The following is a 57,671-nucleotide window of genomic DNA, read 5'->3' as shown; positions in this document are numbered from 1 at the left end:
CGAGCTGGCCGCGTACGCGGCGTTGCCGGCGCTGGCCAGGGAGCGCGAGCTCTACCAGACCGCCAACGTGCAGCTGGAGCGCTACTTCGGCGCCAACAAGGCGATGCGCGAAGCCGTAGCTGCAGGTGACGGCGCACTCGCGCAGCAGATCTCCGACGAACAGTCGCGCCCGGCGCGCCGTGAACTGTTCGCGGCGATGAAGGCGCTCGGCACCCACATCGCCGGCCTGATGGACGCCAAGATCGCTGCCGCCAACGCCACCCACCGCACCAGCATGATCGCCATCATCGGCTGCATCGTGCTGCTGTCGCTGGTCGCGGCCGCGCTGGCCACGGTGATCTCGCGCGCCGTCACCGGCCCGCTCGGCAAGGCCGTGCACGCGATCCAGGCCGTCGCCCGCGGCGACCTCAGCGTCAGCACCCAGGCCACCAGCAAGGATGAGGCCGGCAAGATGCTGGCCGCCACCGCCGAGATGACCGCCATGCTGCGCCGCTTCAGCGAGCAGACCCAGCTGATGGCGCAGATGCATGCCGGCCCGGACATCAGCCACCGCATCCCGGAAGACTTCCCGGGTGTCTACGGCCAGCTGGCCGGCGGCATCAACACGGTGATCTTCGAACACCTGGACGCGATCCGCGATGCCATCGACGTACTCAACCAGTACGCCATCGGCAATCTGGCCCCGGATGCGCGCCGCCTGCCCGGCAGCCGCGCGATCCTGCACGAATCGATGGACGCGGCCAAGGCGAGCCTGCTGGCGATCAACACGCAGATCCAGCAGCTGGCCGAGGCCGCCGCCGCCGGTGACTTCAGCCAGCGCGGCGACGCCCAGCGTTTCCAGCACGACTTCAAGCTGATGATCGAGCACCTGAACACCATGATGCAGGTGGCCGACGGCAACCTCGGCCAGCTGTCGCAGCTGCTGCAGTCGATCGCCGCCGGCGACCTGACCGCACGCATGGACGGCCAGTTCAACGGCGTGTTCGCCCGCATGCGCGACGACGCCAACACCACCGTCGCCCAGCTGACCCAGATCGTCGGCCAGATCCAGGCCAGCGCCTCCAGCATCACCCTGGCCGCCGGTGAGATCGCCTCGGGCAACAGTGACCTGTCGCGCCGCACCGAACAGCAGGCCGCCAACCTGGAAGAAACCGCCGCCTCGATGGAGGAGCTGACCTCCACCGTGCGCCAGAACGCCGAACATGCCCGCCAGGCCAACCAGCTCGCCATCGGCGCACATGGCGTCGCCTCGCAGGGTGGCGAAGTGGTCGGCCAGGTCGTCACTACCATGTCCGCCATTGAAGCCTCGTCGAAGAAAATCGCCGAGATCATCAGCGTCATCGACGGCATCGCGTTCCAGACCAACATCCTGGCGCTGAACGCCGCGGTGGAAGCGGCCCGTGCCGGTGAACAGGGCCGTGGCTTCGCCGTGGTCGCCAGCGAAGTGCGTACCCTCGCCCAGCGCTCGGCCGCTGCCGCCAAGGAAATCAAGGGCCTGATCGACGACTCGGTCGGCAAGGTTGCCGAAGGCTCCAGCCTGGTGCACCAGGCCGGCAGCACCATGGGCGAGATCGTCGCCTCGGTGCAGCGCGTGACCGACATCATGGCCGAGATCTCGGCCGCTTCGCAGGAGCAGTCGGCCGGCATCGAGCAGGTCAACCAGACCGTGGTGCAGATGGACGAGACCACCCAGCAGAACGCCGCGCTGGTGGAAGAAGCCACCGCCGCCGCCCGCGCGATGGAAGACCAAGCCGTGCAGCTGGGGGAAGCCGTGGCCCGCTTCCGGCTGGCATCGCAGGCGACCCCGGGCACCGCGCCGCGCCTGGCCACCGCACCGCTGCCGCGCCAGGTAGCGGCCGCCGCTCCCGCCCACAGGCCGACACCCGCACGTGCGCTGCGCGGCTCGAGCGCCCAGCCGGCACTGGCCGCCGACGGCGACTGGCAGGAGTTCTGACCCCACGCGGAAAGCATCCACGCATGGCGTGGATCTACCTGCGTGGCACATTGGGGTCAGGTTCCTTTCCTCCGGGAAAGGGATCTGACCCCTCACGCATGGAAAGTGATGTAATTCTCACTTCATAATCCGATGCAGAGGCCGATATCCCCATCGAGCCTCGCGCCAACGCGTGCTGGCGCCCGCCCCTGACCGTAGATTCCATGTCCGACGGCAACGACACTGCAGTGCATGATGTCCACGCGGCCGATGCCGCCGACGAACGTTTCCTGGTCCGCAACCCGCGCCAGCTGCGCCAGTTGCTGCGCTCGCTGATCGACCAGCGATCACTGATCAATGCGCATATCGACGGCCGAGACCGCTCGTTCCCGACGGCGCTGCTTGATCTTGATGAGGACGAAGACTACCTGCTGCTCGATGGCAGCCCGCAGGAAGCGTCCAACCGCGCCGCCGAGCAGGCCGACCACCTGCTGTGCTTCGCCCAGCTTGAACGGGTGCTGGTGCGGTTCCGTCTGCATGAACTGCAGCGCGTGGACAACGAAGGCCACGTTGCGTTCCGTGCGCCCTTGCCCGACGAGCTGGTGCACCTGCAGCGACGCGAGCTGTACCGGCTGGAGACGCCGGTTACCGACTCGCCGCAGCTGCTGCTGCCGCCCGGCGAAGCCCGCGCCGAAGCGTTGTCGATGCGGGTGGTGGACATCAGCGGCGGCGGCCTGGCCGTGGTCGTGCCCAACGACTGCGCGGTGTTCGGCCTGCAGAAGCGCTATCCGGCGCAGCTGTCACTGCCTGATGGCCCGGACCTGGATATCGAACTGGTGGTCTGCAACCTGCTGCCGCAGCGCCAGCCCAACGGCATCGAGGTCAAGCGCGTGGGCATGCGCTTCGACACCCTGCCGCGCGGGGCCGACAGCGCCATCCAGCGCTACATCTTCCGTATCGACCGCCAGCGCAAGGCCCGCCGCAACGGCGAGATGTAGTCACGTGGTAGTGCCGGCCGCTGGCCGGCAACCTCGCGACAATGCGGGTACGGCCATTGCCGGCCAGCGGCCGGCACTACCGCTCCCCGGTAGATCCACGCCATGCGTGGATGCCCAGGGCGCCACAGCTAAAGTCCCCCACGGCGGGGCCGATATCGAGCCTGACACCGGGACTTCCGGCAGAACCAGGACCCCTCGATGAACGACAAGACCAGCTCCGCCGCCAGCGCCGGTGGCGAATTCCTCAGCTTCACCCTCGGTGCCGAGCACTACGGCGTGGACATCCTCAAGGTGCAGGAAATCCGCGGCTATGACGCGGTCACCCGCGTGCCGGATGCGCCGGACTACATCAAGGGCGTGATCAACCTGCGCGGCACCATCGTCCCGGTCATCGACCTGCGCCTGAAGCTGCGCCTGGACAACGCCCGCTACGACGCCTTCACGGTGATGATCGTGCTGAACGTGGAAGACCGCGTGGTCGGCATCGTGGTGGACAGCGTCTCGGACGTGATCCCGCTGTCGGCCGAGCAGATCCGCCCGACCCCGGAGTTCGGCGCCGCCGTCGATACCCGCTTCATCTCCGGCATCGGCACCCACGATGACCGCATGCTGATCCTGCTGGACATCGAGACCCTGCTCGACAGCGCCGACATGGGCCAGGCCGCCGTTGCCGAAGACGCCGCCGCCTGATCCAGCGGACCTGCTTCACGTTCTGGTCACACAACCCTTCAGTTCCCCCTGGCGGTGCCGATAGGGGGACAGAAGCCGGTCGCGCAGGAGCGCGCAGAACCGGAACGACCATCACCATCCCCGGAGATACACCTCGATGAAGTCCCTGCTTGCGTTCGTCTCGGCCGCTGTCCTGGCCACCACCGCCTCCTCCGCGTTCGCCCAGTCGGCCGACATGATCCCGCCGGAACTGGCACCGCGTTCGGTCGGCAAGGACGGCATGGTCTGTGGCAAGGTCGAAAAGGCCCGCTACGCAGAAGGTTCCGAAGGCCAGCCGACCTTCCTGTACATGGGCGGCGCCTTCCCGCGCCACACCTTCTCGGCCCGCATCGCCGGCGAGAACCGCGGCAAGTTCTCCTTCCCGCTGGAAACCCTGGAAGGCAAGACCGTGTGCGTGATCGGCAAGATCCAGCGCGACGCCTCGCGTGCGGAAATCGAAGTCAGCTCGCCGGCTGGCCTGAAGCTGGCCAACATCAAGTAATCCGCTGTCCGTCGAACCACGCCGGAGCTCGTGCCGGCGTGGTTTCTGCTGCAACCGGGCCCGATGCCCGGGCGCGTCTGCCTTAGGAGCTCGCAACGCCCATGCCGTGGATCAACAACCTGAAACTGATGCCGAAGCTGCTGCTGACCTTCGGCGTCCTCCTGCTGGTGATGCTGCTGCAGGGCATCGTCGCCTATCGCGGCCTGCATTCGCTGAACAACGTCACCACCGAGTTGGCCGGTTCGCGCATGGAAAGCATCCGCATGGCCGGCGAGATGCGCGGCATGCTGGGCGAGTACCGCAACGCCGCCTACCAGCAGCTGATCCGCGCCAGCGATGACGTCAAGTCCGACGCGCGCAAGCAGGCCGTCGAGCTGCGCGGGAACATGGACAAGTCGATCAAGGGCTACCCGGCGCTGGTCGACAATGCGCAGCAGAAGAAGCTGTTCGACACCTTCGCCAAGGAATGGAAGGACGCCCTGGCCTCCTATGACAGCGTCACCGAGATGCTGGAACTGGACCTGCCGGACGACGCCATCGATACCTTCGTCGGCGAGACCCGCACCAAGCACCGCAAGGCCGCTTCGGCGCTGGAAGCACTGATCGCCGAAGACAACCGCCTCGCCCGCGCCTCGCGCGAAGAGGCCGAATCCACCTACGCCGCCTCGTCCGTGCTGACCGTGATCGCCCTGCTGGGCGGCGCCGCACTCGGCCTGGTGCTGGTCTGGCTGTTCGCCCGCGCCCTGGTCGGCAGCGTGCGTGGCGCCGTCTCGGTGGCCAACGACGTGGCCGGCGGCAAGCTCGATGGCCACATCGATGTCAGCCGCCAGGACGAAGTGGGCGAACTGATGCAGGCCATGCAGCGCATGCAGCGGGACCTGCGTGAGCGCATCGAAACCGACCAGGCCGTCGCACGCGAGAACCTGCGCATCCGCACCGCGCTGGACTACAGCTCGACCGGCGTGTACCTGACCGACACCAGCAACACCATCGTCTACAGCAACCGCGCGCTGCAGCAGACCCTGAGCCAGTACCAGGATGAAGTGCGCCGCGACCTGCCGGACTTCGACGCCCAGGCCTCGCTGATCGGCAAGCCGGTTACCGTGCTGGAACACCGTGGCGAGATGGACCAGACCCTGCTCGGCAACCTGAAGGCGCACGGCGTCGCCCGTCGCCCGATGCAGTACGGCGATGCCCAGTTTGCGCAGGTGGTCTCGACCATCCGCAATGAAGGCGGCGACACCGTCGGCTACGTGGTGGAATGGCGTGACCGCACCCAGGAAGCGCTGGTCGAGGCCGAAGTGGCCCGCGTGATCGCCCAGGCCGCCGCCGGCGACCTGTCCGGCCGCATCGACGCCAGCGACAAGGAAGGCTTCTTCCTGCAGCTGGCCCAGCAGATCAACGGCCTGCTTGACGCCAACGCCGGCAGCATCGAACAGATCTCCGGCCTGCTCGCCGCGCTGTCGCAGGGTGACCTGACGGTGCGCATGCACGGCGACTACCAGGGCGTGTTCGCCCGCATGCGCGACGATGCCAACGCAACCGCCGCACAGCTGAGCGAAATCGTCACCCGCATCAAGCAGTCCAGCCGCGCGATCAATTCGGCCGCCGGCGAAATCGCCTCGGGCAACAGCGACCTGTCGCGCCGTACCGAACAGCAGGCCGCCAACCTGGAAGAAACCGCCGCCTCGATGGAGGAACTGACCTCCACCGTGCGCCAGAACGCCGAACATGCCCGCCAGGCCAACCAGCTCGCCATCGGCGCGCATGGCGTCGCCTCGCAGGGTGGCGAAGTGGTCGGCCAAGTGGTCACCACCATGTCCGCCATCCAGGCCTCGTCGAAGAAGATCGCCGAGATCATCAGCGTCATCGACGGCATCGCCTTCCAGACCAACATCCTGGCGCTGAACGCCGCGGTGGAAGCGGCCCGTGCCGGTGAGCAGGGCCGTGGCTTCGCCGTGGTCGCCAGCGAAGTGCGTACCCTTGCCCAGCGCTCGGCCGCTGCCGCCAAGGAAATCAAGGGTCTGATCGATGATTCAGTCGGCAAGGTCAACGACGGCTCGGCGCTGGTGCACAAGGCCGGCGCCACCATGGGCGAGATCGTCGCCTCGGTGCAGCGCGTGACCGACATCATGGCCGAGATCTCCGCCGCCTCGCAGGAACAGTCGGCCGGCATCGAGCAGGTCAACCAGACCGTGGTGCAGATGGACGAAACCACCCAGCAGAACGCCGCGCTGGTGGAAGAAGCCACCGCCGCCGCCCGCGCCATGGAAGAACAGGCCGGCCACCTCAGCGAAGCCGTGTCGATCTTCGTGGTCGACGAAGCCGAGGCAGTGACCGCCCCGCGCGTCGCCACCCCGGCACCGCGCGCCGCCGCCCCGGCAGCTCCGGCTGCGGTGGCACCGCCGGCCCGCCGCACGGCGGGAGGTCGCCCGATGGCCACCGAACTGGCCGACGGAGACTGGCAGGAGTTCTGATGCCACGCCTGGAGGGCCGGTCGCAACACCGGCCCTCCTTTCCGACGCAGCCGTCACTGCGGCTGACGGAGCCTGTAACTCTTGTGCAGCAGGCCATCAGGGCTGCCCGCATTGACGATGGCGGCGCGCACCCACACCAGCTTTTCCTTCAATCGCCGGATGTGACCCCGACGCACGTGGGTGCGCGGCCCCGCCGCACCCCCGCCCGGCCCCGTGCCGTCTGACGCGGCCGTGGCGCCATCCACCTCGAACACCCGGTAGCTGAAGAACGGCTGCTTGCCTCTGCGCATCCGCCGCTTATTCAGCGCCACCGAGGCCGGCCGCTCCACCGACGCGACATTGGCGCAGTTGAGCACGCAGCAGGTCTGCAACAGCATGGCGACCTCGTCGCGACAGTCCTGCACGATCTGCGCCTTCACCGCCGCACTGCCCTGCTGCTCCACCGCCCAGGCGTGCCATTCCGGCAGCAGCGCGAACGGCGCAACCCGGAACTGCTGCAAGGGTTTTCCGGACGCCATCGCTTCCACCGGGGCATTGACCAGGCGCGTGGGCAGGCTGGCCTCCTCTGGCCGGTACAGGCTCAACGGATTCTGGTGCGGCAGGAACACGCCTCCCAGCGGCACTTTCCACGCGGCCGCATCGGCCTGCCAGTAGATCGGGATCACCACCACGCCACCGGCCGGTTCATCCAGGAAGCACTCCGTGGCCGGAAAGGCCGCGGCGACTTCGCGGTTCATGTTCAGGCACAGCGCGATGCGCCGAGGCGCCGCATGGCCCGCCCCTTTGTGTCCCGGCAACCCGTCAGGCAGGATCCACGCCGCTTCCAGCGCCATCACCTCGAACGGCGGGCGCGCCATGTCCACGTGCACCTGGCGCAGCTCACGCAGATCGATCATCTCCGCGCAATTGGGCAGCAGGAACTTCACGCTGCGGTGCAGGTAGCTGGCGATGGCTTCATGGGCCTGGCGGATGCCCGGCATGCTGCCCTTGATCCGGGGAATCAGCACGTTCATTTCTTCCAGTGCATGCGCTGCATAGTTCAATAATTCGTTGTGACCTTCCATCGCCGTACAGATGTGCTCCATTCCTTTCCGCCCGTCCGGCGGTGCGATCGAAGTCTAGGAATGGCATCAGTACAATCAACAAATTGTCCTAGATACACTCGGCGCACGGATGGCACGCTCACGGTTCAAGCAGGTAGTCGATGGCCTCGTATCGGACATCCAGAGCGGGAACCTGCGCCCTGGAACCCGCCTGCCCACCCACCGCGAGCTCGCCCGCCGCCATGATCTGGCGCTTGCCACCGCCAGCCGCGTCTATGCCGAGCTGGCCCGGATGGGCCTGGTCATCGGTGAGATCGGTCGCGGCACCTATGTGCGCGAGGCGTTCGGCGCACAGGGCATGGCCTGCGACATGCTGGCCGGTCTCGGCAGCGGCATCGATCTCAACGCCAACATGCCCACCGCGTTCGGCCAGGACACGCAGCTTCGCCGGGCCCTGCGCCACCTCTCGCAGCAGGGCGACCTGGAAGCACTGCTTCTGTACCAGCCGCCCCTGGGTCGGCCCCAGGAGCGCCAGCTCGTGGCCGACTACCTGGTGCAGCGCGGGGTACCTACCGATGCCGGACGCGTGGCCCTGGTCCAGGGCGCCCAGCACGGATTGACCGTCGCCCTGCTGGGCGCACTGTGCCCGGGCGATGCCATCGCCGTGGACGCCTTGACCTACCCTGGATTCAGGCAGATCGCGGCGATGCTGCGGATGGAGATGATCCCGGTGCCGGTCGGCCGGGAAGGCACCGACCTGCAGGCACTGCGTACGCTGTGCAGCCAGCGCCGGGTCAAGGCCGTGTACTGCATGCCGACCATGCACAACCCGCTGGGCTTCGTCCTGACGCTGCAACAGCGCCAGGAGCTGGCCGCGATCGCCCGCCAGCATGGGCTGCTGGTGCTTGAAGACGCAGCCTATGCCTATCTGGCCGCGCCCGCCGTGGTACCCGTGGCGGCGCTGGCACCGGAACGCACCGTGTACATCGGCGGCCTGTCCAAGAACCTCGCCACCGGCCTGCGTTTCGGCTACATCAGTGCGCCGCCGGCGATGATGGGTGCGATCGAGCGCGCCATCCGCGCCACCACGGTCAACTCGCCGGCACTGGTGACGGCGCTGGTGCGCCGCTGGCTGATGGATGGAACCGTCGACCGCATGGAACGCCACCGCCGCGCCGACGCCCGGCACCGGCAGGCACTGGCAAGGCGCCTGCTGGAAGGTGTGGCGCTGGTCGGCCACCCCGGTTCCTACCTGCTGTGGCTGCCACTGGAAGGGCGCGACCGCGCCGAGGCGATCTGCCAGGACCTGCATGAGCAGGGCATCGTGCTTTCGACCGCCGCGCCGTTCGCGGTCGGAACCCACGTTCCCAACGCGCTGCGCATCGCGCTGGGAACGGTCGATCCGTCCACCCTGGAACGCGCCCTGGCGCAGGTACGCTTGCGCCTGGACCAGCTGGCTGGCTGAACGGCCGCGGCCCATCTTCCGCGCGCGGCTCAACCCTGGGCCCGCGCGGCCGATAACGGGGTTGTCACCGCATGTCCCGCCGTGACCGGCTCGGCGCCGCCCGCCCGTTTCGACCTGGTCCTGCTCGATGAATCTCCTGCATCGCTGGCAACACTACTTCAGCAACCTCTCCGTCCGGCGCAAGCTCAATCTGCTGACGCTGCTCATCGCGCTCGGCGTGATCGCGCTCTCGGTGATCGCTGCCCGCATGCAGTACCTGGACCTCACCGAGACCCGCAAGACCGCGCTGAAGACCCAGGTCGAACTGAGCTACGGCATCCTCCAGCACTACCACCGCCTGGCCGGTACCGGCGAGCTCAGCGAAGAGGCCGCCAAGGGCGCCGCGCTGCAGGCGCTGGAATCGATGCGCGCCGAGAACGATACGTACTACTTCAACATCTACGACACCGGCTACCGCCTGCTGATGCACCCGTTCCGCAAGGACCTGGTCGGCAAGGACATGAAGGACTTCCGCACCGACGATGGTGTACGCATCTACTACGACCAGGTCGAAGCGGCCAAGGCCGGTGGCGGCTTCGTCAACTACCGCTGGGCCAAGCCCGGCAGCAAGGGCGACGTCGGGAAGGTGGCCTACGCCGGCCTGTTCGCGCCCTGGAACTGGGTGGTCAGCAGCGGCGTCTACATGGACGACGTGCAGAAGCAGGCACTGGTGTTCACCGCCATCATAGCAGTCTCCGGCGGCGTGCTGGTGCTGATCGTGCTGGCCCTGAGCTGGGTCATCGGCAACCGCATCGCGCGTCCGCTGAAGCAGGCCACCGCCGTCGCCGAAGGCATTGCCAGCGGCAAGCTGGACAGCCACATCGGCCCGCAGCCGCACGACGAACCCGGCCGCCTGCTGCACGCCATGTCGGGCATGCAGCAGCAGCTGCACGCGGTGATCGGCGGCCAGCGCGAAATGGCGCGGCGCCACGATGCCGGCGAGCTGAGCTACCGCATCGACGCCAGCGCCTTCCCCGGCGAGTACGGGCTGATGGTGCAGGAGACCAACGCCCTGGTCGGCGGCCATGTGCAGACCCTGCACGACGTGCTTGACGTGGTCCAGCAGTATGCGATCGGCGACCTCAGCCGCGACATCGCGCGCTATCCGGGCGAGAAGGCCACCATGACCGCCACCGTCGATACGGTGAAAACCAATCTCGGCCGCATCAATGCCGAGATCAAGCAGCTGGCCAGCGCCGCCGCCGCAGGCGATTTCAGCCGCCGTGGCGACGCACAGCGCTTCGATCACGATTTCCGCCTGATGCTGGAAAACCTCAATGCGATGATGGCGGTCAGCGATGACAACCTCGGCAAGCTGTCGCAGCTGCTGTCGGCCATCGCCGAGGGCGACCTGACCGCACGCATGCACGGCGACTACCAGGGCGTGTTCGCGCGCATGCGCGACGACGCCAACACCACCGTCGCGCAGCTGACCCAGATCGTCGGCCAGATCCAGGCCAGCGCCTCCAGCATCACCCTCGCCGCCGGCGAGATCGCTTCGGGCAACGGCGACCTGTCGCGCCGTACCGAGCAGCAGGCCGCCAACCTGGAAGAGACCGCCGCCTCGATGGAGGAACTCACCTCCACCGTGCGCCAGAACGCCGAACATGCCCGCCAGGCCAACCAGCTGGCCATCGGCGCGCAGGGCGTCGCCTCGCAGGGTGGCGAGGTGGTCGGCCAGGTGGTCACCACCATGTCGGCCATCGAAGCCTCATCGAAGAAGATCGCCGAGATCATCAGCGTCATCGACGGCATCGCGTTCCAGACCAACATCCTGGCGCTGAACGCCGCGGTGGAAGCGGCGCGTGCCGGTGAACAGGGCCGTGGCTTCGCCGTGGTCGCCAGTGAAGTGCGTACCCTCGCCCAGCGCTCGGCCGCCGCCGCCAAGGAAATCAAGGGCCTGATCGACGATTCGGTCGGCAAGGTCGCCGAGGGCTCCAGCCTGGTGCACCAGGCCGGCAGCACCATGGGCGAGATCGTCGCCTCGGTGCAGCGCGTGACCGACATCATGGCCGAGATCTCGGCCGCCTCGCAGGAGCAGTCGGCCGGCATCGAGCAGGTCAACCAGACCGTGGTGCAGATGGACGAGACCACCCAGCAGAACGCCGCACTGGTGGAAGAAGCCACCGCCGCCGCCCGCGCCATGGAAGACCAGGCCGGCCAGCTGGCCGACGCGGTGGCGATCTTCCGCCTCGACAACCAGGTCTCGGCCGCGATGAAGGCGGTGGCCGCCCACGTCGAGCCGGCCCGCGTCACCGCCAGCGCGCCGCGCCCGCAGGCGGCGCCTGCGCCGGCAGCGGTCCGCCGCAGCAGCAACGCCAGCACCTTCGTCGCCAGCGACAGCGACTGGCAGGAATTCTGAGACCCACCCGCGGCGGCTTCGGCCGCCGCCCCCGCCGATGGACACGTCCCCCGTGCAAAGTCCTACTCCCATCGTCACCGGCCCCCGCGAATTCGAGTTCGCCGACCGTGATTTCCGCCGCGTCTGCGACCTGATCTACCAGCGCGTGGGCATTGCCCTCGCGCCGGCAAAGCGCGACATGGTCTATGGCCGCCTGTCGCGCCGCCTGCGCACGCTCGGCATGCGCAGCTTCCAGCAGTACCTGGATCATCTGGAACAGGAGGATGGCGATGAGTGGCAGGCGTTCACCAATGCGCTGACCACCAACCTGACCTCGTTCTTCCGCGAGCCGCACCACTTCGACAAGCTGCGCGAGGAGTTGCAGCAGCGCAACGGCCGCACGCCGCTGTTGCTGTGGTCGTGCGCCGCGTCCACCGGCGAAGAGCCCTACTCGATGGCGATCACCGCCTGCGAAGCATTCGGCACGCTGAAGCCGCCGGTACGCATCGTCGCCACCGACGTCGACACCCAGGTACTGGCCACTGCAGGCCGCGGCGTCTACAACATCGATCGTGTCGCCAACCTCGATCCGGACCTGCGCCGCCGCTACTTCCAGCGCGGCAGCGGCCCCAACGAGGGCCAGTGCCGCGTGCTGCCGGCGCTGCGCGACCTGATCGAGTTCCGCCCGCTGAACCTGCTGGCCCCGCGCTACGACGTCGGCGGCCCGTTCGACGCCCTGTTCTGCCGCAACGTGATGATCTACTTCGACAAGCCCACCCAGCGCGCCATCCTCGGCCGCCTGGTGCAGCACCTGGCCGACGACGGCCTGCTGTACACCGGCCACTCGGAGAACTACCTGCACGCGGCCGACCTCATCCAGCCCTGCGGGCGCACCCTGTACCGCCGTGCGGCAAAGGCCGGCGCATGAATGCCTCGCTGCGTACCGACGATGTGATGCGCTACCAGGACGCACGCTTCAAGACCATCGCCGCCAAGCTGTTGCCCACCCAGTACCTGGTGGTCGATGACACCACCGCGCTGACCACCACGCTCGGCTCCTGCGTGGCGGCCTGCCTGCGCGACCCGGTACTGAAGATCGGTGGCATGAACCACTTCCTGCTGCCCGAAGGCAACGCCGGCGACGGCGCGCCCGCGCGCTACGGCAGCTACGCGATGGAACTGCTGATCAACGACATGCTCAAGCGCGGCGCGCACCGCAAGCGCATCGAAGCCAAGGTGTTCGGCGGCGCCAACGTGCTCAAGGGCTTCACCAGCAACCCGGTCGGCACCCGCAACGCCGAGTTCGTGCGCCAGTACCTGCAGGCCGAGCACATCCCGATCATCGCCGAGGACCTGTGCGGCATCCATCCGCGCAAGATCTGGTTCTTCGCCGATACCGGCCGCGTGGTGGTGCAGCGCCTGCCGCACGCCCATGAAGCCGAAGTGGCCGCGACCGAATCGGCGGTGCGTGCACGCCTGTCCAAGGCCCCGGTCACCGGTGGCGTGGAGCTGTTCGAATGACCCTGACCGGCAACGCCCCCTGCCGGGTCCTGATCGTCGACGACTCCGCCGTCGTGCGGCAGATGCTCACCGAGATCCTGTCCAGCGATCCGGCCATCGACGTGGTCGGCACCGCCGCCGATCCGCTGCTGGCGCGCGAGAAGATCAAGCGCCTGGCCCCGGACGTGATCACCCTGGACGTGGAAATGCCACGCATGGACGGGCTGGCGTTCCTGGAAAACCTGATGCGCCTGCATCCACTGCCGGTGGTGATGATCTCCTCGCTGACCGAGCGCGGCGCCGACACTACCCTGCAGGCACTGTCACTGGGCGCAGTCGATTTCGTCTCCAAGCCCAAGCTCGATGTGGCCCGTGGGCTGCAGGGCTATGCCGACGAGATCATCGCCAAGGTGAAGATGGCGGCACGCTCGCGGGTGCGCCCGCTGGTGCGCGCTGCCACGCCAAAGCTCACGCTTGAGGCCGCCCCGGCGATGCGCCCGGCCGCGCCGCAGTTCCGTACCACCGACCGCCTGATCGCGATCGGCTCATCCGCCGGTGGCACCGAAGCCCTGCGCGTGGTGCTGGAAGGCCTGCCCGCCGACGCGCCGGCCGTGGTGATGACCCAGCACCTGCCGGCCAGTTTCAGCACGGCGTTCGCCGAGCGCCTGGACCGGCACTCGGCGATGGCCGTGCGCGAAGCCAGCGACGGCGAAGCGGTGCTGCCCGGGCATGCCTACCTGCCCCCGGGCGGCAAGCACCTGCGCATCATCCGTGACGGTGCGCGCTGGCGTTGCCGGGTCGACGACGGCCCGGCGGTGAACCGGCACAAGCCGGCGGTGGACGTGCTGTTCCGATCGGTGGCGCAGAGCGCCGGTGGCAACGCCATCGGTGCCATCCTCACCGGCATGGGCGACGATGGTGCACGCGGCCTGCTGGAAATGCGCCAGGCCGGCGCACCGACGCTGGTGCAGGACGAGGCCAGCAGCGTGGTCTGGGGCATGCCCGGCGCCGCGTTCAAGCTGGGCGCCGCCGAAGAACAGGTCCCTCTCGAGCGGATTGCCGAGCGGTTGCTGGCCTTGGCGCGCGGCTGAGCCCACGCGCAACACACCTTATCCCGAACGGCCGGCCAAGGGGACCCGGCCGTTCTTCATCGCGTTTCCCCAAGGAGCTCCACTGTGGCACTACGCCTGAACTGCCTGCCTGCCGCCATCGCGTTGGGCCTGATGCTGTCTCCGCCGGCATCGGCGGAAGACCCCGCTGCCGTCCCGGTACACGACGCTGCCCTTGCCACCGACGCAGACCGCACCCAAGCGGTCGACGGCGCGGCTGCTCCGCCCTCTCCCGATGACTGGAGCACCCGCATCCAGGTGGTACAGGGCGCGCCTGCCAGTCTGCCTGGACACCGCGATGTCGATCTGAAACTGCGCCTGGTCTCGCGCGGCGACACCGGCAAAGTGGTCACGCTCAAGCTTGTCCAGTTGGCGGCCGCCGCCAAGGCCGGCGGTGGCCGTGTCGATGGCTTCTCGAAGAAGAACCTGCGGGGCACCGTCATCGAATCAGTGTCCAGCCCGGCCGTCGACGAAATCCCCACACTGCTGCGCCGCCATCTGGCCGAGTACTTCATCGCACATCCGGATGCGCTTCCCGAGCACGCGCAGATCGTCAGCGCAAACGCCGGCCTGTGGTCGCTCACCTACCAGTCGCTGTCGGGCAACGCGGTTCCGTACGATCTGCAGCATGAGGCCACCCTCACCATTGCACAGTCGTCCCCCAGCAGCCCGCCCTGGCTGAGCATCACCTGCAGCGATCCCATACAGACGGCGCCGCTGGAAGACTGGCAGGCAGATGACTACGCGCAGGTCAGGACCGCGGCACGCCAGTTCGCGCAGCGCTGCGTTGACCGGCTCGTGGAACAGCTGCCCACCGTGTTCCCTTCGCCAAGCGTCCAGCTGGCCGCTGCGATCAGTGCCGCCTCGCTCGATCCAGTGCCAACCCAGGACGAGGCCGCAACGGCCACAGACGCCGGCCATCCGGCACCGGTACTGTCCACGGACTGGATGAAGGCGGTCCACATCGACCATGGCACCGGCACCGATGCCAAGGGCAAGCGTTCCGGTGACGCAGACCTGCGACTGGTGACCCGATCGGACATGGGCGTGGCCACGCTGGCCAAGATGAACATCTTCGCCCTGGCCGTGGTCGGTGCACGCAAGGCGCGTGGCTTCTCCAAGGACACCCTGCGCGGCGACACCGTCGAAGGCGTGTCCAGCCCCGCAGTGGAGCGGGTGCCGGCACTGCTGCAGCAGCGTCTTTCCGAGTACTTCAATGCCTATCCCGACGCGGTTCCCAGCGCCCCCGTGACCGTGCGGGCCGACCCGCACGAGTGGGCGCTGGTCTATGGGCAGCTCAGTGGCTCGCAGATCCCCTACGAGCTCAAGCACCGCACCACGATCGAGGTGCTGCCGGCCTCGGGCGCATCGGCCATGACCGTTGACTGCACCGATGGCACGCAGTCCGCTGCGCTGCCACAGTGGCAGGCGGATGACTATGCCGAAGTGAGGAGCGTGTCCGACGAGCTGGCCGAGCAGTGCGTGGCGCGATTCGTCGCGCGTCTGCCAGAAGCGTTTCCGTCTGCGATGCGCGCCGCCGCGCCTGCCAGCGCCATTGCTGCTGCCCTGCCCGCCGGCAATCGCTCCCGCATCCGCATCTTCGGTGCCAACGGCCGCAGTATCACCATGCATATCGGTGGCCAATGCCGTGGCGACGCGCGAAGGAAAGTCGTGGTCGCGCGCAGCAACAGCGCAGCCGTAGGCAGCCTGGTGGGCGGCAGCCCGCAGAACATTTCCATCGGAATGCCGGAAACCGACACCGTGCGTGCGATGAAAAGCGTCCTGTTCTCTAACCCGAACTTCCAGGAGTATTCGGTGGAGGCCGGCAAGCCGTTGATCTTCGACGCACAGTTCCAGAACGTCGCCCACCTCCGCTGCGGAGCAGCACCGGACTCGCTGTCGATCCAGTTCGTGCCGAAGGCGGGTCAGGACTACGAAGTGATGATGCGGCTCGAGAACGAGATGTGCGTGCTCGAGAGCAAGCAGGTGGCTGCCGATGGCAGCCTGCGCGTCAACCTCGTGCACGCCCCCAAGGCGTGTGCCGCGCAGTAAAGCGTCGGCACCGCGGCAGGACCAACGCCGTTGCCAGGCAGTGCCGGGCAACGGCATCACCAACGCGTGATCACAGCTTGAACGACACCGGCACGCGGATCTCTCCCGGCACGGGTACGCCATCCTCGCTGGCCGGCAGGTAGCGCCACTTGCGTGTCGCCGCCTGCGCCGCCTCATCCAGTTCCGGCCATCCAGTGCTCTGCAGCACGGTCGCGCCGGCCCACTGCCCATCGGCAGCCACCTGCACCATCAGGATCGCTTCACCCTCTTTTTCATCACGGAATGCCTGCGACGGATAACGCGGCGGATTGCTGTGCTTGGTCTCCATCACGATCGACGCCGGCACGTGCGCTGGCCGATCGGGCTCGACAACAGCTCGATGCACCGCCTGCTGCGCCATCGCGGCAGGGGCCATCATCAGCGTGGCCAGCACCACCGCACTGCCAGCCCAGTGACCGCAGCACGTGCGACTCCCCTTCAATCGATCCTGCAACATCCGTGTACTCCAACAAGCGGGGCGGCAAGTCTAACGCTGCACGCACAAAAACCCCCGGCTCTCACCGGGGGTTCTTCGTTTCAACGGGGTGCCGGCCAGTGCCCGGCACTACCGCATCAGGCAGCGACCGTCTTGGCCACGTCCTGGTATTCCTCGATCTGGTCGAAGTTCATGTAACGGTAGATCTCCGCGCCGCTGGCGGCAATCACGCCCACATCGGCCATGTACTCTTCCTTGGTCGGGATGCGGCCCAGACGCGAGCAGATCGCGCGCGCAGAGCTCTCCCAAGTAACCAGCGGCCGCCCTCAGATTGCAAGAGACATCTGGACCACTTCAGATTGGGCAGCCCGACGCCACAACCAAGCATCAAACTCTCTCCTCGGCAGCGAAAGCAGATCAGCTGCAAAGCAGAAGCTTTTCTTTAAGTAATCATACTCTTCGTTCACCAGACCGGCGGCTCGAGCAAAAGAACGGACATGCCGATCTACAGCTATTGATTCGATACCTACTAGACACCCCATATAGTCTACAGTCTTAGGACCCACGCCATTGAGGCTCTGCATCTCCACACCGAAAAGCGGCAACATCAGCCTTTGCCTCAAGTCAAAGACACTGTCCACGCCCTGCATATCGAGAAACTCTACCAATCGGATAAACCGTTGAATTTTCTCCATGTGACTCCAGCCCAAGAACTCCCCTGCTCGGCCAGAATTCAGTATCGGAACAAGAGCCGAGACAGTACTCGCCTCCGGATGGTTCCGCAGGATCGCCTCAATCCTAGGACGAACTACATTTGAGTAGTTCAATCCTGCCTGCAAGATGGAGTCAGCCAAGACTGCACCCATATGCAAACACACGCCTCGAGGCTCAGAGTCGCTAACAAGAACGCCCTGATTCAGCGCATGATCTGCGATAGCTCGAGCAGCCAAGAGTGTATTGATAGCGCCTTGATTCATATCGCTCTTAAAGCCTCGAGCGCATCAAGTCGCTCAACGCAGTTGGGACATGCGCCGCATGGAAACGCAGAAGAGGCCTGACACGAATACGTCCTGCCGATTGGCACGCCCAAGCTGCTTGCTAGGACCGCCACGTCCGACTTAGAGAGGAATCTGTATGGGGAGTGAAACCTAACAGGCCCAATACTCTCAGAGAGTCGATCAATTCCATTCATAAATTCAGAAGTGCAGTCTATTTCTTTGGCGTGGTTACTGTTAATAAATCCAGTGTATACATCCAGCACACCAATCGTTTGGGCCCGAGCGGCAGCAACCGCAAAGAATAGCATTGTTCTATACGGTATGTACAAATCATCATCCTGAACCTCTTCAGTCCAGAGATCCGCTTCCGCTATTAATCGAGAGCGCGAGCCCCTATAGATATCACTAATATCGATTCGCTCTGGAGCCCTCACGCCCTCAGGTAGCACCTCATTAACCTTACTCCATTCAACCTCCGCACAATGCTGCCCATAATCAAAGAAAATGGGAATCACTTCGCACCCTTTTGATACGAGCTGATAGGCCACAGTGGTCGAGTCTAGCCCGCCAGATGAAAGTAAGATTGCGCGACTCATGGCTTCCGCCTAAGCATAGAGAGTGCCGAATAGAGTGCATTCAGGGAAACATCTAGACTGGAGGAATAGGAATAGCTTCCCGCCACGACCATTGTATTCTCATTCTCACCGCGAGGGTCGTAGATTATAACCGGCTTTCCGAGCTCAATCCCCATCCCAACCTCCACCAAAGTGCCGGGATCACGATCAATTGGAATTGCAAAAATGACATCGCACTCCTTTAGAAGCTCGCAATCCTTATGATACGCATGTATCAACTCAAACTCTCCAGCCGGGCGAGTGAGCTCACCATTCTCGACAATGGGACGCCGCACAGAGAAATTGTGATACTCCATCGACTGAATCGCCAGGCCAATCTCTGGATTATTCAAGTACGAAAAATCTGGCGCCGCCAAGTAAATCGCATAGCGCCTTCTGTCATGCCAAGGCAGAGACACGCCACCAAGACCCTGAACAACGCTGACATCAAGGGAAAGCTGTCGTTGAACCCCAACTCTTATGTCATCTGGGAAAGTCGATCCAGAGTACTCGGTCGCAGCCTGAGCGCCTCTCCATGCAGCGCAACTCCATCCATGTGACTGATGGCCTACCATGACGGCAGTGTAGACGTCGCCGACGCCAACCGAATTTACAGTTCTACCCAAGACTGCTGGAATTTCCTCACCGATAACACCCGAACCGTCGAACAACCTACTCCCCCCTCGGTTCTCCTTTAGAAGCACCGCCTCCGGATCCAGCTCAAATAGCTTTGAAAGCAGCTTATCAACATCCTCCGAGCCAACATCCATAAAGAGCGGCGATGACGTTGATATTGCGAGCAATCCGATTCTACCTCTGAGAACAGAAAGATCTCCTAGATCGCGAACGTCATAGGCTATGTCGAGGGACACATTTGAACTTTCTGAGAGCATCTCCGCCACAAGGTGAAGATCAAACTTGCCCGGGAAAACAACGACACGTTCATAAGCGCTCAAATCCACGGGATTCATGGACACGCACTTAGAATCCCGCATTAGATCTTCGTAACCCTGATGCCCCACCTCTTGCGGGTCCCCAATTAGCACCACATTAGGAGACCCTTTGACCTCCGCCAACCAAATGAACTCCTTGCAGGCGTACTCCAAAAGGAACGAGCGCGCCTGATCGACCAAATAGGATGGGCATACAGCAGCTACCGAATAATCAATGCCTGCAGCCCATAGCCCCCTAGCAGCGTGAGCAACACCCCCTAACCGAAGCTTACTTCCTCCACCCCCCTGCGAATGAGTGTAATCAACATACAACTCCCCCACTACCAGAACGGACTTTTCCCCCATGACTAAACCGCCACAAAATCGGCAGCCACCAAGGGAAAAGGAGATGTAGAACTAGCGGTTACAACCCCCTCATAAGAAAATCCGTCATCAAGGCATGCGGCCAAGTAATTTAATCGCGTAGGAATAGCGCCAACGTTAACGCCGTTAGAATCTTTCGCAAAAAGCCTTGCCGCTCCAATAGTAATTGTTAGCGTTGTACCGACAGGCGGGACAGCCTTGAAATTCGAAAAATAGTCGCAGTTTCCGACATCATCCAGAACCACACTAAACGCCTGAGCACACCTATCAATTCCACTCCCGCCGCCGGAAATACCCCCACCACTGCCAGCAGGAACCTGCGCCGCAGGAGTGCCGGGATAATCAGAAAAACGACCTGAACCTGAGCTTCCCATCTCAACTCTCCCTATAGGTCTTTGCCCAATTTCCACTCTCGCACTTGAGAAACATTCGGTGCGCAGTTGAGCGTAGCACAGGACTCCAAGCCCTCAATCGGCAACCGTACGAAATGAGCTGTTAGCGATACGCCCCACAAAAAAACCCCCGGCTCTCACCGGGGGTTCTTCGTTTCAACGGGATGCCGGCCAGCGGCCGGCACTACCCTCAGGCAGCGACCGTCTTGGCCACGTCCTGGTATTCCTCGATCTGGTCGAAGTTCATGTAGCGGTAGATCTCCGCGCCGCTGGCGGCGATCACGCCCACATCGGCCATGTACTCTTCCTTGGTCGGGATGCGGCCCAGACGCGAGCAGATCGCGGCCAGTTCGGCCGAACCCAGGTACACGTTGGTGTTGCGGCCCAAGCGGTTCGGGAAGTTGCGGGTCGAGGTCGACATCGCGGTGGAACCTTCACGGATCTGTGCCTGGTTGCCCATGCACAGCGAGCAGCCCGGCATTTCCATGCGTGCGCCGGTGGCGCCGAAGGTGCCGTACACGCCTTCCTTGGTCAGCTCGGAGGCATCCATCTTGGTCGGCGGGGCCACCCACAGGCGGGTCGGCAGGTCACGCTTGCCTTCCAGCAGCTTCGCAGCCGCGCGGAAGTGACCGATGTTGGTCATGCACGAACCGATGAACACTTCGTCGATCTTGGCACCGGCGACTTCGGACAGGGTCTTCACGTCGTCCGGGTCGTTCGGGCAGGCCACGATCGGCTCGTGGATGTCGGCCAGGTCGATCTCGATGACGGCGGCGTACTCGGCGTCGGCATCCGGCTCCAGCAGCTCCGGATTGGCCAGCCACGCTTCCATCTTCTCGATGCGGCGCTGCAGCGAACGCGGATCCTGGTAACCCTCGGCAATCATCCACTTCAGCAGGGTGATGTTGCTGGTCAGGTACTCGATGATCGGTTCCTTGTTCAGGCGCACCGAGCAACCGGCGGCCGAACGTTCGGCCGAAGCGTCGGACAGCTCGAACGCCTGTTCGACCTTCAGCTCCGGCAGGCCTTCGATTTCCAGGATGCGACCGGAGAAGATGTTCTTCTTGCCGGCCTTGGCCACGGTCAGCAGGCCCGACTTGATCGCATACAGCGGGATCGCGTTGACCAGGTCACGCAGGGTCACGCCCGGCTGCATCTTGCCCTTGAAGCGCACCAGCACCGATTCCGGCATGTCCAGCGGCATCACGCCGGTGGCCGCGGCGAAGGCGACCAGGCCCGAACCGGCCGGGAACGAAATGCCCACCGGGAAACGGGTGTGCGAGTCACCACCGGTGCCGACGGTGTCCGGCAGCAGCATGCGGTTGAGCCAGCTGTGGATCACGCCGTCGCCCGGGCGCAGCGAGACGCCGCCACGGGTGGAGATGAACTCCGGCAGGGTGTGGTGGGTCTTCACGTCCACCGGCTTCGGGTACGCAGCGGTGTGGCAGAACGACTGCATCACCAGGTCGGCCGAGAAGCCCAGGCAGGCCAGGTCCTTCAGCTCGTCACGGGTCATCGGGCCAGTGGTGTCCTGCGAGCCGACCGAGGTCATCTTCGGTTCGCAGTAGGTGCCCGGGCGCATGCCCTGGCCTTCTGCCAGGCCACAGGCGCGGCCGACCATCTTCTGTGCCAGCGAGAAGCCCTTGCCGGTATCGACCGGCTGCACCGGCAGGCGGAACAGGTCGGTCGGGGCCAGGCCCAGCGCTTCGCGCGCCTTGCCGGTCAGGCCGCGACCGATGATCAGCGGAATGCGGCCACCGGCACGCACTTCGTCGAACAGCACTTCGGACTTGACCTGGAATTCGGCGATCACTTCACCGTTCTTCAGCGCCTTGCCTTCGTACGGACGCAGCTCGACCACGTCGCCGTGCTCCATCTTCGACACGTCCAGCTCGATCGGCAGTGCACCGGCATCTTCCATGGTGTTGTAGAAGATCGGGGCGATCTTCGAACCCAGGCAGACGCCACCGGCGCGCTTGTTCGGGATGAACGGAATGTCATCGCCGGTCCACCACAGCACGCTGTTGGTGGCCGACTTGCGCGAGGAGCCGGTACCGACCACGTCACCGACGTAGGCGACCAGGTGGCCCTTCTCCTTCAGCGACAGGATCTGCTGGATCGGGCCGCGCTTGCCGTCTTCTTCCGGGGTGAACGGCGCGTCATCGCGCTTGTTCTTCAGCATCGCCAGCGCGTGCATCGGGATGTCCGGGCGGGTGGTCGCGTCCGGCGCCGGCGACAGGTCGTCGGTGTTGGTCTCGCCCGGCACCTTGAACACGGTGACGGTCAGGCTCTGCGGCACTTCCGGGTTGCCGGTGAACCACTCGGCATCGGCCCAGCTCTGCAGCACGGCCTGGGCGTTGGCGTTGCCGGCCTTGGCCTTTTCCTGCACGTCATGGAACGCATCGAACACCAGCAGGGTCTTCTTCAGACCGTTGGCGGCGATGGTGCCGACGCTGGCGTCGTCCAGCAGCTGCACCAGCGGGGCAACGTTGTAACCGCCGAGCATGGTGCCCAGCAGTTCGGTGGCGCGCTCACGGCTGATCAGCGGGTTCTGCTCGCTGCCCAGGGCGATCGCCGCCAGGTACGAGGCTTTGACTTTGGCAGCGTCATCAACGCCGGCCGGCACGCGGTGGGTCAGCAGGTCGAGCAGGAACTCGGCCTCGCCCTGCGGCGGGTTCTTCAGCAGTTCGATGACATCGGCCGTCTGCTGCGCGCTCAGCGGCAGCGGCGGGATGCCAAGCGCAGCGCGCTCGGCGACGTGGTGGCGGTAGGCTTCCAACATGACAACTCCCGGGTAATGCGTAGGTTGAAAAAACAAAAGTGGGCTCAGGCTTGCGGCACGATCAGCTTCAGGCCCTTGAAGTAGTCGCGGTAAAACGTATCGTTCCAGGTGATCAGGCCGTCGCACTGCAGCAGTGCGTGGGCGCCGACCATGAATTCGTCCAGGCTGCGGCGGCTGCCACTGCGCTGGCGGTGGCGGCGGTGCATCTCGCCGGCGCGCAGCGCCGACTTGGCTTCCATCGGGTTGAAATGCACGCCCATCTCTTCCAGCGCTTCCAGCACCTCGGCGCCGCCGCGCAGCGAGGCGCAGACCTCGGCCAGGGTCGCCCCGCAGACCACCACGCGACCGCCGACCAGGCTCTGCCGCAGGATGGCTTCCACCGCATCGGCCTGCGGGCCATTGCTGAGCAGCTCGACCAGCACCGGTGAATCGACGGCGATCATCACGGCTTATTCCTCGTCACGCACCGCGCGTACCGCTGCGTCGGACGATTCGAAGCCGTCCAGCGCGAACTTGCCGCGCGCCCGTGAAATGGCATCGTCAACACTCTTGCGCAGGATGATGCGGCTGCCGTCCAGCTCGACCTTCAGCAGCGTGCCCTTGGTCAGGCCGAGGGCATCACGCACCGCTTTGGGCAGGGTGATCTGTCCGCGTTCTGCAACAGTGGCTTCCATCGGTAGGCCCTCCAGAGTATGCACAAATTATACATACTTCCCCGGGCATACTTCCACCCTGACCCGGACCGGCACCCCACAAGCCCTTGCCTCGCAAAGGATCGGCCACAAACGTGACATACGCCATACACCTTCCCCTGTAGTCTGGAACCGATGCCGCAGGCCGGAACCGGCCCGGGTGAATCCATTCAGTTTCGGGTTCATACTGGAACCACCGGGGCCACCAAGCCCGCGGCGACCGCAAGCAGGTGCGTCCATGCACGCGCCACTGCAAGCCATCCGCAAGAAGGAGTTACCCCGCATGAGCGATTCGTTCTCCACCCGCAGCCAGCTGAACGTCGGCGGCAAGACCTACGACTACTTCAGCCTGCCCACGCTGGGCCAGCGCTTCGATATCTCCCACCTGCCCTACTCGATGAAGATCCTGCTGGAGAACCTGCTCCGGCATGAGGACGGTGGCGCCACCGTCGGCCCGGATCACATCGAAGCCGTGGCCCGCTGGAACCCGTCCGCCGAACCGGACACCGAAATCGCCTTCATGCCGGCGCGCGTGGTCCTGCAGGACTTCACCGGCGTGCCCTGCGTGGTCGATCTGGCCGCGATGCGCGACGCCGTGGTCAAGCTCGGCGGCTCGCCCGAGCAGATCAACCCGCAGATTCCCTCCGAACTGGTCATCGACCACTCGGTGCAGGTCGATGTGTTCGGCAAGCCCGATGCGCTGGACCTCAACGGCAAGATCGAGTTCCAGCGCAACCAGGAACGCTACGGCTTCCTGCGCTGGGGCCAGAAGGCCTTCGACAACTTCAAGGTGGTGCCGCCCAACACCGGCATCGTCCACCAGGTGAACCTGGAAAACCTGGCCCGCGTGGTGATGACCGCCGACAAGGATGGCACGGCCATCGCTTATCCGGACACCGTCTTCGGCACCGACAGCCACACCACCATGATCAACGGCATCGGCGTGCTGGGCTGGGGCGTGGGCGGCATCGAGGCCGAGGCGGCCATGCTCGGCCAGCCGTCGTCGATGCTGATTCCGCAGGTGGTCGGCTTCAAGCTGACCGGCAAGCTGCCCGAAGGCGCCACCGCCACCGACCTGGTGCTGACGGTCACCCAGATGCTGCGCAAGCTGGGCGTGGTCGGCAAGTTCGTCGAGTTCTACGGTGACGGCCTGCAGCACCTGCCGCTGGCCGACCGCGCCACCATCGGCAACATGGCCCCGGAATACGGCGCCACCTGCGGCATTTTCCCGATCGACGCCGAATCACTGAACTACCTGCGCCTGTCCGGCCGCAGCGAAGAGCAGATCAACCTGGTCGAAGCCTACGCCAAGGCGCAGGGCCTGTGGCACGAACCCGGCAGCCCGCACGCCCAGTACAGCACCACCCTGGAACTGGACATGGGCACGGTGAAGCCGTCGCTGGCCGGCCCGAAGCGGCCGCAGGACCGCGTGCTGCTGGAAGACGTGCAGAAGAACTACCGCGAAGCGCTGGTGGGCATGACCGCCAACCGCGACAAGCGCAGCGAGGATGTGTCCTCGTTCGTCAATGAAGGCGGCGGTGCGGCGGTCGGCAACGAGCAGCTGGCCAAGGGCTTCGCCGACATCGAGATCGAGAACCGCAAGGTACGGCTGAAGGATGGCGCAGTGGTCATCGCCGCCATCACCTCGTGCACCAACACCTCCAACCCGGCGGTGATGATCGGCGCCGGCCTGCTGGCGCGCAACGCGGCGGCCAAGGGCCTGAACCGCCAGCCCTGGGTGAAGACCTCGCTCGGCCCAGGCTCGCGCGTGGTCACCGACTACCTGGAAAAGGCCGGCGTGCTGAAGGAGCTGGAGAAGATCGGCTTCTACGTGGTCGGCTACGGCTGCACCACCTGCATCGGCAACTCCGGCCCGCTGCCGACCGAAGTCAGCGCCGGCATCGCCGCCGGCGATCTGGTGGTCACCTCGGTGCTGTCGGGCAACCGCAACTTCGAGGGCCGCGTGCATCCCGAAGTGAAGATGAACTACCTGGCCAGCCCGCCGCTGGTGGTGGCCTACGCCATCGCCGGCACCACCGACATCGACCTGACCACCCAGCCGCTGGGTACCGGCAGCGATGGCCAGCCGGTGTTCCTGCGCGACATCTGGCCGAGCAACAAGGAAATCGGCGACGTCATCGCCGCCACCATCGGCCCGGAGATGTTCAAGCAGAACTATGCCGATGTGTTCAAGGGTGACACCCGCTGGAACACCATCGCCTCGCCGGACGGCAACCTGTATGAGTGGAGCGACGCCTCCACCTACATCAAGAACCCGCCGTACTTCGATGGCATGACCATGCAGACCGGCAGCATCGATGACGTGCACGGTGCACGCGTGATGGGCCTGTTCGGCGACTCGATCACCACCGACCACATCTCCCCGGCCGGCAACATCAAGAAGGACTCGCCGGCAGGTCGCTTCCTGCAGGAACGCGGCGTGCAGCCGGCCGACTTCAACAGCTACGGCAGCCGCCGCGGCAACGATGACGTGATGGTCCGCGGCACCTTCGCCAACATCCGCATCAAGAACCTGATGTTCGGTGGCGAGGAAGGCGGCAACACCCTGTACTACCCGACCGGCGGTGGCCAGCCGGAGAAGCTGGCGATCTACGATGCGGCCATGAAGTACAAGGCCGACAAGGTGCCGCTGGTGGTGCTGGCCGGCAAGGAATACGGCACCGGCTCGTCGCGTGACTGGGCCGCCAAGGGTACCCTGCTGCTGGGGGTGAAAGCGGTCATCGCCGAGAGCTTCGAGCGCATCCACCGCTCCAACCTGGTCGGCATGGGCGTGCTGCCGCTGCAGTTCCGCAACGGCGAGAACGCGCAGAGTATGGGCCTGGACGGCTCGGAAGTGATCGACATCACCGGCCTGCAGGATGGCGCCAGCAAGCGCGCCACGGTCACTGCCACCAAGGCCGATGGCACGAAGAAGACCTTCGAGGTTTCAGTGATGCTGCTGACCCCGAAGGAGGTCGAATACTTCCGTCATGGCGGCCTGCTGCAGTACGTGCTGCGCCAGTTGGCCAGCAAGTAACGCATCAACGGTAGAGCCGGGCCTGCGCTCGGCCACATCGCCACAGCGTCAGCCGAGCATGGCTCGGCTCTACAAGAAGAAGGGCCGGATCCTCACGGATCCGGCCCTTTTCGTCTGCACACCGTCCCGCCGGCATCAGGTCAGGCGTCAACCCTACAGATCAGGGCCGCACGCCGAACAGGTGCCACGACGTTTTCACTGCGGGGCCCATGGTGTCCAGCGACCACAGGCCTTCCTCCCACTCAAGATGCCCATCCGGCGCATCCTCGTTGAACACTGTCACCGACATCTCACCGGCGGGATGCGGCGTATCCTCGATGCGATAGCACACCGCACCGGCGTTTCCCTGGTAGACATTTGAGAGGAAGCCCTGCGGGCAGCGCACATCCAGCACCCGGTAGCCGCTGCTCTCCTCGCTGGCATAGACATTGGTGTGGATCGAATAGGTCACCAGCCCACCCGGATGTGGTGCCAGCTGCAGGTTCAGTTCTGCCGTTTCACCCAGCGCGATCACCGGGAAGTTCAATTGCACCATCGCGCCCGGCACCGCATGCGCACTCATCGAAAGCGAGACCATCAACGCACAGCTCAGGATTCGGACCATTGCTCAACTCCGGAAATGGATCGTTGAACGATGATTACCGCGAACGGCCCTGCCTGTCTTTCAGAGTGCTACGAAATTCCGTGCGGCCGGGTGCCTCCAGCTGTCCAGCAGCGAACGCTTCACCCTGGGTGGCGTCGACTGCTGGTCGGCCATCCAACAAGAGGGCCGGGTCCTCGCGGATCCGGCCCTTCTGGTTTCTTCGCAGCCTAGCATGGCCTGGCGCTACTGCGTCTCCGGCAACGTCGGGATACGTGCCAGATGCCCGGTCACCGGCGCGGTGCGTCCGGGTCGGTGCGCAGCGCCTTCAGCAGGCCCCACATGTAGAACGCCAGGGTGAACGAGAACGGCAGGCCGCACAGCACCACCGCCGTCTGCATCGCACTGAAGTTGCCGGCCAGCAGCAGGCCGACACTGGCCACGGTGATGCCGGCCGCCCAGAACACGCGCAGCCAGATCGGCGCGTCGTGGCCATCTTCCACGCCATCGTCGACGCGACGGGTGCACAGGTTGGCGATCATCAGCGTGCCCGAATCGACCGGGGTCAGGAACAGCACGAAGCCGATCACCACCGCGGCACCGGCCACGTAAGGCGCGGCAGGCAGGTATTCCAGCAGCTTGAACAGCGTCATCGCCGCATCGTGCTGGGCCACCTCGCCCAGCACCGCCTGGCCGTGGTTGAGCACCAGGTCGATGGCGGTATTGCCGAAGATCGACAGCCACGCCAGGGTGAAGCCGAGCGGGATCAGCAGCACGCCCATGATCACTTCGCGGATGGTGCGGCCACGCGAGATGCGCGCCACGAAAAGGCCCACGAACGGTGCCCAGGCGATCCACCACGCCCAGTAGAACAGCGTCCACGAGCCCATCCATTCACGACCCTTCGGGTCGTTGAGGTACATGTCGAAGCTCTTGCGCACGAACGCGCCCAGATAGTCGCCGGTGTTCTGGATCAGGCCGTCGAACAGGTGCAGGGTCGGGCCGGTGACCAGCACGAACAGCAGCAGGCCGCACAGCAGGCGCACGTTGAGGTTGGACAGCCAGGCGATGCCCTTCTCCACACCCGCCACCACGCCGATGGTGGCCACCACCATCATCACCAGCACGATCGCCACCAGCACCTGCGGCGTGTCCGGAATGTGGAACAGGTAGACCAGGCCGGACTGCACCACCAGCGCGCCGATGCCGAGGTTGGTCACCATCGAGATCAGCGTGGCAAGGATGCCAAAGCCATCGACCATGTCGCCGATGCGGCCATGGATGCGCTCTCCGAAGATCGGGTACAGCGCCGAGCGCAGCGCCAGCGGCAGGTCACGGCGGTAGGCGAAATAGCCCAGCGCCACGCCCACCAGCGCGTACAGCGCCCAGCCGTGCAGGCCCCAGTGCAGGAAGGTCAGCACCATCGCCTCGCGGCCGGCGGCCACGGTACCGCCGGGCTGCCCGGGCGGATTGAGGAAGTGATCCAGCGGCTCGTAAGCGCCGTAGTACAGCAGCGCGATGCCGATGCCGGCCGAGAACAGCATCGACACCCAGGGCACGTAGCCGAAGGCCGGCGATTCCTCGTTGTGGCCCAGGCGGATGCGGCCATACGGCGAGAACGCCAGCCACAGCACGAAGCCCAGGCACAGCACGATCAGCAGCATGTACCACCAGCCGAACGCCGCCGACACCTCGGCCTGCGCCCATTGCAGCCAGTGCTCGCTGCCTTCGGGATAGAGAACGGTGAGCAGCCCGAGGATGCCGATCGACACCGAGGAACTGAAGAACACAAAACGGTTCAAGCGCAGGGGCGAACGCTTGGGATGAGCCAGGGAAGACATGGGGTCGTCTCATCAAGTCCGAGGGAGCACATGGGCGGGGCCGGACCGGTAAACCGGGCCCAAGGCGTGGGGCGCGAGCGCATCCTAGGGTTTATTGATTGAACGTTCAATCAATAAAAAGCATAATGGCGGGCAGCCCGATCCTTCGGGTCGCAATCCGTGGAGAGACAATGCCGAAGAAAGGCGTGGAACCGGTACGGCGCGAGCAGCTGATCCGGGCCACTTTCCAGACCATCGACGAGATCGGCATGGCCGATGCAACCGTCGCCACCATCGCGAAGAAGGCAGGGCTGTCCAGCGGCATCGTCGCCCACTACTTCGGCGACAAGGACGGCCTGCTCAATGCTGCAATGCGGCAGATCCTGCGTGAACTGAAGGACGCCGTTGCGCGCTACCGCGCTGACGTCGGCGATGACCCGCGCGACCAGCTGCGTGCCATCGTCGATGGCAACTTCGATGACAGCCAGATCAACGGCACCGCCATGCGCGTCTGGCTCACCTTCTGGGCCGCGAGCATGCACCAGCCGGAACTGGCCCGGCTGCAGCGCGCCAACGACCAGCGCCTGTTCTCCAACCTGTGCCACCAGTTCAACCGCCTGCTGCCCCACCCGCAGGCCCGCCTGGCCGCCCGCGGCCTGGCCGCGATGATCGACGGCCTGTGGCTGCGCGGCAGCCTGGTCGGCGGCCAGTTCAATGCCGAGAAGTCCCGGCGCATCGCTTACGGCTACATCGACTTCCAGTTGCAGGCTGTCGCGCTATAAGCGCTTCAGCACCCGCCCCCTTCCAAGGAGTACGCCCCCATGACCACCCTGCCCGTCCAACAGCTGTACATCCACGGCCAGCGCGTCGATGCCACCAGCGGCAAGACCTTCAAGTCGGTGAACCCGGCCACCGGTGAGGTGATCGCCGAAGTGCAGGTCGCCAGCCAGGCCGACGTCGAGCGCGCCGTGCAGAGCGCGGCCGAAGGCCAGAAGGTGTGGGCCGCGATGACCGCCATGGAGCGTTCGCGCATCCTGCGCCGTGCGGTCGAGATCCTGCGCGAGCGCAATGATGAGCTGGCCCACCTGGAAACCCTGGACACCGGCAAGGCGCTGGCCGAGACCACCACCGTGGACATCGTCACCGGTGCCGACGTGGTCGAGTACTACGCCGGCCTGGCCACCGCCATCGAAGGCATCCAGCTGCCGCTGCGCGAATCGAGCTTCTTCTACACCCGCCGCGAGCCGCTGGGCGTGGTCGCCGGCATCGGCGCGTGGAACTACCCGATCCAGATCGCCATGTGGAAGTCGGCCCCGGCCCTGGCTGCCGGCAACGCAATGGTGTTCAAGCCGTCCGAAGTGACCCCGCTGACCGCGATCCGGCTGGCCGAGATCTACACCGAAGCCGGCGTGCCGTCCGGCGTGTTCAACGTCGTGCAGGGCCCGGGCCGCGAGATCGGCCAGTGGCTGACCGAGCACCCGGTGATCGAGAAGATCTCCTTCACCGGTGGCGTCGCCACCGGCAAGAAGGTCATGGCCAGTGCCGCCTCTTCGTCGCTGAAGGAAGTGACCATGGAGCTGGGCGGCAAGTCGCCGCTGGTGATCTGCGATGACGCCGACCTCGACCGCGCCGCTGATATCGCGGTGATGGCCAACTTCTTCAGCTCCGGCCAGGTCTGCACCAACGGCACCCGCGTGTTCGTGCCGCGCAGCATGCTGGCCGCGTTCGAAGCCGCTGTTGTCGAGCGCGTCAAGCGCATCCGCATCGGTGACCCGATGGCTGCCGAGACCAACTTCGGCCCGCTGACCAGCTTCCCGCACATGGAAAACGTGCTGCGCTACATCGAAAGCGGCAAGGCCGAAGGCGCCCGCCTGCTGACCGGCGGCGGCCGTGCCACCGAAGGTGCGCTGGCCAACGGCGCTTACGTGCTGCCGACTGTGTTCTCCGACTGCCGCGATGACATGACCATTGTCCGCGAAGAGATCTTCGGGCCGGTGATGAGCATCCTCGCCTACGACGACGAAGACGAAGTGGTGCGCCGTGCCAACGACACCACCTTCGGCCTCGCTGCCGGCGTGGTCAGCAAGGACGTCAGCCGCGCCCACCGCATCATCCACCGCCTGGAAGCCGGCATCTGCTGGATCAACACCTGGGGTGAATCGCCGGCCGAAATGCCGGTCGGCGGCTACAAGGAATCCGGCGTCGGCCGCGAGAACGGCATCTCCACCCTCGGCCACTACACCCGCATCAAGTCGGTGCAGGTCGAGCTGGGCGACTACGCCAGCGTGTTCTGATCGGCGCGCCCTGAGCGCGCCCCATCGTCCGGCCACCGTGCCGATCCGACATTCCGCCGGGACGCCTGCATGCAGCGCGCCCCGGCCTGCAGGAGACACCCATGAGCACCCATAACGAGTACGACTACATCATCATCGGCGCCGGTTCGGCCGGCAACGTGCTGGCCACCCGCCTCACCGAAGATGCCGATGTGAGCGTGCTGCTGCTGGAAGCCGGTGGCCCCGACTACCGGCTCGACTTCCGTACCCAGATGCCGGCCGCGCTGGCCTTCCCGCTGCAGGGCAAGCGCTACAACTGGGCGTACAAGACCGATCCCGAGCCCTTCATGAACAATCGCCGCATGGACTGCGGCCGCGGCAAGGGCCTGGGTGGCTCGTCGCTGATCAACGGCATGTGCTACATCCGCGGCAACGCGATGGACTACGACAACTGGGCCAGCATGCCGGGCCTGGAAGACTGGACCTACCTGGACTGCCTGCCGTACTTCCGCAAGGCGGAAACCCGCGACATCGGCGCCAATGACTACCACGGTGGCGACGGCCCGCTGCGCGTGACCACGCCGAAGGCCGGCAACAACGAACTGTTCGCGGCGATGGTCGAGGCCGGCGTGCAGGCCGGCTACCCGCGCACCGACGACCTCAACGGCTACCAGCAGGAAGGCTTCGGCCCGATGGACCGCACGGTGACCCCGAAGGGCCGCCGTTCCAGCACCGCCCGCGGCTACCTGGACCTGGCCAAGCCGCGCCCGAACCTGACCATCGTCACCCACGCGCTGACCGACCGCATCCTGTTCTCGGGCAAGCGTGCGGTGGGCGTGCAGTGGCTGCACAACGACCAGCCGCAGCGCGCCACCGCGCGCCGCGAAGTGCTGCTGTGCGGCGGCGCCATCGCCTCGCCGCAGATCCTGCAGCGTTCGGGCGTCGGCCCGGCCGACCTGCTGCGCAGCCTCGACATCGACCTGGTGCACCACCTGCCGGGCGTCGGCGCCAACCTGCAGGACCATCTGGAGATGTACCTGCAGTACGAGTGCAAGAAGCCGGTGTCGCTGGCCCCGGCGCTGAAGCTGTACAACCAGCCGGCGATCGGCGCCGAGTGGCTGTTCCTGGGCACCGGCATCGGCGCCAGCAACCAGTTCGAGGCCGGCGGCTTCATCCGCAGCGACGCCGAGTTCGACTGGCCGAACCTGCAGTACCACTTCCTGCCGGTGGCGATCAATTACAACGGCTCCAACCCGATCAAGGCGCACAGCTTCCAGATGCACGTGGGCTCGATGCGCTCGCCCAGCCGCGGCCGCATCCACGTGCGCTCCAAGGACCCGCGCGAACATCCCAGCATCCTGTTCAACTACATGTCGCATGACCAGGATTGGCGCGAATTCCGCGCGGCGATCCGCATCACCCGCGAGATCTTCGCGCAGCCGGCGCTGGCACCGTACAGCGGCCGCGAGATTTCGCCCGGCAGCGCGCTGCAGACCGACGCGCAGATCGATGCGTTCGTGCGCGAGCATGCAGAGACCGCCTACCACCCGTCCTGCTCGAACAAGATGGGCCACGCCGATGATCCGATGGCGGTGGTCGATGGCCAGGGCCGCGTGCACGGCCTGGAAGGCCTGCGCATCGTCGATGCCTCGATCATGCCGCAGGTGGTGACCGGCAACCTCAACGCGCCGACCATCATGATGGCCGAGAAGCTGGCCGACGTGATCCGCGGCCGCACCCCGCTCGCCCGCAGCACCGCGCCGTACTACAAGGCCAACGGCGCACCGGTGCGCAAGCAGGGCTGAGCAGCCCCAGACCGGTAGGTGCCCACCTTGGTGGGCACTGATCCAAGCCCCCCCTCGGAATCCTGTGCCGACCAAGGTCGGCATCTACCGTTGCCGTTTCCGGATCCTGTGCCGACCAGGGTCGGCACCTACCATTGCCGCCTCCGCGAACCCCTCTTCGCGTTTTCCCTACGGCGGGGTATGCTGCAATGACCGGCCATTGTCGATACGCTCAGGGCCGGAACCTAATACATCACGATTCCTGGAGGGGGAATATGAGTCTGGATCGTCCCTGGCTGCAGAGCTATCCGAAAGGCGTTCCCGCCGAAATCGACGTCAACGAGTTCCATTCGGTCGCCTCGGTCTTCGACGCCTCCGTCGCGAAATTCCGCGACCGTCCCGCCTACTCCAGCTTCGGCAAGGTCATCACCTATGGTGAGACCGATGCGCTGGTCACCCAGTTCGCCGCCTACCTGCTGGGCGAGCTCAAGCTCAAGAAGGGTGACCGCGTCGCCCTGATGATGCCCAACTGCCTGCAGTACCCGGTGGCCACCTTCGGCGTGCTGCGTGCTGGCCTCACCGTGGTCAACGTCAACCCGCTGTACACCGCACGCGAACTCAAGCACCAGCTGGTCGATGCCGGTGTCAGCGCGCTGGTGGTGGTCGACAACTTCGGCGACACCGTCCAGCAGGTCATCGCCGACACGCCGGTCAAGCACGTGATCACCACCGGCCTGGGCGACCTGCTCGGCGCCAAGGGTGCGATCGTCAACTTCGTGCTGAAGTACATCAAGAAGATGGTGCCCAACTACCACGTCAAGGGCGCGGTCCGCTTCAAACAGGCGCTCAAGCTGGGCAGCCGCCACACGCTTCCGAAGGTCGAGATCGACCACGACGACATCGCTTTCCTGCAGTACACCGGCGGCACCACCGGCGTGGCCAAGGGCGCGATGCTGACCAACCGCAACCTGATCGCCAACATGCAGCAGGCGTCGGCGTGGCTGTCCACCTCGGGCATCGAGCCGGGCAAGGAAGTCATCATCACCGCCCTGCCGCTGTACCACATCTTCGCGCTGACCGCGAACGGCCTGGTCTTCATGAAGTTCGGTGGCTGCAACCACCTGATCACCAACCCGCGTGACATGAAGGGCTTCGTCAAGGAGCTGAAGGGCACCCGCTTCACCGCCATCACCGGCGTCAACACGCTGTTCAACGGCCTGCTCAACACCCCCGGCTTCGACGAGATCGATTTCTCTTCGGTCAAGTTCACCCTGGGCGGCGGCATGGCGGTGCAGCGCGCGGTGGCCGAGCGCTGGAAGAAGACCACCGGGGTCACCCTGGTCGAGGCCTACGGCCTGACCGAAACCTCGCCGGCGGCCTGCATCAACCCGCTCACCCTGCCCGAGTACAACGGCTCGATCGGCCTGCCGATCCCGTCCACCGATGCCTGCATCAAGGACGACAACGGCAACATCCTGCCGCTGGGCGAAGTCGGTGAGCTGTGCATCAAGGGCCCGCAGGTGATGAAGGGTTACTGGCAGCGCCCGGATGAAACCGAAAAGGCCATCGATGCCGACGGCTGGCTGCACACCGGCGACATGGCGAAGATGGACGAGCACGGCTTCTTCTACATCGTCGACCGCAAGAAGGACATGATCCTGGTGTCCGGCTTCAACGTGTACCCGAACGAGGTCGAGGACGTCATCGCGATGATGCCGGGCGTGCTGGAGGTGGCCGCAGTCGGCGTTCCGGACGAGAAATCCGGCGAAGTGGTGAAGGTCGTGATCGTGAAGAAGGACCCGAACCTGACCGCCGAAATGGTCAAGGAGCACGCGCGGGCAAACCTGACCGGATACAAGCACCCCAGAATCGTAGAATTCCGAAAAGAGCTGCCGAAGACCAACGTCGGCAAGATTCTCCGTCGCGAGCTGCGTGATACGCCCGCCCAGTAAGGGTTTGCGGGCAAGCAGGCAGAACAGGGGCCCCGCCGGCGACGGCGGGGCTTTTTCATTGCCGGAACATGGCCGGCCCAGCGCTTGCGGGCGGTTCACGACGGGTGCATAGAATCAGTCGCCGCCGCACGTTCAGCTCGCCCCCTCACTCTTCTCCGTCCGCTCTGCGGTTGGCCGGACGGTCACACGGAGAACTTCCATGTCCGCAGTACGCCCCATCATCACCCGCCCCGCCCAGCACCCTACCCTGCGTATCACCGAGGAACTGGAGCGGAATGTCTACTGGATCCACATGCACGCCAACCTGGTCAACCAGCCGGGCCGGCCGTGCTTCGCTTCGCGCCTGGTCGATGACATCGTCGACTACCAGCGCGAACTGGGCGATCGCCTCAGCGCCTCGCATGTTCTGTCACCCCATGTCGTTCTGGCCTCGGACAGCGACGTGTTCAACCTGGGCGGCGATCTCGAACTGTTCTGCCGCCTGATCCGCGAAGGGGATCGCGCCCGCCTGCTTGACTACGCGCAGCGCTGCGTGCGCGGCGTGCATGCCTTCCATGCCGGTCTTGGCGCCCGCGCGCACAGCATCGCGCTGGTCCAGGGCAATGCACTCGGTGGCGGCTTCGAAGCGGCGCTGAGCTGCCACACCATCGTCGCCGAGGAAGGCGTGCTGATGGGCCTGCCGGAGGTGCTGTTCGACCTGTTCCCCGGCATGGGCGCCTACTCCTTCCTGTGCCAGCGGATCAGCCCGCGCCTGGCCGAGAAGATCATGCTGGAGGGCAATCTCTACACGGCCCGCCAGCTCAAGGAGATGGGCCTGGTGGACATCGTCGTGCCGGTCGGCGAAGGCGTGGCCGCAGTGGAACAGGTGATCAAGGACAGCAAGCGGATTCCGCACGCCTGGGCGGCGATGCGCGAAGTCAACGAGATCGCCACCATGGTGCCGCTGCACGAAATGATGCGGATCACCGAGATCTGGGTCGACACCGCCATGCAGCTCGGCGAAAAGTCCCTGCGTACGATGGATCGGCTGGTGCGGGCGCAGGCCCGGCGCAATGGCGACCCGGCCTGACAGCCCGGCGGTTCAGGACGGGCTGCGCTCACTGTCGTCGCGGTGCGGTGCCCCCGCACTACGCGCAGCCAGCGCATTCCTGCCGTTGCGCAGGGCGGCCGACAGGTTGCCGAGCCGGGTGTTCCACTCGCCCTTCAGCTGCCAGTCCGCCATGCGCATGATCTCGCCACTGGAGGCGGCAACCTGGACCAGTCCCAGGTTGCTCGCCACACCCCGCAAGGCGTGGGCATGCTCGCGGAAGTCTTCCCAGGCCTGGCGCTCGCCGCAGGCCTGCAGCTGGCCCATGCTGGCGTCGACATCCGCCAGGCACTGGTCGATGAACTTGCGCTCGAAGCCATCGCCCATGCCCAGCGCAGCCAGCTCGTCCAGCACGGCGGTGTCGAGCACGCCATCGCCGACCGGCAAGGCGGGCACCGACTGTATGCCGGTTTCGGCACGGGTATTGGCCGCAACGTCGGCCAGTACTTCCAGCAGCCGGGTGGCGACCACCGGCTTGGCCAGGAACGCGCGCGCGCCCGCCTGTTCGCAGCGCAGGATCGACTCGGGGGTGACATCGGCACTGAGCACCATCACCGGCACATAGGGCATGCCACTGGCCTGCATCACCCGCAGCTGCTTGAGCAGGTCCAGGCCGCTCATGCCGGGCATGTGCAGGTCGACGATCGCCGCGTCGTAGCTTGCCTGCTCAAGCGCGTCGAGCACTTCAGCGCCACCATTGACGCAGGTGACCTTGTGGCCGGCTTTCTCGAGCAGGCGCTGCAGCACCATCCGGTTGGCTTCATGGTCATCGGCCACCAGCACCCGCAGGCTGCGCACCCGTGCCCGATGGCGCAGGAACGGATTGGAAAAGGCAATGACGTTGCCGGCTTCGGCCACCTCGGACGCCGCCACCGGCGCCGCCACGGGGTCTGCAACGTCCAGCGTGATTTCAACCCAGAACACGCTGCCGCGCGGGCTGTTCGGGGCGTAACCGACCTGGCCGCCCATCGACTCCACCAGGCCCTTGGCAATGGCCGTACCCAGGCCGGTGCCCTCATGGCGGCGGGCCAGGCCGACATCGCCCTGCTCGAATGCATTGAACAGGCGGCCGCGCAGCGCCACCGGCACACCGATGCCGCTGTCGACGATCTCGAAGCGCAGGCGTACCCGCTCGCTGCCCAGCGCATCAGGGCTGGACACGTGCAACTGCACGTAGCCGCTGTCGGTGAACTTGACCGCGTTGCCCATCAGGTTCAGCAGGATCTGCTGCAGATGGCCGGCGTCGCCCAGCAGGCGCGGCGGCACGTTCTCGTCCACCTGCACGCGGTAGTCCAGCGATTTCGAGCGGGTCTGCGGGGTCAGGATCAGGTTGATCGCCTGCAGCACATCGGCCAGCGCGAATTCGTGCCACTCCACCCGCACCTTGCCCGCCTCGATCGCGGAGATGTCCAGCACCTCCTCCACCAGCGCCAACAGGCTGCGGGTCGAGGCCTGGATGGTGTTCAGGCATTCGCGCTGCTCATCGTCCAGGCGGGTGGTGGCCAGCACTTCGGTCATGCCGGCCAGGCCGTTCAGCGGTGTACGGAACTCGTGGCTCATGTTGGCCAGGAAGCGGCTCTTGGCCTCGTTGGCCTGGCGCGCTTCGGCCACGGCGCGGGTCAGTGCGTGCAGCAACGAGTCGAAGTACAGCGGGATCGCGCCCAGGCCCAGCAGCAGGCCCCAGCCCAGATAGTCGTGGCCCCGCCAGTACGGCGACAGCATCACCGTGCACAGGAAGGCCAAGCAGCCCATCGCGGTGGCCACGCGCAGATAGGTACTGCCGTAGCGCATGCCGTTGCCGATCGTCACCCACAGCATCACCGCGTACAACGGTGCCGCCGGCTCGCCCTGGATGGTCATGATCCAGGCCATGCAGGTGTAGTCGGTCAGCATGCCGATCACCCGGCGCACATGCGACACGCCCGGATGCACCAGGATCGCCGCCAGCAGGCCGGCGGAGATGGTCAGTTCGAAGGCCAGGATCAGCCAGGTGGCCGTCAGTGCTTCACCGCCGCCGCTGATCGAGCGCCAGCCCAGGTAGCTGATGAACAGTGCAGTGATGACGATGCGGATCAGGTTCTGCGCGTGCTCGCTGTCTTCGCGCCCGGACAGGCGCTGCCTGAAGCGGGCCAGCAGCGAACGCGAGACGGTGGCGGCGGCGGGGGTGGTATCCATGGTCGGATGTCGCATCCTTCGGCGCAGCAGGGAAGAGCAGCACAGGGGCACCGCCAGCAGCCCCAGCCACAGGGAAAGGGCCAGGCCAGGGTTGGCCCGCCAGTACGGGGTCAACAGCACGGTGGCACCGAAACTGGCCATTGCCAACGCGATGGCAGCGGCCAGGTAGCGGGGGCCGAAGCGCAGCCCATTGCCGACCGTCACCCACATCACCACGGCATACACCCAGGCCAGCGGCTCGCCCATCTGGATCATGCCGATCGCGATCAACCCGTAGTCGGCCAGCATCCCGGCCACCCGTCGCGGGTCCGAGCGGCCCGGCTTCCACAGCAGCCAGCCGAACAGCAGCAGCGACAGGCCGAGCCCGGTCAACACCGTCGCCAGCACGCCCTGGTACTGCTCGAGCCGATGCAGGCGGGCGCCCGACAACAGCACATAGACCAGGATCAGCGAGATCAGCACCATCCGCACGATCGCCTGGCCATGCTCCGAATCCGGACGCTGCGCCAGCTTGCGCCTCACGCGTGCGAACAGGTCCTGCATGTCACCCACCCGGTCGCGTCGATGCCGTCGAGTGCTGGGCGCAGATATCCATCAGCTGCGAGTGGCCGCGCATCAGCGCATCCACGCAGCGCGGGTCGAACAACCGGCCACGCTGGGCATACAGATAGGCCAGCGTGGCTTCCATGGTCCATGCTTCCTTGTACGGACGGGGCGAAATCAGGGCGTCGAACACGTCGGCCACGGCCACGATCCGCGCCTCGAGGGGAATGGCCTCGCCCACCAGGCCGTCCGGGTAACCGCTGCCGTCATAGCGCTCGTGATGGCGCAGTGCGATCAATGCGCCGACCTGGATGAAGCGGTTCTGGCTGCCACTGAGCAGTTCATGGCCGATCCTGGGGTGCCGGCGCATGATCGCCAGCTCCTCGTCGTTGAGCTTGCCCTGCTTGAGCAGCACGGCATCGGGAATCGCGATCTTGCCCATGTCATGCAGCGGCGCCGCCATCTCGATCAGCTTGACGTCATCCTCGGGCAGGCCGAGCTGCTCGGCGATCAGTCCGGCGACCCGCGCCATGCGTTCCAGATAGGCACTGGTGCCGGCATCACGGAACTCGATCGCACGGGCCAATCGCGACAGGGTTTCGCGTTCGCGTTCCTCGACCTCGTGCATGCTGGCCAGCAGCCGCTGTTCCAGCGACAACGCACGCTGTTTCACGTTCTCGGTCTGCTGGCGCAGCTGCAACAGGTTGTAGCAGCGCGCGCGCAGTTCGCGCGGGCGGATCGGCTTGACCAGGAAATCGATGACACCCGCTTCCAGCGCCGCCTGCCGGATCGGCTCGTCGCCAACAACGGTGATCAGGATCACGGGAATATCGCGGTGCTTGGGCAGGCGGCGGAAACGGCGGGCGAACTCCAGCCCGTCCATCTCCGGCATGCGGTAATCGAGCAGCAGCAGGTCGACCGGATGCGCCTCGCACCAGGCCAACGCGGTCAGCGGGTCACCAAAGTCATACACGCTCAGTTCCGGCGCGATGTCCTCGATGACATGACGCAGCATCGTCCGCGCGGACGTCTGATCATCAACAATGACGATGTTCAACGCGTACTCTGCCTGGCTTCTCGACCATGCTGGATCATCAGCAGGCGAGGATACTCTGCCGCTGCGAACGCTCGCACCCTGCATCGGCCTGACTCCCGTGTCATACGTCCCGGTTCATGATCGTCATCACATTGTGAAGCGGACGCTCCACAATGCACCATCCCCCTGGCGCCGATCAAGCCATAACAGGCGTCAAGGTAGTGCATTAACGATACGCCGAGTGCGGGACGCGTCAATCGCGCCGTCTCGTTTCGCGACGGCGCGCACAATCAGGAGTCAGAAAGACGGCTTACTGCTCCGGACGCATGTACGGGAACAGCAGCACGTCACGAATCGAACTGCTGCCGGTCAGCAGCATCACCAGGCGATCGACGCCGATGCCGAGGCCGCCGGTCGGGGCCATGCCGTACTCCAGCGCACGGATGTAGTCGGCGTCGTAATGCATCGCCTCGTCGTCGCCACCTTCCTTCGCGGCCACCTGGGCCTGGAAGCGCTGGGCCTGGTCTTCCGGATCATTCAATTCCGAGAAGCCATTGGCCAGCTCCTTGCCATTGACGAACAGCTCGAAGCGGTCGGTGTAGCCCGGATCGTTGTCGTTGGCACGGGCCAGCGGCGAGACCTCGACCGGATGATCGGTGATGAAGGTCGGCTGGATCAGGGTGTGCTCGACGGTGGCTTCGAAGATCTCCAGCAGCAGCTTGCCCCAGCCGTAGGACGGCTTGACCTTGATCTTCAGGCGCTCGCAATGGCGCAGCAGCGCCTCACGATCGGTGCAGTCGGCGGCGGAGATCTCCGGGTTGTGGTGGCGCACGGCTTCGTCCATGCGCCAGCGGCGGAACGCCGGGCCCAGGTCGATCTTCGCGCCGTCCCACTCCACTTCGGTGGTGCCGTTGACAGCGCTGGCGACGTCACGGATCACGCCCTCGGTCAGGTCCATGATCTCGTTGTACGTGGCATAGGCCTCGTACAGCTCCATCATGGTGAACTCCGGGTTGTGCCGGGTGCTGACACCTTCGTTGCGGAAGTTGCGGTTGATCTCGTACACGCGCTCCAGGCCACCCACGGTCAGGCGCTTGAGGTACAGCTCCGGCGCCACGCGCAGGTACAGGTCCAGGTCCAGCGCGTTGTGGTGGGTAGTGAACGGCTTGGCCGCCGCGCCGCCGGGGATGTAATGCATCATCGGCGTCTCGACTTCCAGGAAGTCGCGGTTGTCGAGCCACGCGCGCATGGCGCGGATGATCTTCGAGCGCTTGATGAAGACCGCGCGCGATTCCGGGGTCACGATCAGGTCGACGTAGCGCTGGCGGTAACGCTGCTCGACGTCGGCCAGGCCGTGCCACTTGTCCGGCAGCGGGCGCAGCGACTTGGTCAGCAGGCGGATCGATTCGGCCTTGACCGACAGCTCGCCGGTCTTGGTACGGGTCAGACCGCCTTCGACCGCGATGATGTCACCCACGTCCCAGCCCTTGAAGGCGGTGTAGGCATCACCGAGGACCGTGCCCTGCAGGAACAGCTGGATGCGGCCGGACTCGTCCTGGATCTGCGCGAAGCTGGCCTTGCCCATGATGCGCTTGGCCATCAGACGGCCGGCCATCTTCACCTGGCGGCCGTTGCCTTCCAGGGCCTCGGCGGTCCACTGTTCGGCATCGGCGAATTCTTCCTGCAGCCGTCCGGCAAAGTCCTCGCGACGGAAGTCGTTCGGGTACGCGATGCCCTGCCCACGCAGCGCTTTGAGTTTCTCACGGCGCTCGGCGATCAACTTGTTTTCGTCGACGGGGGGGGTATCGGTAGCTTCGCTCATGGATCTGCGGGAATCGTGTAGTGAGGGGGGATGCTGCGCCCGGCACAGCCGGTTCCACAGCATACCAAAACCGCCCTGCCCCGGCCCCTGGCGGCCCCGCCCGGTAGCCGCCAACCCTGGTTCGCGCCGACAAGCCCCGGTAGTAGCCAACCTTGGTTGGCGCTTCGTGTGTCGACCAAGGTCGACACCTATCGGGCCGCGCGGCGCCGGCGTCAGCCGTTGCCGGGGAACGCCTGGCGCAGTTCGTCCACCAGCACCCGCTCGTTCTCCGAATAGTCGATCGGCACCGACACCAGGTGCACCCCACCCTCATTGAACGCCGCTTCCAGGGTCGGGATGAACTGCTCGATGGCGGTCACCTCATGGCCCCTGCAGCCATAGGCCTCGGCGTACTTGACGAAATCCGGGTTGCCGAAGGTCATGCCGTAGTCGGTGAAACCATCCACCGCCTGTTTCCAGCGGATCATCCCGTAGGCGCCGTCGTTGAGGATCAGCACCACCAGGTTCAGGCCCAGCCGGCGCGCCGTTTCCAGCTCTTGGCTGTTCATCATGAAACCGCCATCCCCGCACACCGCCAGTACCCGCCGCTGCGGGTACAGGATCGAGGCCATGATGGCCGAAGGCAGGCCCGCGCCCATCGTCGCCAGCGCGTTGTCCAGCAGCAGCGTATTGGCCACCTGGGTGCGGTAGTTGCGCGCGAACCAGATCTTGTACATGCCGTTGTCCAGCGCCACGATGCCGTCCGGTGGCATCACCTGGCGGACGTCGTGCACCAGCCGCTGCGGGGTGAACGCTTCCTCCTCGGCACGGTCGGCGATGTGCTCCAGGATGGTCGCGCGCAGCGGCAGCAGCGCATCGGCGTTCGGCACCGCACCCTCGATGCGGTCGGCCAGCTGGGTCAGCGCGCGGCCGATATCACCGATCACCTCCACCTGCGGGAAGTACACCTGTTCCACCGCTGCCTGCGAGTAGCCGATATGGATCACGGTCGGGCCGCCCGGGCGCATCACGAACGGCGGCTTTTCGGTGACCTCGTGGCCGATGGTGACGATCACGTCGGCCTGGTCGATCGCCATGTGCACGTAATCGCGCTCGGTCAGCGCCGCGGTGCCCATGTACAGGCCCGAGCCACCGGCGACCGCACCCTTGCCCATCTGCGTGGTGAAGAACGGAATGCCGGCACGCAGCACGAACGCTGACAGCGCTTCGCTGGACTGTGGCCGCGACGCCGCCGAAGCGATCATCAGCAGCGGACGCTTGGCGTTGCGGATGATCTCCGCCGCACGGTCGAGCGCCTCCGGGCTGGCAATGGGGCGATCCACCGCGTGCGGGGGAATCAATGCCACGCCCTCGACCTCGTTGGCCGCGATGTCTTCCGGCAGTTCCAGCAGCACCGGACCCGGCCGCTCTTCCTGGGCCACGCGGAACGCCTCGCGGACAATGGTCGGGATGGTGCGCGCCGAGACGATCTGCCGTGCCTGCTTGGTCAGCGGCTTCATCGTGCTGACGATGTCGACGATCTGGAAGCGCGCCTGCTTGCTGGCGACGATGCCCTTCTGCCCGGTGATCATGATCACCGGCCACGCACCCAGCAACGCATACGCCGCGCCGGTGGTGAAGTTGAGCGCGCCCGGGCCAAGCGTGGCCAGGCACACGCCGGGCTTGCCGGTCAGGCGCCCATAGGTGGCCGCCATGAACACCGCCGCCTGCTCATGGCGGGTGACGACCAGCTCGATGCTGGAATGGCGGAGCGACTCGACCACGTCGAGGTTTTCTTCGCCGGGGATGCCGAAAATACGCTCGACGCCTTCGTTCTCAAGCGCGGCGACGAGCAGGTCTGAACCCTTGGACATTGGAATGCCGTCCTTTTCGCTGGACTGATGGTGGATCGTTGCAGGAAGGATGAGAGCCGCGCGTCAAGGCTTGTCGAACCACACCGTCTGCGCGTTGACGAATTCACGGATGCCGAAGTGCGAGAGCTCGCGGCCGAAGCCGCTCTTCTTCACGCCGCCGATCGGCACGCGCGGGTCCGACGCGGAGAAGCCGTTGACGAACACGCCGCCGGTCTGCAGCCGGCGCGCCAGCTGCATGGCGCGCTCGCGGTCGCCGGTCCACAGGTTGCCGCTGAGGCCGAACTCGCTCTGGTTGGCCAGTTCCACCGCGTGATCGGCATCGCGCGCGCGGCTGATCGACGCCACTGGGCCGAAGGTCTCGGTATCGAAGGCCTGCATGCCCGGCGCCACGCCGGCCAGCACGGTAGGTGCATAGAACGCGCCCGGGCGCTCCAGTTGATGGCCGCCGACCAGCAGCTGCGCACCGGCCTCCACCGAGGCGCGCACCTGCGCATCAAGCTGCTCAAGCAGGTCCTGGCGCGCCATCGGGCCGATGCGGCTGCCGGGGTCGCGGCCATCGCCAATGGTCAGCGCCTGCACCTTCTGGCAGAACTGCGCCACGAACCGATCGTAGACTGCGTCTTCGACGATGATGCGCTTGCCGGCGATGCAGACCTGCCCGGTGTTCTGGAAGCGAGAGGCCACCGCCGCATCGACGGCGGCATCCAGATCGGCATCGGCCAGCACGATGAACGGGTCCGAGCCACCCAGCTCCAGCACCACCTTCTTCAGCGCCTGCCCGGCCTGGGCGGCGATGCTGCGACCGGCCGCCACGCTGCCGGTCAGGGTCACCGCAGCGATACGGTCATCGGCAATCGCGCGGCTGGTGCCCTCGCGGCTGATGTTGGCGGCGATGAAGGTGCCGTCCGGCAACCCGGCATCACGCCAGGCCGCATCCAGCAGCTGCGCGGTACCCACGATGTTCTCGGCCGGCTTCAGCAGGAAGCCGTTGCCGCCCATCAGGATCGGCACCGCGGCGCGCATCACCTGCCAGTACGGGAAATTCCACGGCATGATGCCCAGCACCACGCCCAACGGCAGGTAGGACACGTAGGCCTTGTCGTCGGGCACCTGGGTCGGCTCGTCGCGCAGGAACTGCGCGCCGTGGTCGGCGTACCAGTCGCACAGCACGGCGCACTTTTCGATCTCGGCCAACGCTTCGGCCTGGACCTTGCCCATCTCGGCGGTGGCCAGCGCGGCCAGCGCGTCGCGGTCGCGGCGCAGTACACCAGCCATCGCGCGCAGCACCCCGGCGCGCTGTTCGAGGCTGGTTGCGCTCCAGGCGGCAAAGCCGGCCTGGCCGCGATCGAGGATCGCCTCCAGTTCGGCGTCGGTGGCGAAGAGATGGCTGGCGATGAGCTGGCCGGTGGCCGGATCGCGGGAAATGGCAGTGCTGGGGGCAGCGGACATGCAGGTCTCCTGGTGTCTCGACGACGGGCAGCGGCCCGTCTCCTGCACAGGAATGTGGACCTGTTCGATGGCAGCAACAAGGCGTCTGCTTATCCTGTGACCTGCACTTACCTGCCTGAATGGGGGGGGGCTCTTGGCAGGGCTGCGCCCTGCACCCGCCGAAGCAACTGCAACAGCAACAGCCGAAGCAACAGCACAAGCTGGTTTCCTGCGGGATGGCGGGGTGGGTCCGGTTGCGGGAGACGCCGTAAACCCGTCCTTGGGGGCTTGGCCGCGGCATCCATGCCGCGGACACTCCCGCAACCGGACCCACCCCGCCTTCGACAGTTTCCTGCTGCTGTTGGTGGGTGCCGACCTTGGTCGGCACGGGGTCGGATCCCATCGTGAATATCGATATCTGACAGATGTGTCGACCAAGGTCGACACCTACCAACAGCCGCGTGAAATTGTCAGAGGTGGGGCGGTGTCGGAGTGCGGGGTGTCAGCCGCATGGATGCGGCTGCCAAGCCTACACGGACGTACTTGCGGCGTCCCCGCACTCCGACACCGCCCCGCCCCCCCACGGATAGCCTGCTGTTGCTGTTGCTGTTGCAGTTGCTTCGGCCTCTGCAGGTGCAGGGCTGCAAGCCCTGCCGCCCCCCCTACTTCCGCGGCAGGTAGGTCACCAGCGAAAGGTCGTGCCGGCTCTCCGGCACCAGCGCCACGTACTGCAGGTCCAGCAACCCGCGCGTGGGATGGTTCAGCTTCTTCGCACCTTCGTCGAACCGGCGCACGTCGTGCTCCGGCCACCACTGGCGAAACTCTTCACTGTGCGCCGCGATATCCTCGACCAGCGCCAGGAACGGCGCCTTGTCCGGCGCCTGCGCCATCGCCGCACGGAAGCCTGCCAGCAGGCCGCGGGTCATTTCTTCCCAGTTGAGGATCAGCGTGCGGTACGGCGGGTACAGGAACATCAGCCGCAGCGTGTTGCGCTCATGCGGCGCCAACTGGCTGTAGTCGACGAAAAGCTCGGCGATGGCCGGGTTCCAGGCCAGGATGTCGAAACGGGTATTGCGCACGTAGGCCGGGATCGGCTGCATCGCCTCCACCAGCTGGCGCAGGCCGTCGGTCACGCTCTCGTCCGGCGACTCCAATGGCACGCCATAGCCGGACAGCGCGAACGCATAGGCGCGCTCGTCGTCGCTCATGCGCAGCACCTCCGCCAGGCGCTCCAGCACCTCGGGCGAGGCGCGCACTTCGCGCCCCTGTTCGATCCATGTGTACCAGCTGACGCTGACCCCGATCGCCAGCGCCACTTCCTCGCGCTTCAGGCCCGGGGTACGCCGGCGCCCGGCCGGCAGGCCGAGCGTGGTGGGGTCGACACGGGCGCGACAGGCCTTGAGGAAGCCGCCAAGTTCCTTGCGTTCAGCTTCGCTGCGCATCATCTCCCCGTCCTACCCTTTGTAGCGTCGAGCCATGCTCGACGCATCCGCTAGCTCGCGAAAAGCAGCCGAGCACGGCTCGGCTCTACAGAAAGCCGGTTCAACCACCCTCGGCGTTGCGCACGAGGGCGATGATATCCGCGCAGGCGCGTCGATCAGGCATCGACGCGCTTGGAACCCACGGCCAGGCCGGCCTTCAGGCTGGCCTCGACGAATTCGTCCAGGTCACCGTCGAGCACCTTCTGCGTGTCCGAACGCTCGATGCCGGTACGCAGGTCCTTGATACGGCTCTGGTCAAGCACGTAGTTGCGGATCTGGCTGCCCCAGCCGATGTCGGACTTGGTGGCTTCCACCGCATCCTTCTCGGCGTTGCGCTTCTGGATTTCCAGCTCGTACAGCTTGGCGGCCAGCATCTTCATCGCGTTGTCGCGGTTCTGGTGCTGGCTGCGGCCGGTCTGGCAGGCCACGACGATGTTGGTCGGGATGTGGGTGATACGCACCGCCGACTCGGTCTTGTTGACGTGCTGGCCACCGGCACCGGACGAACGGTAGACATCGGTACGCAGGTCGGCCGGATTGATGGTGATATCGATGTTGTCATCGATTTCCGGCGACACGAACACCGAGGTGAAGCTGGTGTGGCGGCGGTTGTCCGAATCGAACGGCGACTTGCGCACCAGGCGGTGCACGCCGGTCTCGGTCTTCAGCCAGCCATAGGCATAGTCGCCTTCCACGCGCAGCGTGGCCGACTTGATACCGGCAACGTCGCCGCCGGAGACTTCCATCAGCTCGGTCTTCCAGCCGCGCGATTCGCACCAGCGCAGGTACATGCGCAGCAGGATCTCGGCCCAGTCCTGGGCTTCGGTACCACCGGCACCAGCCTGGATGTCGACGAATGCCGCCGCATTGTCCATCTCGCCGGAGAACATGCGCTGGAATTCCAGCTTCTCGACGTGCGCCTGGTGTTTGTCCAGGTCGGCGACCACGGCCAGCGCGGTGTCCTCGTCCTGTTCGGACTCGGCCAGCTCCAGCAGTTCGGTCGCGTCGGTCAGGCCGTCCAGTACCGAGGCGATGCCGCCCACGGTCTTTTCCAGGCTGGAACGCTCGCGGCCCAGGTTCTGGGCGTACTCGGCGTTGTTCCAGACGTCGGGGCTTTCCAGCTCCCGCGTTACTTCTTCAAGACGCTCTTTCTTGGCGTCGTAGTCAAAGATACCCCCGAAGCGACAGCACGCGATCGGTCAGATCGGTGATGCGCTGGCGGACAGGATTCAGTTCGATCATGTCGGCGGTCATGCATTCAAAAGATGACTGCGAATGATACCGCAGCCACCCGGCCCGCGGCGAGGCGGCCCGAACCCGGCGGTCGCGCGCCTGGACACGGGCCTGCACGATGCCGGTAGACTTCCCGACCGCCGCGGGAACAGGGGGACGCGCGGTCCATTCCCATCCAAGGAGCATCAATTCAATGACGATCATGCGTTCCACCCTCTGCCTGGCCGCCTGCCTGCTGGCCGCCAATGCCTCGGCCATCGACCTGAAGGGCCTGACCAGCACCGGCATGAAGGCCGGCAAGGCGCTGACCCTGTCCGACGCCGAGGTCTCGGCCGCCGCCGACCAGGCCTGCACCTACATGGACAAGGACAACCAGGTGGTTGCCGGCAATGATCCCTATGCCCAGCGCCTGGCCAAGATCACCCAGGGCCTGGCCAACGAGGACGGCCTGAACCTGAACTTCAAGGTCTACCGCACCGCCGACGTCAACGCCTGGGCGATGGCCAACGGCTGCGTGCGCGTCTACACCGGCCTGATGGACATGGCCAGCGACGACGAAGTGCGTGGCGTGATCGGCCACGAAATCGGCCACGTGAAGCTGGGGCACAGCAAGACCAAGATGCGCACGGCCCTGCTCGCCTCGGCTGGCCGCGAGGGCCTGGCCGCCTCGGGCAATGGCAACCTGACCCAGCTCAGCCAGGGCCAGCTGGGCGAACTGGCCGAAGGCTTCGTCAACGCGCAGTTCTCGCAGAAGGAAGAGAGCGCGGCGGACGAGTACGGCTACCAGTTCATGAAGCGCCACAGCTACGACCCGGCGGCACTGGCCAGCATGTTCCGCAAGCTGTCCAGCGAAGGCGGCCTGATGTCCTCGCACCCGGGCTCGGAAGCCCGCGCTGCGCGCATCGACGCGATGATCAAGAAGGACAAGAAGTAAGTTGTCCGCGGGCGGGCCGCAGGGCCCGCCCGCTCACCCGCCCGCCAGGTCGAGCCGGAGTTGGGGCAGCTGTCGTCTACTGCACGGCACTTTGACGCCATCGGCCATGTGGAGCAGCGCCTCGCCGCCCTCCAGTGGCTCGATCGAGCGCAAGTGGCCGCGATTGATCATCCAGCTGCGATGCGGGCGTAGAAACACGCCCGGGTCCAGGCGCTGCTCCAGCACGGCCATGGTGATCCGCAGCGGATAGTCATGGCCACGCACGTGGAGGTTCACGTAGTTGCCTGCCGCCTGGGCATATTCCACGTCTTCGGTGGCCACCAGGAACTCCTTGCCCAGCTTGCGTACCAGGAAGTGCTGCGGACGCTCGACCGGCTCCACCGGGACGCCAACGTCAGGCTCGGCCAGCAGGCTCGCCTCGCCCTGGCGCCGCCGCCCAAGCCAGCTGGCCAGGTGCTCCAGCGCCACGAACAGCGCAAACGTACGCACATCCTTCAGGTATTCGTAGGCAAAGCGCTCCAGCCAGCCGGCATCGTCCTGGTAGCGATAGCCCACTGCCGCGTAGGCCAGGTGCCGGACCAGCATCATTCCCACCACGTGAATCAGCGACCAGCCTACGCTGGCCAGCAGGTACAGCGGCAACCGCCGGCGCCAGGTATCGGCATGCAGGGGCCAGCGCTCGCACCCCCACCACAGCAGCGGCAGGGTCGCCAGGATCAGGCTCAGGCTGCTGAACTCCCAGATCAGTGGCTCCCACAGGCCCAGATCCGCGCCCCGGCGCCCTGCGTCCATCACCTCCACCAGCGCATTGCTCACCGCTGATACTGACAGGATCGCGGTCCATACCAGAATGCGGGTTGACGTACGCCAGCGCGGCGGGCGCCCCTGTGCCATTGCTGCATCCATCTCGTTGCGGTGCTCCAGCGTGCCTCAAGGGGCCGAGGGTAGCGGCTCCACTGGTCCCCCGCCGCCCGCCATTGGTCACCTGGTCGGTACCGGCGGGCCCAGCGCCATGGTCACGGCGCGTGGCGGCGCTCACCGTGGCCTGACCTCCCTGCCCTGCCTGCCCATGAACCGACGCCACGACATCGACGCCCTGCGGGTGTTCGCCTTCGCCCTGTTGATCCTCTACCACACCGGCATGGCCTACGTGGACGACTGGGGCTTCCACCTCAAGAGCGTACATACCGCCGAATGGCTGCAGTCGCCGATGGTGTTCGTCAACCGCTGGCGGATGTCGCTGCTGTTCCTGATCTCGGGCATCGCCATCGCGTTGATGCGGCCGGAAGGCAGGGTGCTGCGCTTTGCAGGCCTGCGCACGTGGCGGCTGCTGCTGCCGCTGCTGTTCGGCATGTTCATCATCGTGCCGATCCAACCCTACTGCGAAGGGGTGGCCAACGGCCATGTCGCACCGGGCTTCGGCGCCTTCCTGCTGCGCTACTGGCAGGTGCAGCCGTGGCCGGAAGGCAGTTTTGCCGGCTGGCAGTACGGCATCACCTGGAACCACCTGTGGTACCTGGCCTACCTGTGGAACTACACGCTGGCGCTGGCCCTGCTGATGCCGGTGCTGGGCAGGCCTGGGGTGCGCAGGACCGTGGCCCGTGTTGCCGCATCGCCCACGCTGCTGATCGGCATTCCGTTCGTGCTGCTGCTGGCCTGGGTGGTCTGGCTGGAGCCGATCTACCCGTCCACCAATGCCCTGCTCGGCGACTGGTACCAGCACGCGAAGTACGCGACGGTGTTCCTCGCCGGCTACCTGTTTGGCCGCGAGCCCGTGTTCTGGGATCGAGTGGTCGCCCTGCGCCGCACCATGCTGTGGCTGGCGCTTGCCGCAGTCGGCTGGTACATGGGCCTGCGCATCCTCGGCCAGGTGCTGCCGGCCGACTCGCCGCTGCGTCAGTGGCCCGCTCCTTTCTGGGACCTGCAGGTCCGGACCAGCCAGTCGCTGTACGTCTGGACCGCGCTGCTGGCCATCCTCGGCTGGGGCAAGGTCTTCCTCGACCGCCCGTTCCGTTGGTTGCCGTACTGCACCGAGGCGATCTATCCCTGGTACATGCTGCACCAGAGCCTGATCATCGTGCTGCTGTTCTGGCTCAAGCCGCTGCAGCTTGGCGCGTGGACCGAGCCGGCGCTGCTGCTCGGCGGCACCGTGGGCGGCTGCCTGCTGATCCACGAGCTGCTGATCCGTCGCGTGCGCTGGCTGCGGCCGCTGTTCGGCCTGCGTGCCGAGCCACGATCATTGCCGACCGTACACGCCGCGACGGCGGCCTCATAGAGCCGAGCCCCTGCTCGGCTCCGCATCGACCCTGGGTGACTCATTCCACCGTGAACTCACCCACCAGCACGGTCTCGGCGCGGTCCTTCAGCCGCATCGTGACCATCTGGTCCTTCTGCTTCGGCGTGCCCCAGTGCGTGGTCAGGCGCAGCATCAGGGTGGTCGCACCGGTCACCAGCTGCTGGCGGCTGCCGAAGTAGTTCGCCTCCACCTTGTACCTGCCGGGCTTGGCGTTGCGCAGCGAGAACTGCTCCGGGCCGTAGCCACCGGTGAAGTCCTGCGACATCTGCCCGCCCTGGTAGGTCAGGCGGTTGCCATAGTACGCGCGCTCGCCGTTCGGGTCGGTCACCCACAGGTCCATGTCGCTGTTGTCGGCATCCCAGGCCAGCACCACGCGCAGGTCCAGCGGCATCGCCTGCAGCAGGCGCGGGTCGATGCCCGTGGTGTCCAGCACCGGGCGGCTGCGTGATACCAGGTTGGTCAATTCATCCAGCGCGATCAGCGCAATACCATCGAAGCGGTTGTCCCACGGCCGCACCACCACCTGATACAGCGGCGCCAGCGCCTGCTGCGGCTTGCCGGCGGCGGCCAGCGCCAGGCCGAGGTCACGGAAACTCTGCGGTTCTTCCTGGCCCATCGCCAGCACCTGTTCGAACACCGGCACCGCCAGTGCCGGGGCGTCGGCCTGCATCAACCGATAGCCGAGCACACGCAGCAGGTGGCGGTTGTCCAGGTCCATCTCGGCCAGGTTCGACAGCACGCGCAGCGCCAGCTCGCGCTGGCCCTGCTCCAACAGCAGTTCGGCCACATCGAGGAAGAACGCGCTGCTGTCGGCATGCGCATCGCGCTCGGCCAGGTAGCGGTTGTACAGCTGCGAGGACGGCCCCTGGCGCAGGCGGCGGGCAATGGCTGAATCCGGCTGCCATGCGGCCAGCTGGATGCCGAGCTCGCCCTCGTTGGCGGGCCCCGCTTGATCGATGGCCGAACCGGTGACCACCACCGCGTCGAGCGCCTGGTTCGCCGCGGACACGGAGCGACGCGCGCGCGCGCTGCCTGCCTCTCTGCGCTGCTCGGCCGCGGCCGCCATCGGTGCAGGCGGGGCCGCCGGCGCAGGCGCAGCCAACATCGCCACCGGCGCCGATTCCATCGCGTAATCCGCGGACGCCACTTCCAGTGCCCTGCCCTTCAACTGCGGCGGCGCATCCTTCGGCCAGCTGCGGCTCCACCATTGCTGGCGCTCCTTCCAACGTGCAGCGACCTCGACCAGACGCTCGCGATCGGCAGCGGCACGGTCGCTCACCTGCCGCGCGAAGCGGGCGTCATACTCGGCGCGCAGCTTTCCGGACGGACGGATCGCATAGCGCAGGTAGTCCTCCAGCGTTTCCAGCACGATCAGCGAGGAATCCGGCCCGACCAGGCCGAACTGCTGCGACAGGCGCTGCATTTCCTCGCGATTGCCGCGACGATCGGCGGCCAGCTGTTGCAGGCGTGCCTGTGCCCACAGCCCCGCAAGCAATTCACCGTCATCGCCTTTCTGCGTTGCTGGCAATGCCTGCCAATCACCGGCACCGACACGGACCCGCATCGGCACACCGTCAGCCGCCAGCCGGGCATGCAGCCACAGCCAGCCTTCGGCTTCGCTGCGACGATCAATCACCACGTCCTGCACGCCACGCCCCGCATCGATCTGCACGTCCAGCGGCAAGGACAGCAGCTCACGCGCAGCGGCGTCGACATCCTTGCCGAGCGCGACGAAGCGGCCGCCATGCGCTTCGCTCCAGCCACGCAAGCGCACTGCATCGGTACGTGCGCCGGCACTGCTGACCGCGAACAGGCGCTGCTCTGGCGCCATCGCCGGCAGCTGTTCCGGGCCGTAGGTCAGCAGGCCGTCGCTGATCAGCAGGTACTCCTTCACGCTCGGCTGCGGTTGCCACTGGGCCAGCGCACTGGCACCGTCCGGGCGCACCGCCTGCAAAGCCGCGCGCAGCTCGCTCCAGTTGCCTGCGCGGATACGGAAGCGGCGCACCGGCTCGGCACGGTCGCGCAGCACGGTCAGCGCGACCGTGCCATTGCCCATCGCGGCGAAGTAGCGATCCAGCAGCGCGAACTCACGCGCGCGGTCGCGCTGGCCGGAGGAACCCGAACCGTCCCACAGCAGGCCGACTTCGCTCGACGGCGTGCGGGGAGTACCGCTGACGGGCACCGGCAGCTGCGCCAGCAGATAGTGGCCGTCCTGCCACGGCGCCACCTGCACCTGCGGCTTGCGTTCGGCCGGCAGCGTCCATTGCAGCTGTGCCGGCAGCTGCGCGCCGCGGCCCTGCCATTGCAGCTGGCCCGCCGTGATCTGGAACGGTGCGGTACCTGCGGCCATCGCCCCTGGCGCCTGCACCTTCACTGCAACGGAGGCAGCACCGGCGGCGAACTGCAGCGGCAGCGTCCACCGCCAGCCCTGGCCCGAGAAGGCCAGCGGCTCGCGCAGCACCAGCTGCACGCGGCGACTGCCACCGGCCGGCAACGGGTAGATGCGCAGGCGGAACTGGTTGCCCGCCGTCTGCTCCAGCAGGCCGGGGTCGACGCCACGGCGGGCGATCTCCTCGAAGACCTGGCGGCCGCGGTCCTTGGGCACCGGCACCGCCTCGCGCAGTTCGCTGCCGATATCCAGGGCAAACCCGGTGATCTGCTGGCCCTCGGCCAACGGGAACTGCAACTCCCCTTCCAGCACGCGCCGGTTCGGGTTATGGAATTCCAGGGTGATGCGGGTCTGGGCGATGCCGGCTTGGATGTCGCTTTCGATGCGGGCCTGGCGCAGCGCGATGGGCTGCTCGGCGCCCGCGACCTGCAGTAGCGGCACCGACCGGACGGGCCGGACGGCCTTGGTGGACTGCGCCTGGGCAACACCGGCGACAGCGCAGAGCAGCAGGGCCAGTACGGATGGAATCACGCGGCGGACGAGGGGCATCGGACTGCTCCAGCGGGAGGTTGGACGGTTCAACGCGTGGCTGGGGCAAATGGGGTTGGATGGGGAGATGCCGTCGAAACAGGCACTCACCCAAGACTGTTTACAATCCAATGGGAGGAGCGCTGAGCATGAGCGGAAACTCGCCTAACCCGAGACAATACCCAAACGCCTCAACTCTGCGATCCCACCTGCCCAGTCTTCACGTCGCTTCCTTGGGGCGGCCAAAGGCACCACGAGCAACGCCTCCTCAGCAATCGACTCACCGAAGATGCCTAGTCTCGTGTGCGTCTCAGGGAACGCACTTCCAAGTCCACCATAGAGACCAACGAAGACACCACACATGATGTGAATGAATACACGCTCATAGCGGCGCTTCAATATCAGCACCGAATTGCGCAACGCGAGAGGTAGTCGACGGAGCTACCACGTCACCCTGGGGCGTATGACCACAGCGCTACAGCCACTCCATATCAGGCAGAGCAAGGCCAGGAACTAGAAGGCAAGAGCCTCTTTACCCTGAGTGACGAACGAGTTGCGACCAGCGCAGGAGCACCAAGTGATCATGAACGTGCCGATGCAGCGCAGTGCCCTCTGCCAGCAGACGCCTGCGCCAGCATCGTTCACGTCGGCGCCGATACCTGTGACCAGCCGTAGTCGCGTCGTAGGCCGATATCTACAGGCGGCGTAACTCACGGCTGATGGTCGCCGGCGAGCGCCCAAGACATCGGACGATGCTGCGCATACTGGCGCTTGATCATGATCACAGCACGTTTTTCTGCACTGAGGTGGTGATAGGTTCTTGTCGTTGACATGGCAACATCAGGACATGGGGGTATTGCGCTTGGATGTTTAGCCTAATCCGTGCTGAAAGTTCGTGCTAATCAGGTCACATCAAGCCTGCCGGACAATCTCCTCTAGAAAACCCACAAAACTGTCGGCAAACGGCTCATACGATCCGTCAGACCAATCCCGCCTGACAACGGGATACTCTCCGCCAACCAGCCCCTTGCTGGTATCGAAATAGAATGATTCATCCGTATCCGGCAGATGAATTGAGATATACCCGACCGACAGCTCGCCATCACGGGAATCCAACCTGAAATTGTAGATCAGATCACTATCGGAAATGTCACGCACATCCCGAGGCGCAAGGGTCAGAACAGGATAAGCGCCGACCCTCAGATTCCCATACTTGAGCAACCACTCCTTGTACGAATCAGGCAATGGAATCCCCAGCTCAGCTTCGGCCTCGCGGATAAGGCCAGGTTCAACCTGGCGCCCAGGAAATACCTTGACTCGCGGGTGCTGCGCCACCAGCGCCTCCAGATTATCAAACATGAACACACCTCATTGTCGGCAGCCAGCAAGTATTGATTGCGCTCTCGCCTTCCAATATGACTCCCTGAAGCTGTCGAATTGACTTGCCAGCAGGGACGCGCTTCCATCGTTATTTCTTCTAAAACTCGGATATCGAGGCAGGGTCTGCCTCTTGTTGTTTGGATTCCTCGGGAAAGGAATATGGAGAATCGATGTGTACTTCGAATGGATGGATGCCTTCACCTCAGCCAAGGAACCTCTCCGCCCATTCATCCCGGGCGCCTCGGTCATGGTCAGATGGTGCAACTGAACTGGCCGCCCATCTTTTCCGATCGGCGCCAAGCCCTCCGACATTCGGTCAAGATTCGTACCCCGCCTGAACTCACCCGTCTCTGCATCTTCCCACGACACCTTTCTATGAGGATTGAATGCATCATCATTCTGATAAACGGTTCTACCATCACTCGCCGTAGTCTTCCGGTACTTCAGACCCAACGGGTCGCAGTACGCAATTGCGTTTAGAGAATATTCGTATATGCACTCTCCTGCATCGAGACCGAGCGGATCCGGAGATATGAAGCTTCCGACCAACGGATCAAAGTATCGATTTCTATTGTAATAGAGACCTGTCTCAATGTCCCGATACTGCCCTTGCAGACGTATGAAGAACTCCATCCCGCCCTGGGTGCTGTTCTCATCAGCCCCCCATGACCCGTATCTGACCGCCCACTCATGTACTCCTGACGCATCCAGCGCTCTAACTACCGCACCATTCGGATCCACCCCAAATAGGCCCGCCCGAGCAGTACTGCATGCGGACTGATCCGCCAGCGACGCGGAGCTAGCCGGTGCTTTTCTGGTCGGGAAGGTCAAACTGGGGCTTTTCCTGCTCTCTGCCGAACGAGTGAGCTGCGCGGATGCCGGAGCAGTAGTCGATTCAAGCTTGTCGGTACACGCAGATCCCCTGAGTCCCAAGGAAGACGCACCCAACTGGCCAAGTCCACCACCAAACGAGCGAGACGTTGTCCTTTGCTCTACCTCACACCCGATTGCACCTGGCGGATCAACAGGGGCGACAAACGATGCGGCCTCGTGCACAGGATCGGGGGCTCCTGATACCTCCGAAATTGGAGCAGATATCCTCTCTAGATCGAGAGGTCTGACCCAGGCCAACGGCACAAACGTCCCGGGGTAGTAGACATACTCCCGCACCCGCTCATGCAGCTTTTCCAACCGCCGCTGCCGCCGCCTCATCTCCACCAGGCTGGCCACATTACCGACCCACACCGGCGCCGCCTCTTCGGCGTCGTTGGCCTGCTGCACCTCACCCAGCAACGCATCGCCATCCCAGAAGAACCACGTTGTCTGCGTCGGGTTACGCTTGAAAACCCGCCGTCCCAGCGGGTCATAGCCGTAGTACGTTGATTGCCCGTTGCGGCGGCTCTCCGCCAACCGATGGTTGGCATCCCAGATCAACGTCAGGTCATCAGGCGCATCTCCTTGCGGTGCGCCCTTGTGCACAAGATCACCCGCCCGGTCGAACACGTAGTGCACGCCCTGATAGATGCCTTCGCGCGTCCAGGTGGCCAGGTCGTCATCGTCGCCGCCCACTACCTTGCGCGCCTGGACCTGTTTCACTTCGGTGCGCAGCCGATCACCGGCGGGATCGTTGAAGTAGCGCTCGACCTTGCCCTTCGGGTCGATGTGCTGCAGCAGGCGCCCGATAGCGTCGTAGCGGTACTCGTCCACGCCTTGCGTGCTGTCGCTGCGGCAGGTCAGGTTGCCACTGCGGTCGTAGTCGTAGCGAGTCTCGAACAGCGGCGCAGCGTCCTTCAGTACCGACTGCGAGGTCAGCAGGTTACGGCTGTCGTAGGTGAACTCGCGCTGTAAGTGCGGGCTCAGCTGCTCGCGCGTGGTGCGGCCCAGCGCGTCGCGCTCCATCGAGATCGGCGATTCGTCGTTGATGGCCACCGATACGGTCTGGTCGCGCAGGTCGTAGCCGAACGCCACCCGATTGCCGGCAGCGGTCTCGCGCAGCACGCGGTTGCCCACTTCATCATAGGCGTAGCCCACCCGGAACCCGTCCTGCAGTTCCTCCAGCAATTGCCCCAGCGGGTCGTACCGGCGCTTCACCGTACGCGCCGCATTGCGCAGCTCGACAATCTGTCCCTGCACGTCGTAGACGAAGTGTTCCTGTACCTGCTGACCAGGATGGCGCACATCCGGCAGCGTCTTGCGGGTGATGCGCCCAAGATTGTCGGTGGTAAAGGCGATGCGCTGGCCCAGCGGATCCAGGGTCGCCGTCAATCGCCCGGCAGCATCGTAGCTGTAACGCCGTGATTGCCCCCAGTAGTCCACTTCCTCGACGATGCGGCCCAGCGCATCGCGCACCAGCTGGTAGGTTTCGCCGCGCTGGTTGATGACCGCAACCAGCTGCTCTTCGGTGTCGTAGCGGTACTCCACGCTGTGGCCATCGGCCTGCACGCGCTTGCCGATCTGGCCGATGCCCACGTACTGCAGCCGCGTCTGCGCGCCTGCTTCATCGGTATAGCGCAGCAGTTGGTCTTCGGCATCGTATTCGCAGCGCACACCGCTGCCGTCCGGACCAACAGTGGCCAACAACCGCCCCTTGGCGTCGTACTCGTA

Annotated in this window: 42 protein-coding genes and 1 pseudogene (2 of these 43 cut by a window edge); 19 read left to right on the top strand and 24 right to left on the bottom strand. The window is 65.4% G+C overall.

Annotated elements, in window-relative coordinates:
• From K5L94_RS10915 to K5L94_RS10895, 5 genes are all read left to right on the top strand, one after another.
• Nucleotides 1-1,954 carry the 3' portion of a methyl-accepting chemotaxis protein gene (locus K5L94_RS10915; protein ID WP_274512593.1) on the top strand. It extends 296 nt beyond the left edge of the window, so the window shows 1,954 of its 2,250 coding nt (coding positions 297-2,250); its start codon lies off the left edge, out of view; its stop codon occupies nt 1,952-1,954.
• Between the two features lie 203 nt (nt 1,955-2,157).
• A complete protein-coding gene (locus K5L94_RS10910; protein ID WP_274512592.1) occupies nt 2,158-2,931 on the top strand; it encodes a flagellar brake protein in 774 nt (257 codons plus the stop codon).
• A gap of 198 nt (nt 2,932-3,129) precedes the next feature.
• Nucleotides 3,130-3,621: a chemotaxis protein CheW gene (locus tag K5L94_RS10905; protein ID WP_006442860.1), complete on the top strand. Its 492-nt coding sequence runs from the start codon at nt 3,130-3,132 to the stop codon at nt 3,619-3,621.
• 136 nt (nt 3,622-3,757) lie between these two features.
• Nucleotides 3,758-4,141 carry a hypothetical protein gene (locus tag K5L94_RS10900; protein WP_006442858.1) on the top strand — a complete coding sequence of 128 codons (384 nt, stop codon included), beginning with the start codon at nt 3,758-3,760 and terminating at the stop codon, nt 4,139-4,141.
• Nucleotides 4,142-4,242: 101 nt separating this feature from the next.
• Nucleotides 4,243-6,618 carry a methyl-accepting chemotaxis protein gene (locus K5L94_RS10895; protein WP_274512591.1) on the top strand — a complete coding sequence of 792 codons (2,376 nt, stop codon included), beginning with the start codon at nt 4,243-4,245 and terminating at the stop codon, nt 6,616-6,618.
• A 53-nt stretch (nt 6,619-6,671) separates the two neighbouring features.
• On the opposite strand, the gene K5L94_RS10890 is transcribed toward K5L94_RS10895, so the two are convergent.
• Complete coding sequence (locus tag K5L94_RS10890) at nt 6,672-7,703, bottom strand: hypothetical protein (RefSeq protein WP_197586663.1); 1,032 nt, start codon at nt 7,701-7,703, stop codon at nt 6,672-6,674.
• An 88-nt stretch (nt 7,704-7,791) separates the two neighbouring features.
• Between K5L94_RS10890 and K5L94_RS10885 the strand changes: the two genes are divergently transcribed.
• The 6 genes from K5L94_RS10885 to K5L94_RS10860 all read left to right on the top strand — a co-directional run bounded on the left by K5L94_RS10885 (nt 7,792) and on the right by K5L94_RS10860 (nt 16,167).
• Nucleotides 7,792-9,126, top strand: a complete 1,335-nt coding sequence (locus K5L94_RS10885) for an aminotransferase-like domain-containing protein (RefSeq protein ID WP_274512590.1) — start codon at nt 7,792-7,794, stop codon at nt 9,124-9,126.
• A gap of 127 nt (nt 9,127-9,253) precedes the next feature.
• Nucleotides 9,254-11,527: a methyl-accepting chemotaxis protein gene (locus tag K5L94_RS10880; RefSeq protein ID WP_274512589.1), complete on the top strand. Its 2,274-nt coding sequence runs from the start codon at nt 9,254-9,256 to the stop codon at nt 11,525-11,527.
• A 37-nt stretch (nt 11,528-11,564) separates the two neighbouring features.
• The gene (locus K5L94_RS10875; RefSeq protein WP_040007811.1) at nt 11,565-12,434 is read left to right on the top strand and encodes a CheR family methyltransferase; all 870 of its coding nucleotides are present in this window, start codon (nt 11,565-11,567) and stop codon (nt 12,432-12,434) included.
• Nucleotides 12,431-13,027 carry a chemoreceptor glutamine deamidase CheD gene (gene cheD, locus K5L94_RS10870; protein WP_008264676.1) on the top strand — a complete coding sequence of 199 codons (597 nt, stop codon included), beginning with the start codon at nt 12,431-12,433 and terminating at the stop codon, nt 13,025-13,027. Before K5L94_RS10875 ends, cheD begins: the two co-directional genes overlap by 4 nt.
• Nucleotides 13,024-14,097, top strand: coding sequence for a protein-glutamate methylesterase/protein-glutamine glutaminase (locus K5L94_RS10865; protein ID WP_008268640.1), 1,074 nt, complete (start codon nt 13,024-13,026; stop codon nt 14,095-14,097). Before cheD ends, K5L94_RS10865 begins: the two co-directional genes overlap by 4 nt.
• An 84-nt stretch (nt 14,098-14,181) precedes the next feature.
• Nucleotides 14,182-16,167, top strand: coding sequence for a hypothetical protein (locus tag K5L94_RS10860; protein WP_274512588.1), 1,986 nt, complete (start codon nt 14,182-14,184; stop codon nt 16,165-16,167).
• A gap of 70 nt (nt 16,168-16,237) precedes the next feature.
• On the opposite strand, the gene K5L94_RS10855 is transcribed toward K5L94_RS10860, so the two are convergent.
• The 8 genes from K5L94_RS10855 to K5L94_RS10825 all read right to left on the bottom strand — a co-directional run bounded on the left by K5L94_RS10855 (nt 16,238) and on the right by K5L94_RS10825 (nt 23,418).
• Nucleotides 16,238-16,663: an energy transducer TonB gene (locus tag K5L94_RS10855; RefSeq protein ID WP_180878090.1), complete on the bottom strand. Its 426-nt coding sequence runs from the start codon at nt 16,661-16,663 to the stop codon at nt 16,238-16,240.
• A gap of 305 nt (nt 16,664-16,968) precedes the next feature.
• Nucleotides 16,969-17,337 carry an HhH-GDP family DNA glycosylase gene (locus K5L94_RS10850; protein ID WP_274512587.1) on the bottom strand — a complete coding sequence of 123 codons (369 nt, stop codon included), beginning with the start codon at nt 17,335-17,337 and terminating at the stop codon, nt 16,969-16,971.
• Nucleotides 17,338-17,615: 278 nt separating this feature from the next.
• The gene (locus K5L94_RS21975) at nt 17,616-18,236 is read right to left on the bottom strand and encodes a 7-cyano-7-deazaguanine synthase (protein ID WP_425507582.1); all 621 of its coding nucleotides are present in this window, start codon (nt 18,234-18,236) and stop codon (nt 17,616-17,618) included.
• Nucleotides 18,233-19,225, bottom strand: a complete 993-nt coding sequence (locus K5L94_RS10845) for a nucleoside 2-deoxyribosyltransferase (protein WP_274512627.1) — start codon at nt 19,223-19,225, stop codon at nt 18,233-18,235. Before K5L94_RS10845 ends, K5L94_RS21975 begins: the two co-directional genes overlap by 4 nt.
• A 329-nt stretch (nt 19,226-19,554) precedes the next feature.
• A complete protein-coding gene (locus tag K5L94_RS10840) occupies nt 19,555-19,944 on the bottom strand; it encodes a hypothetical protein (RefSeq protein WP_274512586.1) in 390 nt (129 codons plus the stop codon).
• 208 nt (nt 19,945-20,152) lie between these two features.
• On the bottom strand, nt 20,153-22,744 hold the full coding sequence (acnB, locus tag K5L94_RS10835; protein WP_274512585.1) for a bifunctional aconitate hydratase 2/2-methylisocitrate dehydratase: 2,592 nt from the start codon (nt 22,742-22,744) through the stop codon (nt 20,153-20,155).
• A 44-nt stretch (nt 22,745-22,788) separates the two neighbouring features.
• Nucleotides 22,789-23,187, bottom strand: a complete 399-nt coding sequence (locus K5L94_RS10830) for a type II toxin-antitoxin system VapC family toxin (RefSeq protein WP_008267153.1) — start codon at nt 23,185-23,187, stop codon at nt 22,789-22,791.
• 6 nt (nt 23,188-23,193) lie between these two features.
• Nucleotides 23,194-23,418, bottom strand: a complete 225-nt coding sequence (locus K5L94_RS10825; RefSeq protein WP_005409505.1) for an AbrB/MazE/SpoVT family DNA-binding domain-containing protein — start codon at nt 23,416-23,418, stop codon at nt 23,194-23,196.
• A 301-nt stretch (nt 23,419-23,719) separates the two neighbouring features.
• On the opposite strand from K5L94_RS10825, the gene acnA reads away from it, so the two are divergent.
• Entirely contained in the window at nt 23,720-26,473 is a 2,754-nt protein-coding gene (gene acnA / locus K5L94_RS10820) for an aconitate hydratase AcnA (protein WP_274512584.1), read from the top strand.
• Nucleotides 26,474-26,633: 160 nt separating this feature from the next.
• Here the strand turns inward: acnA and K5L94_RS10815 are convergent, their stop codons facing one another.
• The gene (locus tag K5L94_RS10815) at nt 26,634-27,077 is read right to left on the bottom strand and encodes a hypothetical protein (protein ID WP_053449654.1); all 444 of its coding nucleotides are present in this window, start codon (nt 27,075-27,077) and stop codon (nt 26,634-26,636) included.
• Nucleotides 27,078-27,343: 266 nt separating this feature from the next.
• Nucleotides 27,344-28,894, bottom strand: coding sequence for a BCCT family transporter (locus K5L94_RS10810; protein WP_006441902.1), 1,551 nt, complete (start codon nt 28,892-28,894; stop codon nt 27,344-27,346).
• Between the two features lie 170 nt (nt 28,895-29,064).
• Here K5L94_RS10810 and betI point away from each other — a divergent pair, with 170 nt between their 5' ends.
• The 5 genes from betI to rpfF all read left to right on the top strand — a co-directional run bounded on the left by betI (nt 29,065) and on the right by rpfF (nt 35,951).
• On the top strand, nt 29,065-29,655 hold the full coding sequence (betI, locus tag K5L94_RS10805; RefSeq protein WP_049455864.1) for a transcriptional regulator BetI: 591 nt from the start codon (nt 29,065-29,067) through the stop codon (nt 29,653-29,655).
• A 39-nt stretch (nt 29,656-29,694) separates the two neighbouring features.
• A complete protein-coding gene (gene betB, locus K5L94_RS10800; RefSeq protein ID WP_274512583.1) occupies nt 29,695-31,167 on the top strand; it encodes a betaine-aldehyde dehydrogenase in 1,473 nt (490 codons plus the stop codon).
• Nucleotides 31,168-31,268: 101 nt separating this feature from the next.
• Nucleotides 31,269-32,951, top strand: a complete 1,683-nt coding sequence (gene betA / locus K5L94_RS10795) for a choline dehydrogenase (protein ID WP_006441623.1) — start codon at nt 31,269-31,271, stop codon at nt 32,949-32,951.
• 254 nt (nt 32,952-33,205) lie between these two features.
• Complete coding sequence (locus K5L94_RS10790) at nt 33,206-34,882, top strand: long-chain fatty acid--CoA ligase (protein ID WP_008265257.1); 1,677 nt, start codon at nt 33,206-33,208, stop codon at nt 34,880-34,882.
• A gap of 199 nt (nt 34,883-35,081) precedes the next feature.
• Nucleotides 35,082-35,951: a diffusible signal factor synthase RpfF gene (gene rpfF, locus K5L94_RS10785; RefSeq protein WP_053449650.1), complete on the top strand. Its 870-nt coding sequence runs from the start codon at nt 35,082-35,084 to the stop codon at nt 35,949-35,951.
• Nucleotides 35,952-35,963: 12 nt separating this feature from the next.
• On the opposite strand, the gene K5L94_RS10780 is transcribed toward rpfF, so the two are convergent.
• From K5L94_RS10780 to K5L94_RS10745, 8 genes are all read right to left on the bottom strand, one after another.
• Nucleotides 35,964-38,687: a response regulator gene (locus K5L94_RS10780; RefSeq protein ID WP_274512582.1), complete on the bottom strand. Its 2,724-nt coding sequence runs from the start codon at nt 38,685-38,687 to the stop codon at nt 35,964-35,966.
• Between the two features lies 1 nt (nt 38,688).
• A complete protein-coding gene (gene rpfG / locus K5L94_RS10775; RefSeq protein ID WP_053449649.1) occupies nt 38,689-39,828 on the bottom strand; it encodes a cyclic di-GMP phosphodiesterase response regulator RpfG in 1,140 nt (379 codons plus the stop codon).
• A gap of 205 nt (nt 39,829-40,033) precedes the next feature.
• Entirely contained in the window at nt 40,034-41,545 is a 1,512-nt protein-coding gene (gene lysS / locus K5L94_RS10770) for a lysine--tRNA ligase (RefSeq protein WP_053449648.1), read from the bottom strand.
• 212 nt (nt 41,546-41,757) lie between these two features.
• Nucleotides 41,758-43,398, bottom strand: coding sequence for an acetolactate synthase large subunit (locus K5L94_RS10765; RefSeq protein ID WP_053449647.1), 1,641 nt, complete (start codon nt 43,396-43,398; stop codon nt 41,758-41,760).
• 63 nt (nt 43,399-43,461) lie between these two features.
• Nucleotides 43,462-44,847 (bottom strand): NAD-dependent succinate-semialdehyde dehydrogenase, encoded by a 1,386-nt coding sequence (locus tag K5L94_RS10760; RefSeq protein ID WP_274512581.1) that lies wholly within the window; start codon nt 44,845-44,847, stop codon nt 43,462-43,464.
• Nucleotides 44,848-45,488: 641 nt separating this feature from the next.
• Nucleotides 45,489-46,271, bottom strand: coding sequence for a helix-turn-helix transcriptional regulator (locus tag K5L94_RS10755; RefSeq protein ID WP_053449645.1), 783 nt, complete (start codon nt 46,269-46,271; stop codon nt 45,489-45,491).
• A gap of 152 nt (nt 46,272-46,423) precedes the next feature.
• Nucleotides 46,424-47,549 (bottom strand): peptide chain release factor 2 gene (gene prfB, locus K5L94_RS10750; protein ID WP_099551678.1). Its coding sequence is split into 2 segments (ribosomal slippage): nt 46,424-47,473 and nt 47,475-47,549, totalling 1,125 coding nucleotides; the frame shifts between segments, so codons are not numbered across the junction.
• A complete protein-coding gene (locus K5L94_RS10745) occupies nt 47,472-47,744 on the bottom strand; it encodes a hypothetical protein (protein WP_053510374.1) in 273 nt (90 codons plus the stop codon). Before K5L94_RS10745 ends, prfB begins: the two co-directional genes overlap by 78 nt.
• Between K5L94_RS10745 and K5L94_RS10740 the strand changes: the two genes are divergently transcribed.
• Complete coding sequence (locus tag K5L94_RS10740) at nt 47,734-48,474, top strand: M48 family metallopeptidase (RefSeq protein WP_080374907.1); 741 nt, start codon at nt 47,734-47,736, stop codon at nt 48,472-48,474. The genes K5L94_RS10745 and K5L94_RS10740 overlap by 11 nt on opposite strands.
• Nucleotides 48,475-48,507: 33 nt before the next feature.
• Here the strand turns inward: K5L94_RS10740 and K5L94_RS10735 are convergent, their stop codons facing one another.
• Nucleotides 48,508-49,368, bottom strand: coding sequence for a LytTR family DNA-binding domain-containing protein (locus K5L94_RS10735; protein WP_053449644.1), 861 nt, complete (start codon nt 49,366-49,368; stop codon nt 48,508-48,510).
• A gap of 175 nt (nt 49,369-49,543) precedes the next feature.
• On the opposite strand from K5L94_RS10735, the gene K5L94_RS10730 reads away from it, so the two are divergent.
• Nucleotides 49,544-50,749, top strand: coding sequence for an acyltransferase family protein (locus tag K5L94_RS10730; protein ID WP_274512579.1), 1,206 nt, complete (start codon nt 49,544-49,546; stop codon nt 50,747-50,749).
• 40 nt (nt 50,750-50,789) lie between these two features.
• Here K5L94_RS10730 and K5L94_RS10725 read toward each other — a convergent pair whose 3' ends face one another.
• The 4 genes and pseudogenes from K5L94_RS10725 to K5L94_RS10715 all read right to left on the bottom strand — a co-directional run.
• Nucleotides 50,790-53,708: a VIT domain-containing protein gene (locus K5L94_RS10725; RefSeq protein ID WP_274512578.1), complete on the bottom strand. Its 2,919-nt coding sequence runs from the start codon at nt 53,706-53,708 to the stop codon at nt 50,790-50,792.
• Nucleotides 53,709-54,387: 679 nt separating this feature from the next.
• A pseudogene (locus tag K5L94_RS21970) lies at nt 54,388-54,520 on the bottom strand (helix-turn-helix domain-containing protein); the annotation flags it as partial.
• Nucleotides 54,521-54,599: 79 nt separating this feature from the next.
• Nucleotides 54,600-55,046 carry an SMI1/KNR4 family protein gene (locus K5L94_RS10720; protein ID WP_180878105.1) on the bottom strand — a complete coding sequence of 149 codons (447 nt, stop codon included), beginning with the start codon at nt 55,044-55,046 and terminating at the stop codon, nt 54,600-54,602.
• Nucleotides 55,047-55,055: 9 nt separating this feature from the next.
• Nucleotides 55,056-57,671: the 3' portion of an RHS repeat-associated core domain-containing protein gene (locus K5L94_RS10715; RefSeq protein WP_274512576.1), read on the bottom strand. It continues 1,971 nt past the right edge of the window; 2,616 of the gene's 4,587 nt are visible here — the last part of the coding sequence; its start codon lies off the right edge, out of view; it ends in the stop codon at nt 55,056-55,058.

Source organism: Stenotrophomonas forensis (assembly GCF_028752115.1).
GTDB classification, from domain to species: domain Bacteria; phylum Pseudomonadota; class Gammaproteobacteria; order Xanthomonadales; family Xanthomonadaceae; genus Stenotrophomonas; species Stenotrophomonas forensis.
This window is presented reverse-complemented; position numbering and strand designations above follow the sequence as displayed.

Bases quoted from the DNA above. Each gene is read 5' to 3' on its own strand.
- K5L94_RS10910 (WP_274512592.1), top strand. From the start codon at position 2,158: ATGTCCGACGGCAACGACACTGCAGTGCATGATGTCCACGCGGCCGAT.
- K5L94_RS10905 (WP_006442860.1), top strand. From the start codon at position 3,130: ATGAACGACAAGACCAGCTCCGCCGCCAGCGCCGGTGGCGAATTCCTC.
- K5L94_RS10900 (WP_006442858.1), top strand. From the start codon at position 3,758: ATGAAGTCCCTGCTTGCGTTCGTCTCGGCCGCTGTCCTGGCCACCACC.
- K5L94_RS10895 (WP_274512591.1), top strand. From the start codon at position 4,243: ATGCCGTGGATCAACAACCTGAAACTGATGCCGAAGCTGCTGCTGACC.
- K5L94_RS10890 (WP_197586663.1), bottom strand. From the start codon at position 7,703: ATGGAGCACATCTGTACGGCGATGGAAGGTCACAACGAATTATTGAAC.
- K5L94_RS10885 (WP_274512590.1), top strand. From the start codon at position 7,792: ATGGCACGCTCACGGTTCAAGCAGGTAGTCGATGGCCTCGTATCGGAC.
- K5L94_RS10880 (WP_274512589.1), top strand. From the start codon at position 9,254: ATGAATCTCCTGCATCGCTGGCAACACTACTTCAGCAACCTCTCCGTC.
- K5L94_RS10875 (WP_040007811.1), top strand. From the start codon at position 11,565: ATGGACACGTCCCCCGTGCAAAGTCCTACTCCCATCGTCACCGGCCCC.
- cheD (WP_008264676.1), top strand. From the start codon at position 12,431: ATGAATGCCTCGCTGCGTACCGACGATGTGATGCGCTACCAGGACGCA.
- K5L94_RS10865 (WP_008268640.1), top strand. From the start codon at position 13,024: ATGACCCTGACCGGCAACGCCCCCTGCCGGGTCCTGATCGTCGACGAC.
- K5L94_RS10855 (WP_180878090.1), bottom strand. From the start codon at position 16,663: ATGTTGCAGGATCGATTGAAGGGGAGTCGCACGTGCTGCGGTCACTGG.
- K5L94_RS10850 (WP_274512587.1), bottom strand. From the start codon at position 17,337: ATGGAGAAAATTCAACGGTTTATCCGATTGGTAGAGTTTCTCGATATG.
- K5L94_RS21975 (WP_425507582.1), bottom strand. From the start codon at position 18,236: ATGAGTCGCGCAATCTTACTTTCATCTGGCGGGCTAGACTCGACCACT.
- K5L94_RS10845 (WP_274512627.1), bottom strand. From the start codon at position 19,225: ATGAATCCCGTGGATTTGAGCGCTTATGAACGTGTCGTTGTTTTCCCG.
- K5L94_RS10840 (WP_274512586.1), bottom strand. From the start codon at position 19,944: ATGGGAAGCTCAGGTTCAGGTCGTTTTTCTGATTATCCCGGCACTCCT.
- acnB (WP_274512585.1), bottom strand. From the start codon at position 22,744: ATGTTGGAAGCCTACCGCCACCACGTCGCCGAGCGCGCTGCGCTTGGC.
- K5L94_RS10830 (WP_008267153.1), bottom strand. From the start codon at position 23,187: ATGATCGCCGTCGATTCACCGGTGCTGGTCGAGCTGCTCAGCAATGGC.
- K5L94_RS10825 (WP_005409505.1), bottom strand. From the start codon at position 23,418: ATGGAAGCCACTGTTGCAGAACGCGGACAGATCACCCTGCCCAAAGCG.
- acnA (WP_274512584.1), top strand. From the start codon at position 23,720: ATGAGCGATTCGTTCTCCACCCGCAGCCAGCTGAACGTCGGCGGCAAG.
- K5L94_RS10815 (WP_053449654.1), bottom strand. From the start codon at position 27,077: ATGGTCCGAATCCTGAGCTGTGCGTTGATGGTCTCGCTTTCGATGAGT.
- K5L94_RS10810 (WP_006441902.1), bottom strand. From the start codon at position 28,894: ATGTCTTCCCTGGCTCATCCCAAGCGTTCGCCCCTGCGCTTGAACCGT.
- betI (WP_049455864.1), top strand. From the start codon at position 29,065: ATGCCGAAGAAAGGCGTGGAACCGGTACGGCGCGAGCAGCTGATCCGG.
- betB (WP_274512583.1), top strand. From the start codon at position 29,695: ATGACCACCCTGCCCGTCCAACAGCTGTACATCCACGGCCAGCGCGTC.
- betA (WP_006441623.1), top strand. From the start codon at position 31,269: ATGAGCACCCATAACGAGTACGACTACATCATCATCGGCGCCGGTTCG.
- K5L94_RS10790 (WP_008265257.1), top strand. From the start codon at position 33,206: ATGAGTCTGGATCGTCCCTGGCTGCAGAGCTATCCGAAAGGCGTTCCC.
- rpfF (WP_053449650.1), top strand. From the start codon at position 35,082: ATGTCCGCAGTACGCCCCATCATCACCCGCCCCGCCCAGCACCCTACC.
- K5L94_RS10780 (WP_274512582.1), bottom strand. From the start codon at position 38,687: ATGCAGGACCTGTTCGCACGCGTGAGGCGCAAGCTGGCGCAGCGTCCG.
- rpfG (WP_053449649.1), bottom strand. From the start codon at position 39,828: ATGCAGGGTGCGAGCGTTCGCAGCGGCAGAGTATCCTCGCCTGCTGAT.
- lysS (WP_053449648.1), bottom strand. From the start codon at position 41,545: ATGAGCGAAGCTACCGATACCCCCCCCGTCGACGAAAACAAGTTGATC.
- K5L94_RS10765 (WP_053449647.1), bottom strand. From the start codon at position 43,398: ATGTCCAAGGGTTCAGACCTGCTCGTCGCCGCGCTTGAGAACGAAGGC.
- K5L94_RS10760 (WP_274512581.1), bottom strand. From the start codon at position 44,847: ATGTCCGCTGCCCCCAGCACTGCCATTTCCCGCGATCCGGCCACCGGC.
- K5L94_RS10755 (WP_053449645.1), bottom strand. From the start codon at position 46,271: ATGATGCGCAGCGAAGCTGAACGCAAGGAACTTGGCGGCTTCCTCAAG.
- K5L94_RS10740 (WP_080374907.1), top strand. From the start codon at position 47,734: ATGACGATCATGCGTTCCACCCTCTGCCTGGCCGCCTGCCTGCTGGCC.
- K5L94_RS10745 (WP_053510374.1), bottom strand. From the start codon at position 47,744: ATGATCGTCATTGAATTGATGCTCCTTGGATGGGAATGGACCGCGCGT.
- K5L94_RS10735 (WP_053449644.1), bottom strand. From the start codon at position 49,368: ATGGCACAGGGGCGCCCGCCGCGCTGGCGTACGTCAACCCGCATTCTG.
- K5L94_RS10730 (WP_274512579.1), top strand. From the start codon at position 49,544: ATGAACCGACGCCACGACATCGACGCCCTGCGGGTGTTCGCCTTCGCC.
- K5L94_RS10725 (WP_274512578.1), bottom strand. From the start codon at position 53,708: ATGCCCCTCGTCCGCCGCGTGATTCCATCCGTACTGGCCCTGCTGCTC.
- K5L94_RS10720 (WP_180878105.1), bottom strand. From the start codon at position 55,046: ATGTTTGATAATCTGGAGGCGCTGGTGGCGCAGCACCCGCGAGTCAAG.